Source organism: Stenotrophomonas sp. YJH_SMC_119 (assembly GCF_059368315.1).
Window position 1 is genome coordinate 1 of sequence record NZ_JCAFRP010000019.1, and the last position, 57,671, is coordinate 57,671.

Annotated in this window: 38 protein-coding genes and 1 pseudogene (1 of these 39 running past the window's edge); 5 read left to right on the top strand and 34 right to left on the bottom strand. The window is 67.9% G+C overall.

Annotation, left to right across the window (positions count from 1 at the left end; all coding sequences use genetic code 11):
* Window positions 1-153: pseudogene (locus AC5P6S_RS19660) on the top strand (IS110 family transposase); the annotation flags it as partial.
* A 532-nt stretch (window positions 154-685) separates the two neighbouring features.
* Here AC5P6S_RS19660 and AC5P6S_RS19665 read toward each other — a convergent pair.
* The 15 genes from AC5P6S_RS19665 to AC5P6S_RS19735 form a co-directional block, all read right to left on the bottom strand.
* On the bottom strand, window positions 686-13,069 hold the full coding sequence (locus tag AC5P6S_RS19665) for a filamentous hemagglutinin family protein (RefSeq protein ID WP_495204724.1): 12,384 nt from the start codon (window positions 13,067-13,069) through the stop codon (window positions 686-688).
* Between the two features lie 199 nt (window positions 13,070-13,268).
* Window positions 13,269-14,444, bottom strand: coding sequence for a substrate-binding domain-containing protein (locus AC5P6S_RS19670; RefSeq protein ID WP_495204725.1), 1,176 nt, complete (start codon window positions 14,442-14,444; stop codon window positions 13,269-13,271).
* Window positions 14,445-14,851: 407 nt separating this feature from the next.
* Window positions 14,852-16,051 carry a type II secretion system inner membrane protein GspF gene (gspF, locus tag AC5P6S_RS19675; protein WP_065183864.1) on the bottom strand — a complete coding sequence of 400 codons (1,200 nt, stop codon included), beginning with the start codon at window positions 16,049-16,051 and terminating at the stop codon, window positions 14,852-14,854.
* A gap of 7 nt (window positions 16,052-16,058) precedes the next feature.
* Window positions 16,059-17,492 carry a type II secretion system ATPase GspE gene (gene gspE, locus AC5P6S_RS19680; RefSeq protein ID WP_065183863.1) on the bottom strand — a complete coding sequence of 478 codons (1,434 nt, stop codon included), beginning with the start codon at window positions 17,490-17,492 and terminating at the stop codon, window positions 16,059-16,061.
* Entirely contained in the window at window positions 17,489-19,870 is a 2,382-nt protein-coding gene (gspD, locus tag AC5P6S_RS19685) for a type II secretion system secretin GspD (RefSeq protein ID WP_065183862.1), read from the bottom strand. The genes gspE and gspD overlap by 4 nt, the downstream gene beginning before the upstream one ends.
* Window positions 19,867-20,394, bottom strand: a complete 528-nt coding sequence (locus tag AC5P6S_RS19690; RefSeq protein ID WP_005409887.1) for a type II secretion system protein M — start codon at window positions 20,392-20,394, stop codon at window positions 19,867-19,869. Before AC5P6S_RS19690 ends, gspD begins: the two co-directional genes overlap by 4 nt.
* The gene (gene gspL, locus AC5P6S_RS19695) at window positions 20,391-21,554 is read right to left on the bottom strand and encodes a type II secretion system protein GspL (RefSeq protein WP_065183861.1); all 1,164 of its coding nucleotides are present in this window, start codon (window positions 21,552-21,554) and stop codon (window positions 20,391-20,393) included. Before gspL ends, AC5P6S_RS19690 begins: the two co-directional genes overlap by 4 nt.
* Window positions 21,551-22,456: a type II secretion system minor pseudopilin GspK gene (gspK, locus tag AC5P6S_RS19700; protein WP_065183860.1), complete on the bottom strand. Its 906-nt coding sequence runs from the start codon at window positions 22,454-22,456 to the stop codon at window positions 21,551-21,553. The genes gspL and gspK overlap by 4 nt, the downstream gene beginning before the upstream one ends.
* A 9-nt stretch (window positions 22,457-22,465) precedes the next feature.
* Window positions 22,466-22,903: a type II secretion system major pseudopilin GspG gene (gene gspG, locus AC5P6S_RS19705; RefSeq protein WP_005409890.1), complete on the bottom strand. Its 438-nt coding sequence runs from the start codon at window positions 22,901-22,903 to the stop codon at window positions 22,466-22,468.
* Between the two features lie 57 nt (window positions 22,904-22,960).
* Window positions 22,961-23,545 (bottom strand): hypothetical protein, encoded by a 585-nt coding sequence (locus AC5P6S_RS19710; protein WP_065183859.1) that lies wholly within the window; start codon window positions 23,543-23,545, stop codon window positions 22,961-22,963.
* 120 nt (window positions 23,546-23,665) lie between these two features.
* Window positions 23,666-24,217, bottom strand: a complete 552-nt coding sequence (locus AC5P6S_RS19715; RefSeq protein ID WP_005409892.1) for a hypothetical protein — start codon at window positions 24,215-24,217, stop codon at window positions 23,666-23,668.
* 57 nt (window positions 24,218-24,274) lie between these two features.
* Window positions 24,275-25,255 carry a FecR family protein gene (locus AC5P6S_RS19720; protein WP_065183858.1) on the bottom strand — a complete coding sequence of 327 codons (981 nt, stop codon included), beginning with the start codon at window positions 25,253-25,255 and terminating at the stop codon, window positions 24,275-24,277.
* A 69-nt stretch (window positions 25,256-25,324) separates the two neighbouring features.
* Window positions 25,325-25,855 (bottom strand): RNA polymerase sigma factor, encoded by a 531-nt coding sequence (locus AC5P6S_RS19725; RefSeq protein ID WP_032967204.1) that lies wholly within the window; start codon window positions 25,853-25,855, stop codon window positions 25,325-25,327.
* A gap of 16 nt (window positions 25,856-25,871) precedes the next feature.
* Entirely contained in the window at window positions 25,872-26,552 is a 681-nt protein-coding gene (locus AC5P6S_RS19730) for a TonB C-terminal domain-containing protein (RefSeq protein WP_065183857.1), read from the bottom strand.
* A 524-nt stretch (window positions 26,553-27,076) separates the two neighbouring features.
* Window positions 27,077-27,541 (bottom strand): Lrp/AsnC family transcriptional regulator, encoded by a 465-nt coding sequence (locus AC5P6S_RS19735; RefSeq protein ID WP_005409896.1) that lies wholly within the window; start codon window positions 27,539-27,541, stop codon window positions 27,077-27,079.
* Between the two features lie 127 nt (window positions 27,542-27,668).
* Here AC5P6S_RS19735 and AC5P6S_RS19740 point away from each other — a divergent pair, with 127 nt between their 5' ends.
* Both AC5P6S_RS19740 and AC5P6S_RS19745 read left to right on the top strand, forming a co-directional pair.
* Window positions 27,669-28,400 carry an AzlC family ABC transporter permease gene (locus AC5P6S_RS19740; RefSeq protein ID WP_005409897.1) on the top strand — a complete coding sequence of 244 codons (732 nt, stop codon included), beginning with the start codon at window positions 27,669-27,671 and terminating at the stop codon, window positions 28,398-28,400.
* The gene (locus AC5P6S_RS19745; RefSeq protein ID WP_005409898.1) at window positions 28,397-28,711 is read left to right on the top strand and encodes an AzlD family protein; all 315 of its coding nucleotides are present in this window, start codon (window positions 28,397-28,399) and stop codon (window positions 28,709-28,711) included. Before AC5P6S_RS19740 ends, AC5P6S_RS19745 begins: the two co-directional genes overlap by 4 nt.
* Before the next feature lie 52 nt (window positions 28,712-28,763).
* Here the strand turns inward: AC5P6S_RS19745 and glgX are convergent, their stop codons facing one another.
* Genes glgX through glgA form a run of 7 tightly spaced genes read right to left on the bottom strand, consistent with a single transcriptional unit; the run spans window position 28,764 to window position 40,896 of the window.
* Window positions 28,764-30,884, bottom strand: a complete 2,121-nt coding sequence (glgX, locus tag AC5P6S_RS19750) for a glycogen debranching protein GlgX (RefSeq protein ID WP_033835070.1) — start codon at window positions 30,882-30,884, stop codon at window positions 28,764-28,766.
* On the bottom strand, window positions 30,871-31,041 hold the full coding sequence (locus AC5P6S_RS19755; RefSeq protein WP_005413658.1) for a DUF2934 domain-containing protein: 171 nt from the start codon (window positions 31,039-31,041) through the stop codon (window positions 30,871-30,873). The genes glgX and AC5P6S_RS19755 overlap by 14 nt, the downstream gene beginning before the upstream one ends.
* Entirely contained in the window at window positions 31,010-33,583 is a 2,574-nt protein-coding gene (gene treY, locus AC5P6S_RS19760) for a malto-oligosyltrehalose synthase (RefSeq protein ID WP_099473560.1), read from the bottom strand. Before treY ends, AC5P6S_RS19755 begins: the two co-directional genes overlap by 32 nt.
* Complete coding sequence (locus AC5P6S_RS19765) at window positions 33,580-35,424, bottom strand: 4-alpha-glucanotransferase (protein ID WP_235643666.1); 1,845 nt, start codon at window positions 35,422-35,424, stop codon at window positions 33,580-33,582. The genes treY and AC5P6S_RS19765 overlap by 4 nt, the downstream gene beginning before the upstream one ends.
* Window positions 35,421-37,139 (bottom strand): malto-oligosyltrehalose trehalohydrolase, encoded by a 1,719-nt coding sequence (treZ, locus tag AC5P6S_RS19770; protein WP_065183853.1) that lies wholly within the window; start codon window positions 37,137-37,139, stop codon window positions 35,421-35,423. Before treZ ends, AC5P6S_RS19765 begins: the two co-directional genes overlap by 4 nt.
* Window positions 37,136-39,373: a 1,4-alpha-glucan branching enzyme gene (locus AC5P6S_RS19775; protein ID WP_081284577.1), complete on the bottom strand. Its 2,238-nt coding sequence runs from the start codon at window positions 39,371-39,373 to the stop codon at window positions 37,136-37,138. Before AC5P6S_RS19775 ends, treZ begins: the two co-directional genes overlap by 4 nt.
* Window positions 39,370-40,896: a glycogen synthase GlgA gene (gene glgA, locus AC5P6S_RS19780; protein ID WP_012480461.1), complete on the bottom strand. Its 1,527-nt coding sequence runs from the start codon at window positions 40,894-40,896 to the stop codon at window positions 39,370-39,372. The genes AC5P6S_RS19775 and glgA overlap by 4 nt, the downstream gene beginning before the upstream one ends.
* Window positions 40,897-41,338: 442 nt before the next feature.
* Here glgA and AC5P6S_RS19785 point away from each other — a divergent pair, with 442 nt between their 5' ends.
* Window positions 41,339-41,767: a PAS domain-containing protein gene (locus tag AC5P6S_RS19785; protein WP_005409905.1), complete on the top strand. Its 429-nt coding sequence runs from the start codon at window positions 41,339-41,341 to the stop codon at window positions 41,765-41,767.
* Complete coding sequence (locus AC5P6S_RS19790) at window positions 41,764-43,293, top strand: diflavin oxidoreductase (RefSeq protein ID WP_235643664.1); 1,530 nt, start codon at window positions 41,764-41,766, stop codon at window positions 43,291-43,293. The genes AC5P6S_RS19785 and AC5P6S_RS19790 overlap by 4 nt, the downstream gene beginning before the upstream one ends.
* Window positions 43,294-43,492: 199 nt before the next feature.
* Here AC5P6S_RS19790 and AC5P6S_RS19795 read toward each other — a convergent pair whose 3' ends face one another.
* From AC5P6S_RS19795 to AC5P6S_RS19850, 12 genes are all read right to left on the bottom strand, one after another.
* Window positions 43,493-44,161, bottom strand: coding sequence for a sulfate/molybdate ABC transporter ATP-binding protein (locus AC5P6S_RS19795; RefSeq protein WP_099526980.1), 669 nt, complete (start codon window positions 44,159-44,161; stop codon window positions 43,493-43,495).
* A complete protein-coding gene (gene modB / locus AC5P6S_RS19800) occupies window positions 44,151-44,834 on the bottom strand; it encodes a molybdate ABC transporter permease subunit (RefSeq protein WP_005409908.1) in 684 nt (227 codons plus the stop codon). Before modB ends, AC5P6S_RS19795 begins: the two co-directional genes overlap by 11 nt.
* Before the next feature lie 3 nt (window positions 44,835-44,837).
* The gene (modA, locus tag AC5P6S_RS19805; RefSeq protein WP_099526979.1) at window positions 44,838-45,581 is read right to left on the bottom strand and encodes a molybdate ABC transporter substrate-binding protein; all 744 of its coding nucleotides are present in this window, start codon (window positions 45,579-45,581) and stop codon (window positions 44,838-44,840) included.
* A gap of 19 nt (window positions 45,582-45,600) precedes the next feature.
* On the bottom strand, window positions 45,601-46,377 hold the full coding sequence (locus AC5P6S_RS19810) for a helix-turn-helix domain-containing protein (protein WP_010485317.1): 777 nt from the start codon (window positions 46,375-46,377) through the stop codon (window positions 45,601-45,603).
* Between the two features lie 11 nt (window positions 46,378-46,388).
* Window positions 46,389-47,603 carry an oxygen-independent coproporphyrinogen III oxidase gene (locus AC5P6S_RS19815; RefSeq protein WP_049471090.1) on the bottom strand — a complete coding sequence of 405 codons (1,215 nt, stop codon included), beginning with the start codon at window positions 47,601-47,603 and terminating at the stop codon, window positions 46,389-46,391.
* Between the two features lie 194 nt (window positions 47,604-47,797).
* Window positions 47,798-49,129, bottom strand: coding sequence for an MFS transporter (locus AC5P6S_RS19820; RefSeq protein WP_038646068.1), 1,332 nt, complete (start codon window positions 49,127-49,129; stop codon window positions 47,798-47,800).
* A gap of 39 nt (window positions 49,130-49,168) precedes the next feature.
* Window positions 49,169-50,068 carry a peptidylprolyl isomerase gene (locus AC5P6S_RS19825; protein WP_032959967.1) on the bottom strand — a complete coding sequence of 300 codons (900 nt, stop codon included), beginning with the start codon at window positions 50,066-50,068 and terminating at the stop codon, window positions 49,169-49,171.
* A 3-nt stretch (window positions 50,069-50,071) separates the two neighbouring features.
* Window positions 50,072-50,779, bottom strand: a complete 708-nt coding sequence (gene narI, locus AC5P6S_RS19830; protein ID WP_235643663.1) for a respiratory nitrate reductase subunit gamma — start codon at window positions 50,777-50,779, stop codon at window positions 50,072-50,074.
* Window positions 50,776-51,456 carry a nitrate reductase molybdenum cofactor assembly chaperone gene (narJ, locus tag AC5P6S_RS19835; RefSeq protein WP_043033283.1) on the bottom strand — a complete coding sequence of 227 codons (681 nt, stop codon included), beginning with the start codon at window positions 51,454-51,456 and terminating at the stop codon, window positions 50,776-50,778. Before narJ ends, narI begins: the two co-directional genes overlap by 4 nt.
* Window positions 51,456-53,000, bottom strand: a complete 1,545-nt coding sequence (gene narH / locus AC5P6S_RS19840) for a nitrate reductase subunit beta (protein WP_099523724.1) — start codon at window positions 52,998-53,000, stop codon at window positions 51,456-51,458. The genes narJ and narH overlap by 1 nt, the downstream gene beginning before the upstream one ends.
* A complete protein-coding gene (locus AC5P6S_RS19845; protein ID WP_076740093.1) occupies window positions 53,000-56,806 on the bottom strand; it encodes a nitrate reductase subunit alpha in 3,807 nt (1,268 codons plus the stop codon). The genes narH and AC5P6S_RS19845 overlap by 1 nt, the downstream gene beginning before the upstream one ends.
* A 72-nt stretch (window positions 56,807-56,878) precedes the next feature.
* Window positions 56,879-57,671, bottom strand: partial view of a NarK family nitrate/nitrite MFS transporter gene (locus AC5P6S_RS19850; protein WP_235643662.1) — the 3' portion only. 626 nt of this gene lie beyond the right edge of the window; 793 of the gene's 1,419 nt are visible here — the last part of the coding sequence; its start codon lies off the right edge, out of view — the gene reads right to left on this strand; its stop codon occupies window positions 56,879-56,881.

Below are 57,671 nucleotides of genomic sequence, written 5' to 3' on the forward strand. Positions count from 1 at the left end.
ATCCGGTACGAGCCAAGGCTGCGCGCGTTTTACGCTGGCCTGAAGGCCAAGGGCAAAGCGAGCAAGGTGGCGCTCGTGGCGGTCATGCGCAAAATGCTGGTGATCCTCAACGCCCGTAAGCGAGACGCCGAGGTGGCCCTCAGCTGCCCCTGACAAGACAGTTGCTACTGCCGAGCGGCTTCTACTGCCCGGCCTGCTTTGGTGGGTGCCGACCTTGGTCGGCACTGAGGCTGGCCCAGCCTTCCACGCATGGCGTGGATCTACTGCCGAGCGGCTTCTACTGCCCGGCCTGCTTTGGTGGGTGCCGACCGTTGGTCGGCACTGAGGCTGGCCCAGCCATCCACGCATGGCGTGGATCTACTGCCGAGCGGCTTCTACTGCCCGGCCTGCTTTGGTGGGTGCCGACCGTTGGTCGGCACTGAGGCTGGCCCAGCCATCCACGCATGGCGCGGATCTACTGCCGAGCCTGCCGCCGGGTGCTCTCCTGCACCCGGCGGCGCCGTGTCGGTGGTCCTCACCGCTGATGGCCGCTCCCTGCCTTCGGTGCCGTCCTGGCTGGGGCCGCTGCCGTTCCGTGGCGGCTGGCCCGATGCTGTTCGTTCTTTCGGCCCGGTCGCATCCACGCATGGCGTGGATCTACTGCCGACCTTGGTGGGCAGCAACGTGTGCCGACCAAGGACGGCACCTACCGGCGCTGCGTGCCCTCGTCGCGACTTGCCTGCGGGAACTGGAAGGCACTGTTGGCGTCATAGCCGCTGTTGGCAGTGTTGCCACGCGCCGGCGGATTGATGGCGCTGGTGCCACTGCCGAAGCCGAGGATCTGCACGCTGATCACCGACGGCTGGTTGCGCCGTGCCTCGTCCTGGCTCTTGCGCATCACATCCTGTGCCGCCTGGCTGGCGCTGTTGGCTGCCGCACTGGCCGAGGCCAGCGCATTGACGTTCACCGATGCCAGCACCGGCAGGCCCTTGCTCTCGCCCTGTACCTGGATGTTGGCGGCATTGAGCACCTGCAGCGCCGCCAGGTTGATGTTGCCCGAGACGCGGATACCGGCCTCGCCCGCGTCGATGGTGCCAAGCGGTGCGATCAGGTCGACGTCGCCCGGTCGTACTTCGGCGATGGGGTTCAAGGTCGCGATGCCGGCGCCACTGGCGGGAGCCTGCGGCGACAGGATCACATTGCCCCAGCCGTCATAGACGCGACGCGGTGGCGTGTACAGCAGCGTCGTCTGCGAACCGCGACCGGCATTGATGTCACCCTGCTCCGACCACGCCAGGATGTCGCCGCCGAACGTGGTCATCACCCGCGACAGGCCCAGCAGCACGCTGTCCTGGCTGAACAGGCGGATATCGCCCTGCCCCTGGGTGACAAGGCCGGCGCTGGCAGGTGGCACCACGCCCTGCACACCGATCACGATCTGCCCACCCGGTGCCATCAGCTCGATGTTGCCGCCCGCCTCGGTACGCACGCCGGAGCCACCGTACATCACGATGTCGCCGGTACGGTCGATCGTCGCACCGGCCGCATTCCTGTCCGGCATCAGCGTGGCGATGGCTTCGCGCCCACGCAGGTAGGAGCCGAAGCGGGGCCCTTCTACATCGGTATATTCCCTTCCACCTTCGCGCAGCTCGGCGTAATAGACCTGGCGCAGGAAGATGCGCTGCTGTTCCTGCGGCAGCGCATCGAACGCGGCCAGCGCCCCGTCGCCGTCGGCAGCCACGCCGAAGCGCTGCTGCAGCCACTGCTTCAGCTCCTGGTTGTAGACCTTGACTGCCTTGCCCGGCTGCGATGCAAGCGATTGCGCGGGATCGGCAAGGTTGACTGGGTCCAGATAACGGGCACGCAGGGCCGCGAAGTCGATCTGCTGGTTGCCGGCCGTCAGCGCGATGCTGGCGCCGGGACGGGTGTCGCCCTGCACGATGCCACCGAGGCTGACGATGCTGCCCGCATCCTCCTGGCGCAGCTGGCGGCCGGCACTGATCTCGGTGTTGCCGGGGCCAGCGATGGTCGCGTTCAGATGCACGATGTCGCGGCCTGCCGCCGCCACCGTGATGTCGGTGGGCGCGGTGTTCAACGCGGTCATCGACACCCCGAGGATGTCCCGGCCTGCCCGCAGTTGCACGGCGCCGGCGGCTTCGAACCAGTTCAACTGCGTGCGCTGCCCCGCGTTGGGATTCAGCGTGCGCCGGGCGCCGGTGGCCAGGCCGATAATGTCCCCCTGCACCGCGTAGAAACGGCTCGGCGCCAGGGCCGCAGACACGGAGGACAGCGGAGTATTCGGACCGAACGCAAACAGCGGAAGCGACGCGTCCGGCGATGCAATGTTGCCGTCGACCGAAAGGTTGTGCCGCGTGCGGGTCACATTGCCTGCGGAATCACCCTGCTCGGCCATGAATGCCGGGTCGAAGGGTCCCGGCAGGCGCGCGTCACTGGCCGAGCGCGCGATCTGGGTCGCGCCAGGCTGGGCGAAGATGCCGCCACCGGCCAGGACGTCCAGCCGTCCTGTCGCCGAGGGTGCCAGCAGGATCACATCCTGCGTCCCCGGCGTGGTGCTGATCCGGTCCAGCTTGATGTCACCCTGCGCAGCAATCGCGCTGAAGCGCGAAGGATAGAGCCAGTAATTCAGCAGATCATCACCGCCACGCACAACAAGCTGGACCTGCTCGCGCCACAGATTGCTGCCCGTCACGTTTTCCGGCCCGGCGAGGCCTGGCGCGAGGTCACCACCGGCACTGAACAGATCCACGGCCGTGTTGGCGGTCCACAGGGAGAACCACGTACTGCCTGCAGCGCGCGCGCCATCATCCAGCAGCACCGCGCTGTAGTTGGCCAGCGGAACCCGGCCGGCATCGGCGACGCCGCCGAGCACCACATCGCCCCGCGCCTGCAGCTGCGCGACCGCATCGCCCAGCACCAGCACCGGCCCGCCCATCGGGCGAGCGGCGTCGGCGGCGAACAGATCGGCCGCACGCAGCTGGCCCAGCGTCGCGTAGCTTTCCAGGGTGACGCCCATTGCACCGATGCGTCCCGCATCCAGCTGCAGGCTGCCACGCAGATTGCTGAAGGTACCGTTGAGATCGAGATTCTGTCCCGCCCTGGAGGCATTGAGGCTGGAGAACGTCGCCCGCAGATTCGGATTCAGTGCGCCACCGATACGCAGTTGCAGGTCGCCGCCGCCGGTCAGGTGCAGCTGGCCATCGCTGACCCGGCCGGTCGATCCCACCGCCGCGATGATCGCACCCGAGCGCGGTGCGATCGTCGAGTCCAGCGCGTCACCTATCGCATCGCGCACGCCGGCGTCACGCCCGGCCTCCAGCGTCAAGTTGCCGCCGCCCAATGTACCGAAGCCGGTGAAGCCGACCATCCGCGGAGAGGCGCCAGCAGCAGCGGACACGTTGGTGTAGGCGCCAAAGTTCACCCACCAGCTGGTCGGCACCGGCTCCACACCGGTGGTGCTGCCGGTTCCCTGCCGCCACAGCCAATTGCCGACCGCGGCACTGGAGTACAGCGCCCAGTCGCGCTCGCTGGTGCCCGACTCTGCGCGCCCGGTCCAGACGTCACCGACGATATCTCGCCCGGCTTCGACGCGCAGGTTGCCGCCATGATCGGGATACCAGGCCTGGTAGCCGGCCAACGCGGCATCATAGCTGCCCGGCACCAGGTTCGGACCCAGCAGTGCGGTGTTCCTGGGGGCTGCTGCACGGGGCGAATTGAAGGCAGCGTCGCGGCCCTCGCCCAGCGTGGTGGGAGCGCCCGCCGTGTACACACCGAAGCCGGACTTCATCACGACATCACCGGCAGCGAGCAGTTCGAGGTCCCCCTTGCCGGTGCGCAGCACGCTCCACGCCGGCGTGCCTGCGCGCTTGCCGTAAGTGGTCACTTCGGTCTGCGTGCCGCCGCCGGCGCAGTAGGTGGGCGCCGTGCTGCAGAACTCGTCTTCGGTCATGCCAAACATCGCGGCGAAGTCCTTCGCAGGGGTGCCTACGTAGGACTCGTCGCCCCAGTAATCCAGCGAGCCCTGCGCGGCCACCTGGCGGGGGGCCGGGCCGCAGTAGTCGGCCGACATCGCGCAGAACTCGTCTTCGGTGAAGCCGAACATGTCGGCCAACTCCGCAATCGGACGGCCTGCATAGGAGGTGTCGCCGATCCAGTCCAGCGATGCCCGCTCAGTCAACGCACGATCACCCACCCAGATGATTTCGGTCTTGACCGTACCGATCGAGCCCTGGTGGGTGTCGGCCAGCACCACGCTGCCTTCACTGCCCCAGCGCCGGCTGCGTGGGTCGGCTGCCCCGGCATCGGCACCGGCAACCACGGTCAGGTCCCAGGAGGTGGTGCCCTCGGCCAGCATCGGCGCCAGCGCCCAGTTGCGCCCCTGGTTGCCGCCGGCATCGGCCGGCCGCAGATTCACCGGCCCGTTGCCGGGCAACTCCACCTTGGTCAACGATGGGATGTACGCGCCCACCTTGAGCTCGACTTCCCGTGCCAGGCGCAACGCAACCGGCAGCGTCGCGCCGGCGGGCCATTCCTGTGCCGCCATCTGTACCGCACTGCGCAGGCGGAAGCCGGCCCCCAGGCGCGCACCGGCCGCCAACACCAGCGGCTCCTGCAGCACGGTGCCCGCCGCCAGCGTCTGCCCGGAGTCGGTGGTCACCGCCGCACCCAGCACCGTGCCCGCTGGCAGGCGCAGGTTCTGCGAGATCACCATCGGCGCGGGCAGCACGGTACCGACCGGAAGCGTTACCGATTCGACCGGCACGTCATAGTTCAGGCGGGTGCCGGCCTGGAACTCGGTGCCGGGCTGCAGCTTCACTCCGTCCACCGGCACCACCAGGCCGCCGCCAAAGGGGGTTTGCCCCGCGCTGCCATTGCGACCCTCATACAGCTGCCAGCCACCCTCATCCGGCGTGGACGGCGGCGGTGCGAACCCATCGTTGATGCTGCCGTAGACGTTGATGTTGCCTTCGGCCCGCAGCACCAGCGAGGCCGATTCGCCGAAGCCACGCCGCGATGGATCGGCGCGGTTGGCTTCGGGCCCGTAGCGGTAGCCGGACAGATCGATGTCGCCGGCAATGGTCAGGTCGCCGTCCGGGTTGGCATCGCTGCGCCGCGCCAGCACCTGCACGCCGGGACGAAGGCGGACATCGCCCAGCGCCCGCGTGCGCTGCTGCAGATCCGCGTTGTCCAGCGCAGCATCGATCCAGGCCACGCTGTGCGGATCGACCACCTGGTCCAACCACTGCTGGGTGACCAGCTGCGCGCGGTTGCCGCGCACGTCAGCGGTGGCTGCCAGGGGCGCATCGTCGTAGCGGCGAACACCATTGAGCTGGATGTCGGCCGCGCCATCGATGCGCAGGCCGGTGGCCGCGGCAATCGCCGCGTCGTTGCTGCCCAGCCGCGGCACATCGATCTTCAGCGTGCCGCGCGGGGTGCCATCGTTCTGGCCAGGACGTCCACCGACGGTAACATCGCTGCCCGCACGCAGGTCCAGCTGCGCCGCGCTGCCCAGGCCGACGGCACCTTCGGCGCTGCCCAGCGTGATGGTGGCCCGGTTTGGACTGTCGATGATCTTGCCATGGCTGTCCACGCGCAGGCCGGTACCGTGCGCGTCCAGCGTGCCGTCCACCTGCAACTGATCGCGGGCGTACAGGCGGATGCTGCCGACCTGCTCGCCGCTGGCATCGATGCGGCCGGCCACGGTCAGGCTGCCCGCATCGACGCTGATATCGACCCGGCGCGCCTTCACTTCGTCGCCGATCCGCAGATCACCCTCACCGATCTGGAAGCTGCGACCGCCGACGACGCCGCCGGCGGTCAATCGCTGGTTGAGGCCGGCGAAGTCCTGCAGCTGGCGTGCCCGCACCACCAGTTCGCCACCGTCGTAGGGCACCAGCGTGCCACCGGCATCGTAGCGACCAGTGGCGGCACCCTGCAGAACACCGGCCAGATCGGCTCGGCCGGCCATTGCGGTGACCGTCAGGCGTCCGCCTCGGTTGTTGCGGGCGGAAACATCGATGCGGGAGGCCGCATCGGCGCGGATGTCACCCGTGTCGCTGGACAGCAGGACATCGCCGCCCCAGCTGAACTTGTCCACGTCGTACAGCGAGACCTTGCGTCCGGCCAGATCCAACGCGGCCCGGCTGCCAAGCGTGATGCCCTGGCGTGCGTTCGCCGACAGCCGTCCGGACGCCAGCGCGACCGTGCTGTCCAGCGTGATCCGGTTGGCGTCGATGCTCAGCTCACTGCCCAGTGCATCGCCACCCGCCTTGCCGGTGCCCCCCTGCAGGCGGAAGTCGCCGCCGGTGCGCACGCGCAGCCGCGCGGCGGGATCGGCCGTCAACAGCGGTGTATCGATACCCAGGCTGCCTCCGCTGTACTGCCAGCCCTTGTCGGCCAGATAGTCGCCGCGCTGCTGGAACACGTCCAGCGTGCCCTGCGCGGAGAACGACAGCTGCTCCGAAGCACTCAGGTTCAGCGCACTGAATCCGAGCACCTGCCGGTTCGCAGGTACTTCAGAACTGGGACGGCTGAATGGCGCCCGCCCCAGCTGCAGCTGGCGGGTAAAGATGTCCAGCTGCCCGGCGCCGAGCCGGTCCACCATCGGATCGGCCGGCGGCACCGACGCGTCACTGCCCGGCGCTTGACTCGCCGCCAATGAGCCGTCCCAGACCAGCGTGTCCACCAGGATGCGCGCCCGGTCAGTCGCAGCACCGTAGCCGCGGATGGCCTGCGCACCAAGCACGAGCGTCTGCAGGCCACTGCGGCCGGTGGCACTGTCGCGCGCGTCCAGGTCGACGCTGCCGAACACGTTGACAGAGTCCCGCGCGACCAGGCTCAGCGTGTCCAGCGCCGGCGCGCCAGTGGCATCATTGCCGCGCAGCAGTTGCTGCAGCACGGACTGGTTCATGGTCATGCCACTGGGCAGCGCCCCTGCCGCAGCGGCCAGGGCGATCGCTTCGGCACTGCCGAGGTTCAGCGCCGCCATGCTCAGGCCGAGCTGACGGGTGCCATAGCTGGCCGAGTCGCGCATCTGCAGCGCGCCATCGGTCGCTACCGCGATGCTGCCATCGGAAACCAGCCGGGTCTGGCCGTCGCACGCCGTCTGGCACCCCCCGATGTCGATCGCCACTGGACCGGCCTCCACCCCGGTGGTGCCGGTGATCAGGTTCAGGCGCTGGTTGGACACCGCCAGCAGGCCGCCGGAGACCTGGTAAGGCAGGGTCGCGCTGGCATTCGCGTTGGCGGATGCGAACGACAGTGTATCGAGGGTCGCACCGGCCTCGACCAGCACGCCGCTGCCACCGGAGGCCGCTGCCACCAGCACTTCCGGTGCGTTCAAGGTGACGCCGGAACGGATCGCCACGCTGCGCGCCTGGCCGGTCACCGCCACCTGCGAGGCCTCCTGGTTGAACTGCCCGCCGATCATCATCCGCGCCGGCAGGAAGGCATTGAGCGCGTCGTCGCTGAAGGTGGCACCGCGATCACGCGCCTGCGATTGCGCACCGCCGTCGACGATCTCCAGTGAACCGACCGCCGGGCTGGCCAACGTGGCTGTCAGCGTGCCGCCTCGCCCGTTGTCGGTGGCGGCGCCGAACCGCGCGGTGCCGGCGAAGCGGATGGCAGGCGTGTCTGCACGACCTGCGCCTTCGCCCAACGCAAGGGTCAACCCGAGCGCATCGATGGTCTGCCAGCCACGCGACTCGCCGCGGCGGTCGGCCACCGATTGCGCGAAGCTGTTGTAGGAGGTTTCGTTGTAGCCCGAGTGCCGGCGTACTACTGCGGCGGGGGTCAGCAGGATGTCGGTGAGCAACGGCGAGATTGCCGTGCCCAGCGCCGTGCGCTGCTGCCCGGACACACGCCAGGTGCCGGTACCGGTCGCGATGGGTTGCGCGATGCCCGAGGTGCCGGTGGCGCCCAGCTCAACCCGGAATGCACCGGGCTGCAGCGCATAGCTTGCCGGCATCAGCGTGTAGGTGCCTGCTGCCAGGCCGGGCACGCCCGCCGGCACGGTGATCTGCTGGCCCACGGCCGGTGCGGCGAATCCTTCCTCGCCGCTGGGGGCAAATGTCCCGGCGCGTCCCGGCACGATCGCATACACCGGGTTGCCCGACGCACTGAATCCATAGCGCGGATTGGCGTCGGCCAACGCCGTTCGCAGCACGTCGACAGAGCCACCGCGTCCTGACACAAAGGCGGCACCGGTCAACTCACCACCGCCGGACATGTCCAGCAGGGCCCCCGGCGCCACCTCGATCTCATTCGCCTTCAGGGTCACCCCCATCGAGGAGATGCCGGCCGGCGTCAGCGAACCCAGGCTGCGCGTACCGACCCGCCAGTCGACACCATCGACGGTGCCACCATAGGGCAGCGACAAGCCGGCGCCACTGGTCGAGGTGACGCTGCCTGGCAGCAGTTCCACCCGGCTGCCGACGGTTCCGTTCTGGATAAGGCCACCCAGCTGCAGCGTGCCCATCGGCGCCTGTACGTTGCCGCCCTGCTGCACCGTGGCGGCCACCAGGCGAAGCGTACCCAGCGCCGATTCCGGCGCCGGCTTCGTGTCCGCACCGGTGCCGTGGATGCGCAGCACGGCATCCGGATCGGTCCAGTAATCAGCGGTCTGCACGGTCTGCGCCGACGCGCCGGCCACCAGCGTGCCGATCGCGCCTGTGGTGGGGTACAGGCGCGCAGCGGTCACGTCCATCGAACCAGCCGTCATCAACGCGCTGGTGTTGCCACTGCTGGCAATGCCGTTGGTCAGGCGCACGTCACTGCGGCTTTCCAGCGCCACATGCTTGAAACCCGGCAGCCAGGTGACGTCGCGGATGTCGATCAGCTCGGCCTGCACCGCCAGCGCGTGATCTTCCGGCCCGGACGAAGCGACCGCGGCGGTGCCCTGCAGGTTCTCGCCCGGCATCTGGCGCCAGCGTGCCTGCGCCAGGCGAACGTAGGGCGCACTCAGTCGCAGCCCAGACGATAGCCCGGCATCCACGGCCATGCCCAGGCTCGAAGTGCCCTGGCCGTGGATGCGCAGGCTCTGGGCCAGGCGCAGGTCGACGTCGCCGACCGCGCGGATGTCACCGAACACGGACAGGTTGTCGAAACCGCCGGCCTGCAGCTGCTCGACCGACAACGCGGCGTGGCCATATTCCAATGTGGCCGGCAGTGGCTGCGCCGGTGCGCTGTGCTGGCTGAGGCTGATCGCACGCGCTCGCAGTACCTCGTCGCTGGCGCCACGTGCATGGATGCTCCCGCCAAAGGCCAGGCCAAGCGTGCCCCCGCGTGCGCCGGCACCACCGGCGGCCGCGTCCATCCCGCCGTCCAGGTACAGCGCGTTGGCCGAACGCAGCACGATCTGCCCGCCGTCGCTGTCCACGCGCACGCGGCCCTGGCCATCGATGTCCAGTTCGGCCGACGCGCCCCGCGCCTGCAGGCGCGCACCGCGTTCGACCACCACGAAGGCTTCCGGTGGTCGGTTGTCGACGAATGCGGTGGTCTCCCAGTCCAGCGCCCCGCCAATCTCGATGCGCCCACCTGCGCGCACCTGCCCGCGCAGGCGGCCGCTGGAATCGGGCAGCGACATCGCGTCTGCATCGGCATCCAGCAGCGCGCCTTCGGCGAAACGCCAGGTGCGTTCGGTGCGCTGCCCGGCGTACAGCGCGTTCTCCGGGCGCACATCGTCGATCAGGATGCGGCCGCCCTTCGCGCGCAGCGTGCCTTCAACATCGATGTTGCCTGCACCGAGCAGCGAGATCGTCTGCCCTGGATCGACCGCCACCAGTGCATCCTTGCCAACCCGAAGGTCACCGCCCACGCTGTTGCGCTCCGAACGCAGGCTGATGCTCGCACCCGCGCGCTGGCTGACGCGCCCGCTCGACGGATCAGCGCTGTACAGTGGCGCGTCCCACGCTGCCAGTGCGGACGCCCGGTCGGTCGCCATCCGCGCGTCCTGGGTCAGGCGCAGGCCTGGCAGGGCAGCGACCAGCCGCGCGCCATCGGCCACCTCCACACCCTGGTGGCCATTGATGTCGTACTGCGCGAAGCCACTGCCGAACAGGCCGGGGTCCAGTCGCAGCGATGTGCCCGCCAGGTCCGCATCGCCCAGCCGCACCTGGCCACCGGTCCCCAGCGAGAAGGAACCACCCCCCTGTCCTCGACCACTGAACCGGCTTCCGTCGCCCAGTTGCACCCGGCCACTGCCGTCGGTCGTCACCGTACTGCTGTTCGCCTGCAGGCTGACGCTGCCGCCTTTGCCGATATGGGCCTTGCCGCGCAGGTCCAGCGCAGCACCGGCCTCGACGTCAACCGTTGAGTCGGCGCCCACGGCCACGTCATGACTATTGCCCAGGCTCAGGCGGCCGCCATCCGTCCAGGCACCGCTCGCGTCGCGCGGCGTCGCCAGTGACGCATTGCTCCATTCACCGGAGAGATCGATCCGCGTGCCGTCGGCGATGGCGGTGCGCGCGCGGCCATCATGCAGCAGCGCCGTCGGCCGGCCCTGCACATCCAGCAGGTTGCCCGCCGACAGCTGGCCGCCGGCGATGCCGATGTCGCCTGCCAGTTCCACCTCGCTGCCGGTCAGGTTGAGCTGTCCGCCTGCCTGAAGCCGAAGGCTGCCGTCGATGCGGATGCGATCAGCGGTCGCCAGGTCGATCCGTCCCCACTGCTGGGCACTCAGCTCTGCGATATCCAGCCACACGGTGCCACGCCGCACTTCGTTGACCGGGGCCAGCAGCGACCACGCGGCCTTCGTCCGAGCCTTGTCATCCAGGCGCACATCCGAGCCGAACACACCGCTGCGGCCCTGGCCGTCGTAGCGCCCCAGGTACAGCTGCGCATTGCGCGCGACCGCCGTCTGCGCCTGCGCATAACCCTCCAGCGCGGTATCCGGCCTGCGGTTCTGCTGCGCGCCCTGGAAGGTAGCCGTCTCAACCTTTCCATCCAGCACCGCGGTCGGTGCGGAGATGATCAGGCGTCCTGCATCGCGGCCGACCGTGTATCCGTTATCGACACGCTGCGCCGCGAATACAATCGGATCACGGAAGGTCTCGGTGATGCCCCAGCGCTCCTGCTTTACTTCATGGCCGCTGTACAGGCCATCGAAGAGCATCTCCGCCGGCGCGTCATCAAGGCGGTAGACCTGGCCATCGACGCCGCGCACCCAGCTCTGCCGGATCACGCCGCTCTGCACATCCAGGCTGCCACCGGCAAGGTTGATGCGTGAGCCGCCATGCGTGATCACTTCCCTGCCGCCCAGCAGGACGGTGCCTCCCTGCGCGGCCCATTCGCCGATCGAGTGCCCCTGATTGTCAAGGTAGCCGCCCACTTCCAGCAGGCCACCCGCCGCGTACCAGCGCTCACCCGCGTAGCCCCCGGTACCGGCCGGAACGTGGACCAGCCTGCGGCGGTCGACCCAGACCTCGCTGCTGGTCAGCTTGCCGCTGTCGCGGTTGTCCAGGGCATCGCGCAGTTCGTTGCCCTGCACCTTGACCTGGACATTGTTGCTTTCCATCGACACCTGTACGCCCACTGCGCCGGAAACATCCACGCGTGCCGCGTCGTCTACGTAGCTGCGGGCTGCCGCGTCGGCGATGATCTGGCCGCCCGTGGCAACCGTCAGCGAATCCGCACTGAAATGGATGTTGCCACCCGAGACGATCTCCACCCGCGACTGGTCCCGGCGATCATTGTGCTGGGACAGATTGTCGAAGGTTGCCGAGCGCGCGCCGGCGCGGATCGCGTCCTGCTCTGCCGACTCCTTGATGAGGCTGTTGCGCTGCGTATCCAGCACCGTGGCCTTGCCATCGTCCTCGACCAGCACCGCCGTGGTGGCTCCATCGGCAAGCGTGACGCTGCTGCCGGCATCACTGGTCGAAGCCAGAAGATGCACGGTGCCGCGCTGCGCCAGCGTGGTGCTGGCCACGGCCACACCGGCCTGCTCGACGTTGCGCCCGGCCAGGGTCACGTCACCCTCGCGGGCGCGTAGCAGACCGGTGTTGCGCACGCTGCCCGCCGTGCTGCCAGCGACGAAGCGCGGCGCGATTTCATTGCCGCGGGTGGTGGAGCTGGTATTGGTCGCCGTACCCACGCCGCGCCGGATCACGAAACTGTCACCGGCAGCGAGTTGCACCTGGCCCTTGCGCGCCTCGATATGGCCAGCATTCTCCACGCTGTGCCCGGCCAGCAGCACGTAGCCACCGCCGCGCGTCGCGCTGGTCGGCTCATGGGTCGCGATGCGGGCACCCTGCTCCACCATCACCTTGCCAAATGCATCGCTGAGCGCGCTGCTGCTGGCGTCGGGGCTGTACAGGCCGTTGTCACGGAACTGCGCATCGCTGATCCGTGCTGCAGCCGCCAGCAGATTGCGTACATTGACCTGGCTGTTGTTGCCGAACACCACCCCGTTGCGGTTGGCCACGAACACCGTGCCATTGGCCTTCAGCTGGCCCAGGATATGGCTGGGCCGCGCCTGCGGATCATTGACGCGGTTCAGGACTGCCCAGTCAGGGTTCTGCAGGAAGTTCAGCGTGGTGTTGCCGCCGATATTGAACGTCTCCCAGTTCAGGATCGCCTTGTCCGCGGTCTGCTCGACCGTAACCTGCACCCGCCCGTCGCTGCCCTGCGACTGGATCGCGTCGCGCGCATTGAGCCAGCCGCGGGTCAGCGGGTTCTGGTCGACGCTCAGGCCATCCTTACCCAGGCCATCAGCAACGATGAAGCCAGCCTCGCGGCGCGCCTGCCGCGCCTGTTCCTGCAGGCGCTGCTGCAGGGCAATCGCCTGCGCAGCCGTACCGAGGTTGTCGATCGACTGCTGCAGCTTCTGCCGTGCTGCATCCTGCTGCTGGGCCGGCAACTGGAACTGGATCGGCACCCCGTTGGGCATCCGGCCGCTCTGTGCCGCGCTGCCCTGGGCCGCGCCCCGCTCGGCGAACCAGCCCGGGCTGAACGCCTGCTGCGCCTGGCTGACCGGGGCCACCATGCTGCCCAAGGCGACCGCGATGGCCCACGCCATCGGATGATTGCGGCGCATCGGCGCGGCCGGATGAACAGCGGACGGGAGCGGGTGCGACATCGGAACCTCATCAACCTGGTGGGCCGCGGCTGCGGCGACGATCGGGGAGGCACGCGCAACGCATGCCCTGCCACTGATAGACGGTTCACGTGACACGAAGCCGACAGCGAAACACTGCGGCGGCCGCACCGTCGCGGAAATGGCGACGCCGGCCCAGGGGCCGGCGTCGGGTCAAGCAGGATTCAACCCGTGCTGCGGATTACAGCGGACGACCGATGCCGGCGCAGGTGCTGGGATTGTTCAGGCCGGCAGTGCTGCTGGCCAGCACGAAACGGTTGCGGATCGCATCGCGCCAGGCCTTGGTCAGCGGGATGAAGCCGTGGTCGGTGATCGACTTCTCATACGCGACGGTGTAGGTCGCCGGATAGTGGCGGGCCAGGAAGCCGCGCAGGCTGGTGGCGACGCTCGAATCCTTGTAGCACTGGCCGATCACCAGGTTGGTGTAGCCGGCGATCGGATAGCCGGCCGACGGGTTGCCGAACACCGGCACCCAGTTGGCGGGGTCCTCGGCAGCGGTACCGGTCGGCGGAGCGACGGTGTCCAGGGTCGCCTGCACACTCACCTGATCCGGCGAGAAGCCCTTGACCTTGGCGACCTTGGTCGCGTCGGTCACGCTCGGGATCACGTCCGGGCCAACGTAACCGATACGGCCTTCAGCAGCGTAGACAGCGTTGTACAGCGGGGTGCCACCGGTGGCCGGCGCGGCCACCAGGAACGCCGGCAGGTTGCCGTTGGCATCGCGCTTGTACAGGTCGGCGAAGGTCGACTTGATGGCGAACTTGCCACCCACCAGGTTCGAGGTACCAGCGTTCTCAGCCGCACAGGCCGCAGTCAGGAAGCGGCTGAACATTTCGCTGGTGCCGCTGCTTTCCGGGCGGTACACCACCTGGATCGGGCCGCTGCGGTTGGCATCGATGGTCGACCAGTCGCTGATCGCACCCGAGAACACGCCGCAGATCTGCGCCACGCTCAGGTCCACCGCCGAACCGGCCTTGTTGAACGGAATGGTGACCGACGTGGCCACCGACGGCACCTGGATCAGCGCGCCGTAGCGGTTGGCGTTGGTCGGCTGGTTGAAGTTGGTGGTGTAGGTGCTCAGCTCGGTGCTGCTCAGCACCGAATCGCTGCCGGCGAAGTGCACGGTGCCGGTGGTCGAGAACAGCAGCGAGTTGTTTTCCAGGAAGGCCTTCTTGCCGGTGCCCGAACCGGTCACGGCGTAGGTGAAGTTCGCTGGCAGGATGCTGTCGGACGAACCCTTGTAGAGGTCGGCCGGCAGCGAAGCGCCGCCGCCGGTAACGGTCTGCGCGGAGGCGGCGCCAACGGTAGCGAGCAGCGCGGTGGCAACCAGCGCGGCCAGGGTCTTGTACTTGATCATGATCTTCTCCTGAAGGGTTTACTGCGAAGGGAAACGCCAAGGGAGGAACGGTCACTACACGCCTGCTGCCGCCGAGGGCCTCCCAGCCCACTCTGCGGCGACGTGTCCATGCTGGTCCGCGCCGATGACAGGCCGCTTAAGAAACCTGTGGAAGATCGAAAAAAGGTGTGGAGGATTGTGTGGAGAATCGACCCATGCCACATTCCGACGCCGCCCGATCAACTGAGTTGAATCGACTGAATTGAATCGACTGAATTGAATCGACCTGATGGGATCGACCCGATGGGATCGACTGGGGAGAGTCGACTGTTAGTCGACTGCTTTTCGCACGCGGAAACGATCTGAATGCACTCGATCTCCGCGCTGGTCGACTAACAGTCGACTCTACCTGTGATGCGCGTTGCGCATCACTGCACCAACTGGTTCATTTCCATGATCGGCATCAGCACCGCCAACACGATCGTCAGCACTACGCCGCCCATCACCAGGATCATGGTCGGCTCCAGCAACGCAGTCAGTGCCATCGCGCGACGCTCGATCTCGCGCGAGATGGTCTGCGCGGCGCGATCCAGCAGCGGCGCCAGCGAACCGGTCTTCTCGCCACTTGCCACCAGATGCACCAGGATCGGCGGATACACCTTCTGTACCTTCAACGCAGCACCCAGCGCAGCACCTTCGCGCACGCGCGCGGACACATCGTCGGCACAGCGCGCCAGCAGCGCATTGCCCAGGGTCTGCCGCGCCGCCTCCAGTGCACGCAGCAGCGGCACGCCGGCATCCAGCAGGATCGCCAGTGTCGAGGCGAAGCGCGCACTGTTCACACCCAGCACGAATCGCCCGACCATCGGCACCCGCATGAGCATCGCGTCCCAGCGCAGGCGCAGCTCGGGCCTGCGCAGGGCCAACCGCCAGGCCACCACCAGCGCAGCGATGCCGAGCCCTGCCCACACGCCCCAGCTGCGCACGAACGCGCTGGCGCCCAGCATCATCTGCGTGAGCATCGGCAGCGTCTGCCGCGCCTGCACGAACGCGGTCACCACCTGCGGCACCACGTAGCTGAGCAGGAAGATCACGATCGCCACCGATACCAGGCTGATCGCCGCTGGGTAGATGAAGGCGGTCAGTACCTTGGCCTGCAGCGCGTTGCGCTCTTCGATGTAGTCGGCCAGGCGCTCCATCACCCGTGCCAGATCGCCGGAGTCTTCGCCTGCTCCCACCAGCGCCCGATAGATCGGCGGAAAATCGCGTGGCCGCGCTGCCAGCGCCACGGTCAAGCGCTGACCGGCACGCACGTCGGCACGTACTGCGGTGAGCGCCTGGGCCACGTGCGGGCGTTCGGCCTGCTCGATCACCGCACTCAATGCGCCTTCCAGCGGCAGGCTGGCCGCCAACAGGCTGGCCAGCTGGCGCGTAGCCCAGGCCAGCTCGCTGGCAGACAGCCGGCGAGCGCCCCAGCCACCGCCGGCACTGCGCGCGGCGCTTACCTGCACAGGGGTCAGCCCGCGCCCGCGCAGCAGCTGGCGAGCACCGCGCGGGCTGTCGGCATCCAACTGGCCCTTTTCGATGCGGCCCTGCGCGTTGGCAGCCTGGTAGTCGAACAGTGCCATGCAGGCCTCAATCGTCGCCGGTGACGCGCAGGATCTCTTCCAGCGTGGTCACCCCGCTGTCGACCCAGCGCTTGCCGTCCTGCCGCAAGGTCCGCATGCCGGCACGCCGGGCCGCCTCGCGCAGCGCAGGCTCGCCCTGCCCTTCATGGATCAGTGCGCGCACGCGGTCGTCGACCACAAACAGTTCATGGATGCCGGTTCGCCCCCGATAGCCGCTGTTGGCGCAGGCCGCGCAGCCCACCGCGCGCCATACGGTGCGACCCTCGCCGTCCACCTCGGCACGACGGCACTGCGTGCACAGCCGCCGCACCAACCGCTGCGCCAGCACGCCGCGCAGCGACGAGGCCAGCAGGAAGGGCTCCACACCCATGTCAACCAGGCGGGTCACCGCCGAGATCGCATCGTTGGTGTGCAGCGAGGCCAGCACGCCATGCCCGGTCAGCGACGACTGCACCGCAATCTGCGCGGTCTCCAGGTCGCGGATCTCACCGATCATGATGGTGTCCGGATCCTGGCGCAGGATCGCACGCAGCGCGGTGCCAAAGCTCATGCCGATGCGCGCGTTGACCTGGATCTGGCCGATGCCGGCGAAGTCGTACTCCACCGGGTCTTCCACGGTGAGGATGTTGCTGGTGCTGCTGTCGAGCTGGCCCAGTGCGGCGTACAGCGACGTGGTCTTGCCGCTGCCGGTCGGCCCGGTGACCAGCACGATGCCGTGCGGCTGACGGATCAACCCGGTGAACGTGGCCAGGGTGTCATCGGCCATGCCCAGGCGCTGCAGCTGCAGACGGCCGGCATCCTTCTCCAGCAGTCGCAGCACGGCGCGCTCGCCATGCCCTGTCGGCACCGTGGAGACACGGATGTCGAGCGGACGCCCACCCACGCGGATCGCGATGCGCCCGTCCTGCGGCAGCCGCTTCTCGGCGATGTCCAGGTGGGCCATGATCTTGATGCGCGACACCAGCGCCGCGTGCAGTGCGCGCCGCGGCTGCACCATGTCACGCAGGGTGCCGTCCACGCGGTAGCGCACCACCGAATGGGTCTCGAACGGTTCGATATGCAGATCGCTGGCGCCATCGCGTGCGGCCTGTGCCAGCAGCGCGTTGATCATGCGGATCACCGGCGCATCGTCCTGCGCATCCAGCAGATCGGTGACCTCCGGCATGTCCTGCATCAGCCGGTCCAGATCGACTTCGCTTTCGGCGGCACCCACCACGGCAGCGGCATCGCCGCCGTCACGGTACTGCTCACCCAACCGCTGTTGCCACGTCGCAGCATCCAGCGCCTGGAACGGCAGCGGGCCATGCCGGCGCCGCAGCTCGGCCACGGCCCACGCTGCGGTGTCGGCGGTGCCCAGCAACACGGGCTCGCCGCCAACTTCGGACAGCATCACGCCATGGCTGCGCACCCAGGCGTACGGCAGCTGCGCGGAAGCGCTCACGGCCCGATCACCAGTTCCGGCGTGTAGCCCAGCCCGCGCAGCTGCTGCAGCGCAGGGTCCAGCGTCGCCGGATCGCGCGGCAATCGCACGCGCAGGCGTTGCCCGCTCTCGCCGGGCGTCGCTTCGGCATAGGCCTGCAGGCCCAGTGCACGCACCTGCGCCACGCCCTGGCTGGCACGCGCCGGGTCCAGCCCCTGCGCGAACTGCACCAGCTGCGCATCGCCGTCACCGGACGGGTACAGCGCCGCCAGGCTGCTGTTCTGCAGCGGCTGGCCCTGGTCATCGCGTGCATTGCCCTGGCCGAGTACAGACAGGTCCTGCGGTGGCAGCTGCGGTGCCGACAGCGCCGGCAAGGCCCAGCTCTGTACCGGCTGCGCGCCGGCCTGCGCGTTGCGCATGTAGTCGTAGCGGTCGCGGGTCAGGCGCTGGCCGGCGGCCGGGTCACGCACCACGTGCGGGCGCAGGAACACCATCAGGTTGGTCTTGGCGCGCTTGCGCGTGTCGCTGCGGAACAAGGCGCCCAGGACCGGGATCTTTCCCAGCCCCGGCACCGCATCACGGCCATGGCTGACGCTGTCTTCCAGCAGGCCACCCAGCACCATGATCTGGCCATCGTCCAGCAGCACGCTGGTATCCAGGGCGCGCTTGTTGGTGATGATGCCGGCCGTGCTGTTCGCGCTCTGCGCGTCGATGCTGCTGACTTCCTGGTAGATGTCCAGCTTCACCGTGCCGCCCTCGGAGATCTGCGGGCGCACCCGCAGCTTCAGGCCGACGTCCTCGCGCACGATGGTCTGGAACGGGTTGTTGCTGCCACCGCCACCGTCGGTCACGTAGCGGCCACTGACGAACGGCACGGTCTGGCCGACCATGATGCTGGCCGCTTCGTTGTCCAGCGTCATCAGGTTCGGCGTGGACAGGATGTTGGCACCGCCCTTGCTCTGCAGCGCGTTGGCCAACGCCTTCATGTTGAGGATCTGGCCGACGCCGGGCAGGTTGATGGTGCCGTCGATCACACCGATCTTCAGGCCATCCTTGGGCAGCACGTCCAGGGTGGTGCGTGCGGTGGTGTTCAGCCCGCTGCCACCGGTGGCGCCGCCGAAGTGGGTGCCGCCGAAGGTGCGGCCATTGCCCAGCATCCACTGCACGCCCAGTTCGGCCGCGTCGGTCTGGTTGACCTCCACGATCAGGCTTTCCACCAGCACCTGTGCACGGCGCTGGTCGAGCTGGTCGATCACCCGGCGCAGGTTGCGGTACACCGGCTCGGGGGCGGAGATCAGCAGCGTGTTGGTGGCCACGTCCGCCTGTACCGAGATGCCGTTCTGGCTGAAGCCCGTGCTTCCCGCATCGATCGGGTCACGGCGACTCGGATCCAGGCGCTGCGATTCCAGCGCATTGCCTCCGGGCTTGGCCTGCTGCGGCTGCGACGGCTGCGCGGGGGTGGAGCGGCTGGCGTCGCCGGGCAGTGGTGTGATGCCTTCGTTGCTGCCCATCGCCGGTGCATCGCTCTGCCCGGCCACCACGCCACGCAGCACACCCGCGAGCTGGTTGGCCTGGGCATTGCGCAGGTAGACCACATGCAGGTTGCCGGATTCATCCTGGGCACGGTCCAGCTTCTCCACCAGCTGCCTAGCCAGGCGGGTGCGCCCGGGACTGCTCGACCGCAGCAGCACGCTGTTGCTGCGCGGGTCGGCCATCACCACCACCTTCTGGGTGGGCTCGGCGCCCTGCGCATCCAGCAGCGGCGCGACCATCGCCGCGACGTCAACGGCAATGCCCTGCTGCAGCTTCACCACATCGGTGTCCATGCCGGCCGGTGTATCCACGCTGGCGATCACACGCGCGATGCGCTCCAGGTTGTCGGCATAGTCGGTGATCACCAGCGTGTTGTTGCCCGGATTGGCAGTGATCGGATTGTCCGGGCTGATCATCGGCCGCAGCACCGCCACCAGCGCGGCCGCGTTCTCGTAGCGCAGCGCGAAGGTGCGCGTGGCGATCTCCCCCCCCGCACCGCCGCTGCCAACGCGGCCACCGAGCAGCTTGGCATCGGCCTGCGGCACCACCCGGCTGACGCCGCCGTTCTCGACCACGGCGAAGCCGCGCATGCGCAGTGCGCCCAGCAGCAACTGGTAGGCCTGGGTACGGCTGACCGGACCATCGGAAACCACTGTCATCTTGCCGGTCACCCGTGGATCGACCAGGAACTGGCGCCCGGTGAAGCGCGCTGCCATGCGCAGTACGCCACCGATATCGGTGTCGACCAGGTTCAACTGCACCGGCTCATCACGGGCGTCCTGCGCCAGTACCAGCGCCGGTGCGTGGGCCATGCACACGATCAGGGCCAGTGCGGTACTGCAGGCAAGGCTGCGCATCGCCCTCATGGATGGGCACCCGCGGTGGCCACCATCACGATGTTTCCGGAAATCCGTGCCGCCGGCATGTTCGCATCCCCTGTGCGTGTCAGTTGCAGCTGCTGCAGTTCGATGGCCGGATCGGCCAGCACGGGCAGCAGCCAGTTCCACAGCGCGTCGGCGGGCACTGCCTGCACCTGCAGGTGCCAACGCCCGTCGCGCGCTTCGATATGCAGGCCGGCGGCAAGGCCGGCGGTCTTGATGCCATCGCGCAGCCCGGCCAGTGTCGGGTGCTGGCTCTGCGCCAGCTGCTGGCGCTCACGGGCGCGCAGCAGCGGTGCCAGTGCGCGGGACTGCGCCTGCAGCCGCGGCAGCTCGGCCTGCCAATACGTGCGCTGCTTCAGCAGTGGCTCCAGCCACAACGACCACAGGCCCGCCACCAGCAGCGCCACCACCATCACCCACAGCATCAGCCGGTCGCGCGGTGGCAGGCGTTGCCAGCGGTGCTGCAGGCCCACCAGCCCCTCGCCCAGCCATAGGGTGCGGGTCGTCACTGCCCAGCTCCGCTCACTCGCAGGTGTCCACCGGCTTGGCGCGCCAGCTGCAGGCCCTGTGCCTGAACTGCTTGCTGCCAGTGCTCAAGCCGCTGCGGATCGTCGGCCAATGCCTGGGCATCGGCATCCAGCTCCATGTCCAGCTGCCCGGGTTGGTAATGCAGGCTGCGCACTTGCCCGGCCAGCTCCGGAACCGCCTGCAGCGTGCTGGCAACCTGACGCTGCAGCGCCGGCAACGGCGGCGCCGGCAGCGGCACGGCAAGTGCTCGCCTTGCCTGCAACACCGGGTCCACCACATCGGTGATCTCCGGGAAGCGCGCGCCGAACTGGCGCGCCATGTCCTGTTGCAGGGCCTCGCCCTCGATCCGCCAACGCGAGACCTGCAGCTGCAGGCCGAGTGCAGCCAGCAGCACTGCTGCCAGTGCCAGGCCGATCGCCAGTCGCGGTGCTTGCCGGCCTGCGCCGGGCAGCGGCAATGACCAGCCTGGCAAGGGGCCAGAGGTCTGCCGTTCATGCGTGACGGCGGTGGCCGGCAGGCTGTCCGGCCACGTCGGCGGCACACTATCGATCCACTGCACGGCCTGCACGCCGGCCTGTTGCAGGCGCACGGCCAGCGCCTGCATCACCGCACAGGCATCACGTCCGCCATACCATTGAACGAAACCCCGATCGCGCCCGCGGCGTACCAGCAGGTGCTCGCCGCTGACCTGCAGCGTGGCATGGCTTTCCTGCCAGGGCAGCAGCAGTGGCGTCGGATACAGCGCCTGCAGCTGCAGCGCACACGAGGCCAGCATCTGCTGCACCTGCGCGATGGCCTGCTGGCCAAGCCAGGCCACCGGAACCGTGCCGTCTGCCGCCTGCGCGCCGTGGGCCAGCGCCACCTCCTGCAGGTCATCCAGCAGCATCGCCTCCACCTCACCCTGCAGCGCCGACTGCAGGCGGCGCCCGGACAATGGCGGCAGCTGCAGTTCCAGCAGGATCAGGTCGTTCGGATCGAGGCAGGCATGCACCGCGGCCTGCGGATGCCGCAGGCCCAGCGCCGCCAGCGTGTCGCGACCGTGAGCAAGTACATCGCCCTTGTGCAGTTGCGCCCAGTCCACCGCGCTGTCGGCGCGCAGGCGCTCCAGCGCCGGCAGGCGCACCCGAAGCTGCACGTTCATGCGCCGATCCTCGTCCACACCCGTTGCACACGCACCCCATCGTCGCGGTATTCGCGCCACAACAGCGCGCGAAAATTGACCGCACTGCCGTCAGCCTGCACCTGGCCGACGGCCAGGAACCATTCGCTATGGATACCCAGGGGAAGCACGGCCATCTGTTCGTTGCTCAGTTGGAGTCGGTTGGCGATGTCGCCGCGATTGAGCAGCCAATGGCCAGCATCGCGCTCACCGAGCAGCGCCTGCAGCCGTGCCGGCTCGACCACGGGCGTCACCGCCTGCAGAACGCGCAGGTCGCTGGTGTTGGCGTTGACCACGGTCTGCGCCGGCAACACCACGGTGCGCCGCGCCAGCGCCTGCAACGGCATCGGATCGGCGCCAGGCAAGGCCTGTTCGATCAGTGATTCGCGCGGCAGCGGCGCCTGCGCCTGCATGTCGCCATCGCGCAGGCGCGTCTGGATGTGGTCGGCGGCGGATGCGCAGGCGCCCTGGCCCAGCCCCTGCCCGGCACACAACGCGATGAACGCGCGCCGCGCCTCGGGGTCCGGCCTGCCATGCGCAAGAAGGTTGCGCAGGTTGAACATCGACTGCGCATCGACCAGCTGCAGCTGCACCGGCAACGGCGCCTGCAGCTCCAATGGGCGCGCCCAGCGCCCGCTGCGCACCGTGGTCAGCTGTTCCTTTACATCCTCACGCAGCTGTTGCGCCGCACGCTCCAGCGTTGCGTCCACCGCCATGCGTACCTGTGCGCGCAGCTGGTCGCCACGCAGCGCACGCAGCTGGGCCGACTGCCGGGTCAGCAGTGCCGTGGCAATCACCGCCACCAGCGCCACCACCAGCAGGGCGACGATCACCGCCATGCCACGTTGGCGGACACTCGAAACAGAACGCATCCGGGCTGACATCGGCCTGCCTCACAGCTGCCAGGAGCCGATGTCCGCGTTCCCGGCGTCGCCACCGGGCTTGCTGTCCGCGCCCAGCGAGAACACATCGATGTCGCCATGGGTTCCGGGAATCTGGTACTGGTACGGATGGCCCCATGGATCATTGGGCAGGCGATCCAGATAGGGCGTGACCGGCATCGCGCCACCACCCTGCGGTGGCTTCACCAGCGCCTGCAGCCCCTGCTCGGCACTGGGATAGCGCCCGTTGTCCAGCTTGAACAGTTTCAACGCCTGCATCAATGCAGCGATGTCCTGGCGCGCCGCCACTACGCGCGCCTGGTCGGGGCGGTCCATCAACCGCGGCACGATCAATGCGGCGAGGATGCCGATGATCACCACCACCACCATGATCTCGATCAGGCTGAAACCCTGCTGCCGAGCCCTGCGACCACGAACCTGCCTTGCCATTGTTCCGCCCTCGTCATCCTGGAAGAGACCGCTGCGCCATGGTCAGCGGTGCATGTGTCAGTACGATAAACATCCGCTGGAAATCCGCTGCGCGTGTCCCAGTGCAGGCGCAATACGTGCAGCCGGGGCACATGCGGACTCGAACAGGTGCTGCGGCACGCTGGCCAGCGCATCGTCGATGCAGCCGCGCAGCAACGGGTGCGCGCAGGCCTGCAGCAGGCGCACGCACTGCATCGGCGACCATGCCGTTCCATGATCGAGGCCGATGAACATCCGATAGGCCTGGTGATAGCGCAGGTCGTCGTACACGCGCTGGGCACTGTTCAGATCGCGCACGACCACCAGCAGAGCCGCGCGCTGCAGCAGCCGCGCATCGCCTGCATCAAGCGGTAGCGGGCTCATCGCCGCCTCGGGCCAGGGCCGCAGCTGCAGGTCGAGGGCTTTTCGCAGCGCCGCCAGTGGGTGCGCACTACCATCCAGTGCCGCCCAGCGCGCCGCATCCGCCCAGGCGTCGCTGGACAGCACCCAGACCCACGAGCGCCCATAGCGCTGCACGTTCAATGGTGCATGCCGTGCCTGCTCCAGTGACTGGCTCAGGTGACGATCCAGCTCCAGCATGCTGATCCTGCGACTGTCTGCCATCGGCGCCGCCCGTGCTCCACGACGCGTGGTGCGTCGTACTCTGGAGAAGACGTCAGCAAGGCAGGTGAAGCGACAGCGCGCATGCAGCTCTGTGCACTGCGTGGCGCTTCATCGACAACGTCATCGCAGCGTCATCTGCCTGCAGGCTTCGCGTTCCAGCCGCGGCGCTTCGCCTCCACAACGCCGTGCCAGTATCGCCACGTCGCTGCGCGCGGCGAATGTTGCCAGCGCATTGGACATGTCCACGTCATCGAACCATGACGCCATCGCAACGCGCAGCGCCGGCAGCTGCCAGCCGTCCATCACACCATGGGTGCCTGCTACGAACCAATGCCAGAGGCGATGGTGAAGCACCTGGTCGTGCAGCTGTGCGAGATCCTCAATGCGATGCACGTCCATCAACAGCAGTGCGCGTGCAACCGCCGCGGGCGGCAACGCACCAGCTTCAGACAGCGGAAGCGACTGCTGCTGCAGGCGCAGCAGCATCGCCAGCGGGTGAGACTGCGGATCGAAATCCAGCAGCACCGCCTGTTGCTGCCACTGCGCATCGGACACCACGCACACCCAAGGTGAGCCATAGCGATGCACCATCAATGGCCGTCGCTGCGTGGTTTCCAGCAGCGCCGACAGATTGCGACGCAGATCCAGCACACCGATGGTCTCGTTGCGCATCCTTGGCCTCTCCTCGCTTGCAACAGCCTGCGCGGCGCGCAGGGCCAGCGTCTTCATCTATCCAAGGACGGCAATGCCACCCGGAAAGCGACGCAGATCCAGCGACATCGTCAGTCGCAGCTGCTCCAGTGCCGCGTCTGGATCATCAATACGGAAGCGACCGCTGACCGGCGCGCGCGCCAACGCCGATTCTCCCAGCAGCACCTTGCCGCGGCGATAACGGTTGATCTCCTCCACCACCTCACGCAGCGGTGCGCGGCGGAACACCAGCATGCCCTCCGTCCAGGCACTCACTTCCGAGGCCACGGCCTCGGCCACCACGCCACTGAGGCGCTCGTCGTACTGGGTCTGCTGACCCGCCTGCAGCTGCAGCCGGCCCTGCGGATGCTCGATGCGGGCGCTGCCCTGCAGGCAGGTCACCCGTACCTGACCGTGGGTGTTGCGCACATCCAGACGCACCGCGCCTTCATCGGCAATCACGCAACCCGGGCCCGCGAACAGCGCCAGGCGCAGGCCGGCCAGGGTCTCGATCGCGGCCTGGCCCTGCACCAGCTCGAAGCCTTCGCCCTGCGCATCGGCGCGGCGGCGCAGGCTGCTCTGCGTATCCAGTTCGATCTTCAGCTGTGGCAAGGGCGCGATCTGCAGACGTTCACCGGTGCCGGTGTGGAAATCAGCCGTCATCGCCGTCACCGAAGGCCACAGCCCCAGCGGCGGGCGGATTGCCGCCACCACCACCAGGCTGGCCGGGGCGGCAATCGCCGCGCCCAGGAAGGCGCGCCGGCTCCAGCGCTGGGCCGGCGTCGGCGCCACCGGTTGGCGCGCGGCGGCGGGCAACTGCTCGCCGGCCAGCCGTACCTGCTCCCATTGCCGGCGCGCACGGCCAAACGCTTCGCGATGGCGCGGGTCAGCCTCACACCAGGTACGGAACCTGCGCCCGTCGGCGGCGGTCGCCTCGCCCGAGGTCAGCCGCACCACCCACGCGTGCGCCTGACGCTCGACGGCATCCAGCGGGCGTTGCGGGCGATCGTCAGGATCCATGGGGGCTCATGCCGGACCCGCACGCTGCGGGGTTCTGCTCGGCGTCAAAGTGTAGACGGATGCCGCCGTTCAGAACCGCACCTGGCGCCCCTGCCCGCTGCGCTCGGCCAGGTAGTCCTGGGCCGCCTTCAGCTCACGCTGCACCAGCCGCAGCGACACACCGAGGTGATCGGCCACATCGCGCTGCTGCAGGCCATCGACGCGGATCGCCAGCAGGATGCGGCGACGGCGCTCGGGCATGCGCTGCAGCAGGCCGACCATGTCTTCCAGCGCGAAGTCCAGTTCGGCCGCCTGCGCCGGACCGGGTGCAGGGTCGGCCATGTCCATCAGCGTATCCACCTCCTCCAGGCTCAGCAGGCGGTGGTCAGCACGTTGGCGGTCGATCACGGTATTCATTGCCATTCGCAGCAGGTAGGCCGCGGGGTTCTGCACGGCATCCAGGCGGTCACGCCGCGCGCTCAGGCGCATCCACGTGTCCTGCAGCGCGTCGCCGGCCAGCTCCTCCGAGCCCAGCTTGCGCACCAGCCGGCGCTTCAGCTCATCGTAGGCACCCAGAAGGTGGTCCATCAGGTCAATTGCCCCAGCCGTACCGTTGCTCATGTTCGAATCCTTGAAGTCATGGAAGGGGCGCGCGCCGGCCACAGTCGTGGTCGGTGCCGGAAGGACGGATCTGCAGCGTCACCGGCTGCGGCAGCGCAGCGGCATCGGGCGCCAGCACCAGGCCCTGCAGTGCCTGCAGCAGGCGCGCATCGCGGCGGGCGCTGCCACTGCCTGACAGCAGCTCGGGCTCGCTCACCTGGCCCGCGCCGTCGATGCGGAAGCGCAGCGTCGCGGCATAGCGGCCGGGCGCGATCTCCGGGTCGTCACAGAACGCCGCACGCAACCGCTGCTGCAGGCCGCCGTAGCGACGCCGACGCTCGGCCTCGGGAAGTTCGGCGCCAACACCCGATTCAGCGGCCGAGGGCGCGCCCCGGCGCAGCACCACGCGCTGCTCGCCGATCACCTCGGCCTCGATACCGGAGTCCTGCAACAGCACCTGCAAGGCAGGCAGCGGCGCCAGGCTGCCGCGCAGCGCATGGCTGCTGCGGCCGGCGGCCAGGTCACCCGGGTACATCACTGACCACCCACTGATGACGCTGAAGCGCTCGACCGCCTGTTCCAGCGGCTGCGTGGGGATGTCGTAGGCATGAACAGCGTCCTGCGCGGCAGCGGCAAAGGACAGCAGCAGCCAAGCGGCGATGGCCACCTTCCAAGTTCTGACCGCATGGTGTCCATTCAGCCCCCTGACGTAGAACACATGACCCTCGGCAGCGACAGCAGCTGCAGTGGACGCGCGCCACCACCGGAACCCCGGCCCGCGCGCGACCCGCAAGCGGGCTCAAACCGTACCGAGGCCACATGTCATTGCGATGACCGCTGCCTACAGCCGACGTGAACCCAGTCGCCCATCAGGAATCAATGAATCGAACAGACCGCGCTATCTACGCACGGAGTCAGAGCCCGTTGCGCAGCAACGGGACCCGACCCCGTGCCGACCCAGACGTGTCGACCAAGGTCGACACCCACCAAGAGCAGCTCATGCCGTTCCACCAGATCGTGGAAATCTGTCGAAGGCGGGGTGGGTCCGGGTGCAGGGGTGTCCGCGGCATGGATGCCGCGGCCAAGCCCCCATGGACGGGTTTACGGCGTCCCCTGCAACCGGACCCACCCCGCCGTCCCACGGAATGCACGCTGTTGCTTCGGCTGTTGCTTCTGAGGTTGCCGGCCAGCGGCCGGCACTACCCGCGGGTGCCGGGTGAACCCGGCCGCAAACCCCATCCCTCAAAGCGGCAGCTGGGTCGTCTGCTTGATCCGCTGCATCGGAATCTCGGTCTTGGTGTTCTGCACCCCGGCAATCCGGTTCAGGTGCTGCATCTGGAACTGCCGGTAGGCATCCAGGTCGGCCACCGCCACCCGCAACAGGAAATCGCAGTCACCGGCCATCAGATGGCATTCAAGCACTTCCGGGAACGACTTGATGCTGTTGATGAAATGATTGGTGGTGTCCTCGTCCTGCCCGCGCAGCCACACCCGCACGAACACCGTGAAGCCACGGCCCACCTTGGCCTCGTTCAACAAGGCCACATAGCGGTCGATGTAGCCGCCCTCCTCCAGCAGACGCACCCGGCGCAGGCAGGCCGACGGCGACAGCCCGACCTGGCGAGCCAGCTCCAGGTTCTGCAGGCGGCCGTCGCGCTGCAGGGCGTCGAGGATGCGCCGATCGAGGTTGTCCAGCTGGTACTGCATGGAATTTCACCCCTTTCACTTTTGGCCGCATGAAATATCAATCATCCAGAATCAAGTGTTATCAACGCAACCCGATTTCGCGATTGGACCGCTAGCATGGGCCACCCCCACCTTGTTGTGCCGTTCGATGGACGCCCGTACCACCCTCCCCCTGCCCGATACCTGCGATACCGCGCCGCGTGCCGAGTTCCTGCGCGGCCTGCGCGCTGCCGTGCCGGTGATGATCGGCTTCATTCCGTTCGCCCTGGTGCTCGGTGCGCAGGCGGCCCAGAAGGGCCTGAGCGCACTGGAAGTACCGCTGATGACCGGCCTCAACTTCGCTGGCGGCTCGGAGTTCGCCGCCGTCGAACTGTGGACCTCGCCACCGCACATTGCACTGATCGTGGCCATCACCGCGCTGGTCAACAGCCGTCACCTGCTGATGGGCGCCAGCCTGGCCCCGCTGCTGCAGCACCTGCCGCGCCGCCGGGTGCTGCCGGCGCTGTTCTTCATGTGCGACGAAAGCTGGGCGATGGGCGTGGCCGATGCGCGCAGACGCGCGCTTGGCTTCAGCCTGGCCTACTACCTGGGCGTATCGGCAGGCCTGTACACGGTCTGGGTGGCCTGCACCACGCTCGGCGCGATCGTTGGCCCGATGCTGGGCGACATCCACGCCTATGGTTTCGACATGGCCTTCCCCGCCGTATTCCTGGTGCTGCTGCGCGGCATGTGGCAGGGCATGAAGGCCGCGCGACCGTGGCTGGTCAGCCTGGCTGTAGCCGCTGCTACCTACCTGCTGGTGCCAGGTGCGTGGTACGTGGCCAGCGGCGCACTGGCCGGCCTGGCCGCAGCCTGGCTGCTGGCGGAGGACGCAGCATGATCTTCAATGGCCTGATCCACTGGACCTCGGTACTGACCATCGTGCTGATGGCCGCCGCCACCTACCTGACCCGCATCGTCGGCTTCCTCGCGCTGCGCAACCGCACACTGAGCAAACGCGCAGTGACGGTGATGGAAGCCGCGCCGGGCTGCGTGCTGATCTCGGTGATCGCCCCGGACTTCGTGGCCGACAAGCCGGCCGACCTGGCCGCACTGGCCATCACCCTGCTGGCCGCCACGCGGCTGTCGATGCTGCCGACCGTGCTGATCGGCGTGGTCTCGGCGGGTGTGTTGCGCTATCTGATGGGGTAGCTACCGGTACGCCGGGCAATGCCCGGCGCACCGTAGTGGCGCAGCAGAGCAATCACGCGCTGCTGCTTGCCGCCAGCAGGCACAGGCTGCGCGGCGGCAGCGTCCAGGCGCCTTCCTCATCCGGCTCCAACGGCGTTTCGTCGGTCTGCAGGAGTACGCGCCGGAACGACAGGGCGTCGTCTGACACACAGAACCGCTGCGGCTGCTCCCCGGCGTTCAACAGCAGGGCCAGGCTGACATGCCGCCCGGGCTCGCGCAGGCCACTGTCCGGGCTGCGACCGTCCAGCACGATCGCCAGCGCACGCAGCCCTGCGTCATGCCAGTCCGCTTCCTCCATGCCGCGACCATCGGGATGCCGCCAGTCGATATCGCGCAGGCCCAGCGCCTCATCGTACTCGCCGCGCAGGAACCGGTTCCGGCGCAGCAGGCCGTAGCGCCGGCGCAGCGACAGCGCCCGCCGCACGAACGCCACCTGCGCCTGTGCAGCCGGCAATGCTGCGCGCTCCCAGTCGATCCAGCTCAGTGGATTGTCCTGGCAGTAGGCGTTGTTGTTGCCCTGCTGCGAATGGCCGAACTCATCGCCTGCCAGCAGCATCGGCGTCCCCTGCGCCAGCAGCAGCGTGGCCAGCAGGTTGCGCATCTGCCGCGCACGCAACGAAAGGATCGCCGCATCATCGGTGTCTCCCTCCACGCCGTGGTTGCTGGAAAGGTTGTGTGAGTGGCCGTCACGGTTGTCCTCGCCGTTGGCCTCGTTGTGGCGATCGTTGTAGCTGACCAGATCGTGCAGGGTGAATCCATCATGCGCCGTCACCAGATTGATGCTGGCCGACGGTCGCCTGCCGTGGTGTTCGAACAGGTCGGCCGAGCCGGTGAAGCGCGTGGCAAACTCCGCCAGCTGCCCGCCATCGCCACGCCACAGCGCGCGCACCGTGTCGCGGAAGCGGTCGTTCCACTCGGCCCAGCCCGGCGGAAACTGGCCCAGCTGGTAGCCGCCCGGGCCGATGTCCCATGGCTCGGCAATCAGTTTCACCTGGCTCAGGATCGGGTCCTGGCGTACCGCATCGAGGAAGCTGCCCGAGGCGTCGAAGCCATGCCGTTCGCGGCCGAGGATGGTTGCCAGGTCGAAGCGGAACCCATCCACCCGCATCTCGGTCACCCAGTAGCGCAGGGAGTCCATGACCATGCGCAGCGCACCGGCGTTGGTCAGGTCGAAGGTATTGCCGGTACCCGTATCGTTGATGTAATAGCGGCGATCATCGGCCAAACGGTAGTAGCTGGCGTTGTCGATGCCCTTGAACGACAGCGTAGGGCCCAGCTCGTTGCCTTCGGCCGTGTGGTTGTACACAACGTCCAGGATGACCTCGATGCCCGCGTTGTGCAGGCGCGCGACCATCTGCTTGAACTCGGCCACGGTGCCCAGCGACAGATAGCGTGCCTGCGGCGCGAAGAAGCCGATGGTGTTGTATCCCCAGTAGTTGCGCAGCCCGCGCTCGAGCAGCTGCTGGTCATCCACGTAGGCATGCACCGGCAGCAGCTCGATGGCGGTCACCCCCAGATGGCTGAGGTGGTCGACCACCGCATCGTGCCGCAACGCGGAGAAGGTACCGCGCTCGGCCTGCGGGACGTCGGGATGCTGCATGGTCAGTCCGCGCACGTGGGCTTCGTAGATCACGGTCCGGTCCCAGGGCGTGGCAGGTGCACGCTCTGCGCCCCAGCTGAAAGCCGGATCGATCACGGCACAGCGTGGCATGTAACCGGCGCTGTCGCGGCGGTCGAAACTGAGATCGCCATCGCGGTGACCCAGGGTGTAGCCGAACAGGTGTGGGGCCCACTTCAGCTCGCCGACGATCTGCTTGGCGTAGGGGTCCAGCAGCAGCTTGTTGGGATTGAAGCGATGGCCCTCTTCCGGGGCATACGGGCCGTGCACCCGGTAGCCGTAACGCTGCCCGGGCCGCACGTCCGGCAGGTAGCCGTGCCAGATCTCGTTGGTGTACTCGGGCAGCGCGATACGCTCGACTTCACGGTTGCGCGCGTCGAACAGGCAGAGTTCCACCCGGGTGGCGTGCCGCGAGTACAGCGCGAAGTTCACACCCAAGCCGTCCCAGGTCGCCCCCAGCGGGAACGGCCGGCCTTCGCGCACGCGCGAGGTCTGCGTCCACTTACGGCTGGCCATCGGTTCCCTCCTCGTCGCGCGCAGCGGCAATCTCGGCTTCCACCAGGCGCTCGGCCATGTGCCAATGCCGCTGCTGCTGGTCGTCCGGCCGCCCTTCCGCTTCCCATATCTGATGGGCCAATGCCTCAATCCGCTGCCGTCGTTCCCTGCTGTCCATTCCTGTCCGTCTCCTCGTTGATCCATACCGCCAACGGGCTGCCAGCCAGAAGCCGTGCCGCGTCCTCGGTTGCCTTGAAATGTTCGATGCGCCCGTCCAGCAGGTTGCGCATGCGGCCTGTCGGCAGCCCGTGCAGCATCACGCCAGTGCCGACGTCGTGTGCTGCGTGCAGGCTGGGCCCGGGCACGGCGGTGGGCGAACCACGCCGCACGATCACCAGCAGCACCTGCGCCTGATGCCTGCGCGCGAATGCCAGCCAGGGCGAACGCGCCGGTGCGGACAGCGCCTGCAGTTGGCCGTGCAGGAACAGCTGCGGGTGCCTGCGGCGGCACTCCAGCAAGCGCCTGAGCAGAAATGCCTTGATGCCACCGTCCCGCCAGTCCTCCAGCAGGGCGGGCCAACCGCGCGTATCGCGCAGCCACGCCTGCCGCACTGGATAGTCCACGGCACGCCGGTTGTCCGGGTCCACCAGGCTCAGGTCCCAGCCTTCTCCGCCCTGGTAGAGGTCGGGCACGCCGGGCAGGCAGTGCTGCAGGCACAGCTGCGCCAGGCCGTTGCAGGCGCCGGCCGGCGCAATGCGCGCCACGAACGTCGCCAGCGCCTCCCGCACCGGCTGCAATGGCGCTCCATGCAGCAGCGCGTGCAGCCACTGCGCGGCGGCCTCCTCCACCGCCACGTTGGGATCGGACCAGCTGCTGACCCGTTTGCCCTCGCGCAACGCCTTGGTCAGCCATTGCACCATCCTCGATGCGAAGTCGGCGCCCGGGTTACCGTGCATCGGCCACGCGGCCACGAGCGCCTGCCACAGCGCATAGGCCTCGGCACCCGGCAACGGCATCGGCGCGCCCGCGCGGGTCGACATCCGGCTCCAGCGCCGCACAGCCTCCCGCCACTCGACCGTGCAGGTGCTGAGAACCGCCAGCCGCGCCCGGCTGTCGGCCCCGCGCTTGTGATCGTGGGTCGCCAGCGCAAGCAATGCCCGCGGATGGCGCTGCAGGCGTCCCATTGCGTGTTCCAGCAGCTCGCGTCCCTCCATGCCCAGCCGCTGCGGATCACTTCCGACTTCGTTGCGCGACAGCAGCCTGAAGTAACGATAGAAGGCTGTGTCCTCCACCGACTTGGCATTCAACGGCGCGGCCAATTGCCCGAATCTCACCCGCAGCGCGCGCTCGACGTCCGCCTCGCCGGGAAGTGCCCGCAGCAGCAGATCCAGTGCCGCGTGTGCCGTACCGTCCAGTGCCTCGCGTGCTGCCACGGCAGCGTCCACCAGGGCCTTCCGTTCACCCGCATCCTGCAGCGAATAGGGGCGGTAGGTACGGTAGTGCCGCAGCAGCGTGGCCAATGCACGGGCAAGCGCAGCGGCTCCGATATCGGCTTCGGCCAGCCGGGGCTGCAGGACCCGCTGCGCGCTGCGCAGCAGTCGCTGGAAGTCGGTGTGAAGCGACGTGCGCAGCAGCATGCTGCGGGCATCCTGCTGCAAGTCGTCAAAGCTGCGCGCGTCGCCACTCGCTGCTTGCCAGGTGCGGGAGAGCGCGGGTGCAGCAGCCGGATCATGCAGCCAGGCGCCAACCTGGTCCATGAAGTCATAGCCCGTCGTGCCGTCGCAGGCCCAGCCATCGGGCAGCTGTTCGTCCTCCGCCAGTATCTTCTCCACATGCACGCTCACTGCCTGTGGGTCGCGACCGCCTGCCGCGCAGGCCGCGTCGAGCGACGCACGCAGGTGTTGCAGGTACGGCCCGGGTGACGACAGGCCATCCACATGGTCAATGCGCAGGCCGTCAACCCACCCCTCACGCACCAGCCGCAATGGCAGCGCATGCACCGCCGCGAACACATCGTCGCGCTCCACCCGCAGTGCGGCCAGTTCGTTGATGTCGAAGAAGCGCCGGTAGTTCACCTGATCGCCCGCCGTGCGCCACCAAGCCAGCCGGTAGTGCTGCCGCTGCAGCAGCGTGTGCAACCGTTCGACGCTGCGGTTGCAGCGTTCCGCCCATGCCGGCCACTGCGCGGGTGCCAGCGGATGGCTGCGCGGAGACAACGGCAATGCCAGCCCGTGATGACGCAGCGTCGGCCGCTCATCGTCCACTGCTACGCGCAACACGCCATCGCGCACGGCGTCGTGCAGTGGCCGGTCCAGCACTGGCAGCCAGAGCCGGCCCTCGCAGCCCGGCGCCTCCCAGTCAATGTCGAACCATCCTGCATGGGGACTTCTGCACCCGTGCAGCAGCACATCGTTCCACCAGGGCGTCTGCGGGGATGCCGCAAGATGGTTGGGTACGATGTCCAGGATCAGGCCCATGCCATGCGCACGCGCCGCTGTCGCCAGCCGCTGGAAGGCTTCTTCGCCGCCCAGTTCCGGATTGATGCGGGCCGGGTCGAGGCCATCGTAGCCATGCATGGACCCTGGCATCGCAGCGCTGATAGGCGACAGGTAAAGGTGGCTGAGGCCCAGCGCGGCGTAGTACGGCAGCTGCGCCGCAGCGGCCTCGAAGTTGAAGCCTGCATGCAGCTGCAGGCGTGCGGTGGCACGCAACCGGGTCATCGTCCCGCCTTGCGTCGCGTGGCGCTGAACCGGGCAATGCGCGCATCGGCCGCGTCCGGATCCCACGCAAGCGGCAAGCGTCGGCGCCAGTTCGGGTGACCACTGACGGTACCCGGCAGGTTCACCTGCGCGCGGCTGCCCAGCGCATCTTCCAGCGGGAGCAGCGCCAGCCGTGAAGGTGCGTGCGCCACCAGTGACAGCGCACGCGCTTCCAGCGTCGCGCCCTCGCCCCGGGCGACTGCGGACAGCGCCTGTACCTCGCTGGCACGCGCGTGCAGCGCCGCGGGAAGCTCGGTCAGCTCACCCAGGCGTGCACGCCAGCGCAGGTCGCGCCCACGCAGCCAGCCGGCCAGCGGCGGCAGATCATGGGTGGAGGGCATGGCCACCGCATCGCGGCGCCACCGTGGCGCCGGCAGGAAGCGCTCACCGTTGCGGGCGAACGGCAGCACCTCCAGCCCCAGCACGCCACGGGCTGCCAGTCGCTGGCGGATACCCGGAGGAACCACGCCCAGGTCTTCGCCAATCAGCACGCAGCGATGGCGCCACGATTCCAGCACCAGCAGGTTGATCAGATCATCGAACGGATAGCGCAGGTACACCCCCTGCCCGGCGCCTGCGCCACGCGGCAGCACCCACAGCCGCTGCAGGCCGAGGATGTGGTCGATGCGCAATCCACCGCGACCCGCCATCACGGCGCGCAACACGCGGATGAACGGTTCAAACCCCTCACGCTGCAACGCAGAGGGTGACCAGCTGGTGATACCCCAGGCCTGGCCCAGCGGATTGAACGCATCCGGCGGCGCGCCCAGCTCGAGGCTCTGCAGCAGACGGTCGCCGCCGGTCCGGGCCTCGACGCCCTGCGGTGCACAACCCACTGCCAGATCCGCGATCAGTCCGATCGACGCGCCGTCGCTGCGCAGTCCCGCCTGCACCTGCGCCCAGCCTTGCCGCGCCAACCACTGCGCAAACGCATGGTCGTCGGCGCTTCCAGTGAATCGGTCGGCGGCGTGCTCGCAATACTGCAGCAGGGGTTCGCCCTGCGCATCGCACCACGTCTGCATCTGTTCGTACTGTGCCGGCGCCTGCTGCCGCAGCCATTGGCGCCCTTGGCGCAGCCAGCGCCACTTCACTGCCGCCGAGTGCGGCCAGTCGATGCGGCGTGCTGCGGTAGCCGCTTCAACGGCCATCGCCAGTGCTTCGTCCTCGCGCAAAACGCTGCCGGCGGCCTCCGGCAAAACCTGCGGCAGCGACACCTGCAGCGGATCGAGCCAGCGCCGGTCGCTGGGCGAGTAAGGACTGTAGCCCGTGCCCGGTGCCAGGCCGGCGTGCAGCGGACTCAACGCCAGTGCATCGCCGCCGTGACGGCGCAGCAGCTCGCGCCACCGCGCACAGCCGGCGCTGTCACCGATGCCGGCATCACCGGGCGCGCGCAGGCTGTAGACCTGCGCCGACAGACCCCAACCGCGCAGCAGGCCCTGCGGCCACCAGGCACGCTGCGGTGCCACCGCAACCGCCTGTTGCTGCCCGCCCTGGCGCCACTGCCAATAGCCTGGCTGATCCGGAACCCGCCAGCGCCCTTGCGCATCCGCACGTGCAGGCAACGCTGCGCCCTGCTCATCCACCCAGCACGCCGCGCCCGTTGCCTCAGGCATGGCCAGGAGCTGACCACAGCAGGCGGTGAGCAACGGGTGGGCCACCGGCGCACCGTCGCACGCGAACTCCGGCAGCACGGCGCGCAGCACGTCGGGCGCAACCTCGCGCTCCGCTCCGGCCACGTCGGTCCAGCGGACCAGCAGGCCAGCACGGCGAGCCGCCTCCCGCACCGCCGCATCCGTATTCATGCGGCGATCCAGCGCGCAAGCGCACCGCCGCCTGCCGGCAGCATCGCGGCCGCGTCCGGCCCCACGACGCACTCGCCGGCCGGCACCGCATGCGCCACCGGCACAGGGCCCACGTTGATCGCGATCCACCATTGGCCCGAGGGCAACTGCCAGCCCGCCTGCACCGCGCCCTGGCCCAGCACGCGCGCGCCCAGCGACCGCGCCTGCAGCAGGCCCGGCTGCAGATAGCGCCTGCGCAGGCCGAGGAATTCACCCGTGCAGCGCAGCCAGTGCTGCGACCAGGGATCATCGCCGGGCGGCAGTGTGTACGAGGCCTGCAGGGTCGCCGGATCGTTCGGGTCCGGAATGCGCGCGCGCGAGGCGACATCGGCAAAGGCGCTGAAACCCGCGAATTCTCGGCGACGTCCCTCGCGCACGGCGTCGTCCAGCGGTGGCGAGTAGTCGGTGAAGAACAGGAAGGGCGATTGCGCCTGCCACGGTTCGCCCATGAACAGCAGCGGGATCATCGGCGTCAGTAGGGTCAGTGCCAGCGCCGCGCGCAGCGGCGCAGGATCGGTCAGCATCGACAGGCGCTCGCCGAAAGCGCGGTTGCCCACCTGGTCATGGTTCTGCGCGAATACCACAAAACGCGCGGGCGACAGGTCGGCGCTGGGTTCGCCGCGGGGATCGCCGCGCAGGTCCGGTTCGCCCTGCCAGGCGAATCCTTCGGCCAGGCAGCGCGCCAGGAGTGCTTCGGCGCGCCCGGCATAGGCCGCGTAATAGCCTTCCTGCTCGCCGGTCAGCATCACATGCAGCGCGTTGTGGAAGTCGTCGTTCCACTGCCCCTGATAGGCGCCGCGCAGCCACCGCGCCTGGTTGCGTTCGTTCTCCAGCACCAGGTGCGCCTGCGGCACCGCCGAGCGTACCTCATCGGCCAGCTGCTGCAGGAACCGGTCATCGTCAATGGCGTGCACCGCATCCAGGCGCAGTCCGTCGACGCCATAGTCGCGCAGCCACATCAGCGCATTGTCGATGAAGAACCGCCGCACCCAGGGCTGGCGGAAGTCGATGGCCTCGCCCCACGGCGTGCTGTGATCGTCACGGAAGAACCCGCGCGCGTAGTCGCGCAGACGGTTCCCCTGCGGCCCGAAGTGGTTGTAGACCACATCCAGCAGCACCGAGAGCCCTGCATCGTGTGCCGCGTCGACAAAGGCCTTCAGCGCGGACGGACCGCCATAGGCCTGCGCGGGTGCATACGGGAACACGCCGTCGTAGCCCCAGTTGCGGCCACCGGGAAACTGCGCGACCGGCATCAGTTCAATGGCGGTGATGCCCAGGGCCGCCAGCATCGGCAGCTGCGCGGTCAACGCCGCGAACCCGCCGCCGGCCTCGATGTGCACTTCATAGATCACCAGGTCCTGCCAGGCATGCCCCTGCCACGTGGGCTGTGCTCCATCCGTGCCAAGCACCACCGCGCTGTCACCATCGACGCCGTCCGGTTGCCAGCGCGAGGCGGGGTCGGGCACGTCCTGACCGGACGGCAGGCGGAACCGGTAGCGGTCACCATGCGACGCCTGTGTCCGCAGCCAGTGGCAGCCGTCCGGGTCGCGGTGCATCGGCCGCAGCACGCCCTGCAGGCACAGCGCCACGGTGCCTGCGTCCGGTGCCCACACGCGGAACTCGACACCTTCACCGGCCACCGGCCATGCGCCCAGGCGCGGCGCCACTGCGGTCATGCATCAACCTGCAGGTACAGCGTGGACAGCGGCGGCAGTGTGAGCCGCAGCGACTGCGCGTGACCATGCATCGGCCTCGGCTCGGTATGCACTGCGCCGAGGTTTCCCGCGTTGCCGCCACCGTAGTAACCGCTGTCGGTGTTGAGCCGTTCGGTCCAACACCCCGGTTGCGGCACACCGACCCGGTAGCCGTCGCGACGTACCGGAGTGAAGTTGCTCACTACCAGAAGGGTGCGGCCGCTACCGGCCGGATCCCGGCGGATGAAGGCGTAGACGCTGTTGCGGCTGTCGTCGGCCACGCTCCAGTCGAAACCGCGTTCGTCGCGTTCGTCGCGGTGCAACGCGGGTTCGGAGCGCAGCACGGCATTGAGGTCGCCCACCAGGTGCGACAGGCCCTGGCCCTCGTTGCTGGCCGCCCGTGCCCAGTCCAGTGCCGCATCGTGCGACCACTCCTGTCCCTGGCCGAACTCGCCGCCCATGAACAGCAGTTTGCTGCCTGGGTGCGCCCACATGAAACCGTAGTACGCGCGGAGCTGGGCCAGCCGCTGCGCCGGCTCGCCCGCCATTTTGGCCAGCAGCGCTCCCTTGCCGTGCACCACCTCGTCATGCGAAAGCGGAAGCACGAACCGTTCGGAGAAGGCGTAGACCAGGCCGAAGCTGATCTCACTATGGTGATGCTGGCGATGAACCGGATCGCGCCCGAGGTACTGCAGGGTGTCATGCATCCAGCCCATGTTCCATTTGTGGGTGAAACCAAGCCCGCCCTGCTCCACCGGCGCGGTCACCCCTGGCCATGCGGTGGATTCCTCGGCGATCACCAGCACATCCGGGAAGCGCTCCCTCAGCGTCTGGTTCATCCGCCGTAGAAAAGCGACCGCCTGCAGGTTCTCGCGCCCGCCCTGCTCGTTGGGTATCCACTGGCCCTCGGCACGGCTGTAATCCCGGTACAGCATCGACGCCACGGCATCCACGCGCAGACCATCGATGTGGAACCGCTCCACCCACTCCAATGCACTGCCGATCAGGTAGGCGGCCACTTCGTTGCGGCCATAGTTGTAGATCAGCGTGTCCCAGTCGGCGTGCACCCCTTCGCGCGGGTCGGCATGCTCGTACAGCGCGGTGCCATCGAACCCGGCCAGGCCATGCGCATCGTTCGGGAAGTGCGCGCTCACCCAGTCCACGATCACCCCTACGCCGGCCTGATGGCAGCGGTCCACGAAGCGTGCGAAGGCCCGTGGCGTGCCATGGCGCGCCGTTGGCGCGTAGATCCCCAGTGGCTGATAGCCCCAGGAACCGCCAAAGGGATGCTCGCTGACCGGCAGCAGCTCGATGTGGGTGAAACCAAGCCCTGCCACGTACGGAATCAACCGGTCGGCCAAGGCATCCCAGTCCAGCGGCGAACCATCGTCGCTGCGCTGCCAGGAGCCCGCATGCACTTCGTAGATGGACAGCGGCGTGCAGGTTCCGGCCTGCCGCCGCGCCGCCAACCATGCGTCATCGTGCCACTGCATCGGCGCGGCCGAAGGCACCCGCGAGGCGGTGGCCGGTGGCAGCTCGGCCCAGCGCGCCATCGGATCGAACTTGTCGGGCATCACCCGGCCGTCGGCGCCGACGATGCGGAATTTGTAGCGGGCACCGGCCTGCACGCCAGGCAGGAACAGCTCCCACACGCCAGCGGTGTGGCGCAGCCGCATCGGATGGCGCCGGCCATCCCACCCGTTGAAATCGCCGACCACGGCAACCCTTCGTGCGTTGGGGGCCCACACCGCGAAGCGCACGCCGTCGATACCCTGTACCTGCATCGCTACTGCGCCCAACTGGCGCGCTGCATCAGCGTCACCGGCATGGAAATGCTGCAGCAGCGCCTCATCCAGCAGCGGACCGAAGGAATAGGCATCGTGCACCTGCTCCACACCCTGCTCGAAATGCAGGGCGAGCAACGGCACGGGCGCTTCACCTGCTGCACCTTCGAACAGGCCGGGCAAGGGGCCCGGTTGCAGATCCCAGCGCCGCTCCGGGCCCGCAATCACCTCCACGCGACGCGCGTGGGGCACCAGAACGCGCAGCTGGCGCTGGCCATCGGGCTGTTGGTGCGGCCCGAGCCAGGCAAACGCATCGGCCGGCCGTGCATGAACCAGGTCGTCCAGGGCCGGAGCCACCACGCCCTCCTCCCGTCCGGCAGTCGCCATGGGCTCGTCCTCGAGGGCGACCGGCTGCAGGCTGTCGTGACTCATGCGGCCACCTGGCAGGTCTGCTGGTACAGGGCCAGATATGCGCGCCCCGCCGCATCCCAACCGCCCGGCCGCAGCATGGCCGCGCGGCGCATGGCCTGCAGCAGGCCGGGCAGGCGGAAGGTGCGCATCGCCCGTTCCACGCAGCGGCGCAGGCCATCGGCATTGGCGCCGTGGAACAGGAATCCGGTCACGCCATCCTCGACGGTATCGACCAGCCCGCCGGTCGCGTGCGCGATGGGCAGGCAGCCGAAGCGCTGCGCGTACATCTGGCTCAACCCACAGGGTTCGAAACGCGAAGGCATCAGCAGGAAATCGGCGCCAGCAAACATCTGGCGGGCCAGCGCCTCTTCGAAGCCGATGAATGCGCCCACCCGTCCGGGATAGCGCCGGGCCAGCGCCTGCACCTGCGCTTCCACCTGCGGCTCGCCGCCACCGATGATGACCAGCTGGCCGCCGGCCGCCACGATCTGCGGCGCCACGTCGCATGTGATGTCCAGGCCTTTCTGGTGCACCAGGCGGGAGACCACCGCGAACAGCGGGCCGGCCGAGGGCGCCAGGCCGAATGCACTGCGCACCGCGTGCGCATTGGTGGCGCGCCCGGTCCATTCGCCGATGCCGAAATGGGCCTTGAGGTGGATGTCGCGGCGTGGATCCCAGCTGGCGTCGATGCCGTTGACGATGCCACTCAGGTGTCCGCCGGCCGCCCGGCGCGCCAACAGGTCATGCAGCCCGCAGCCGTCATCCGGGGCGGTGATCTGCTGCGCGTAGCGCAGGCTGACCGTGTTCAGGCGCGTGGCATTGGTGATGCCACCCTGCAGGAACGACATCTGCCCATGGAAGTGCAGTTCATCCAGGTGTTCGACCGGCACGCCCAGCACAGGTGCAAGCGCATACGGAAACAGTCCCTGGTAAGCCAGGTTGTGGATGGTCAGCAGGGTCGGCACGGTGGTCCGGTCCCAACGCACGTAGGCTGCCGCCATGGCCACAGGCCAATCATTCAGGTGCAGCAGCTGCGGCGACCAGTCCAGCCCGGCACGCCCGGCCGCAATCTCCGCCGCCGCGTGTGAGAGCGTGGCGAAGCGAACCGCGTTGTCCTTCCACTCCTGGCCCTGCCCATCGACGTATGGCGAACCTTCGCGCTCGTACAGCTCTGGCGAGAGCAGCACGTAGATCGGAAGGCCGTCTGCCTGCACTGCCATGCCGATCCCGCACGCAGGCAGGCCCGCCCTCGCGCTGACCTGTCCCACCCGCTGCAGCTGTGGCAGGCGCTGCAGTACCTCCGGGTAGCCGGGCAGCAGCACGCGCGAATCACAGGCGCCGCGTACCGCACGCGGCAGGGCTGCGGCCACGTCGCCCAGGCCCCCGGCCTTGATGAAGTCGGCCATCTCGGTCGCGACGAACAACACACGCTGTACCAGCTCCGGCAGCTGCAGTGGCTGCGAGTGGCCACGCCGGGTGCCGATCGGCACGAGCGAACCGGGAGAGGTCGCAACAGATGAAGCGGACTGGACAGCGCGGGCCATGGGAGGGTCTCTCGGGTATTTCAGGCAGACGGACGCCAGCGGCGCCCGGACGGGCGCTGATGGTGGGAAGGAAGTCGACGCAGGACGTGGGGGACGTCAGCGAGAGGCTCAGGACGACAATAGCCCTGCATGCGATCAATCAACCGTGAAGCCATGGCGATTTCTTTGTGACAACACGTCATGAGCTCAGTACACATGACATGCGCCCGCCTCCTGCACGTCTCTCCTGCGATGGGGCCGAGCCCACGCCCGGCTGTTGGCAATCCTGCTTGCCGCCTGAGCCGGGCTGGGTTGATCTCCAAAGAGACTCACCCTGCGACACCCGGTCGCAGGCCTTCGCGCTACGCGCTTGACCAATGTCAAACCGCCCGCCGCCGCGCGGGCGTATTCCTATGCAGGACCCGAACACGCCGGCGCGGCCGGCATCCACAAGGACCCTGCAATGAGCTACACCCCCGACAACGCCCAGCTGCTGAACGCCATGCAGAACGTCATGGTGATCTCCACCACCGACCTGCAGGGCAACATCACCTACGCCAATGACCTGTTCTGCACGCTCACCGGCTTCGCCCGCGAAGAGCTGATCGGCCAGCCGCACAGCATCGTGCGCCACCCGGACGTGCCCAAGGCCGTATACAAGGACATGTGGGACACCATCAAGGCCGGCAAGACCTGGACCGGCATCGTGCCCAACCTCGGCAAGGGCGGCGTGCTCTACGTGGTCGACACCACCGTGCAGCCGCTGTTCGACGCAGACGGCAACATCACCTCCTACATCAGCATCCGCCGCGTGGTGAACGACCTGATGCAGAACTACGACCTGGTCGAGTTCAGCAAGGAAAAGTTCGACGACTTCTACGAGGCCGCGTGAACGCTCTCCCGACCAGTACGCCCTTCAGCCGTCTGCTGGTGGGTTTCGCGTCCGAGTCGGGCAACGCCCGCGCCCTGGCCCAGCGCCTGGGCGCGGAGCTGCAGCCGCATGGGCCGCAGGTGCTCCCGTTCAACGACATCGACGTAGCCAGTCTCGGCCAAGGCGATGTGCTGCTGGCGATCTCCAGTTCCTTCGGTGACGGAGAGCCGCCAGCCAATGGCGAGCAGTTCTTCGAAACGCTGCGCCGGATCCCGACGCTGAGCGGCCTGCGCTATGCAGTGTTCGGCCTCGGTGATACCGGCTACCCGAGCTTCTGCGGCTTCACCAAGGCGCTGGATGCCGCATTGAGCGAGCGCCAGGCGCAGCCACTGCTGCATCGGGTGGACGCCGATCTGGGCTACGAGCAGTTCTTCCAGCAATGGCAGCCAGTGCTCGGCCAGGTGCTGGATGGCGACCTCAGCGCTGGCCAGCACCTGCACCTGCAGGTCACCGCCTATGGCGAAGACAATGCGTTTGCCGCTCCTATCCTCGAACGCCGCCGCTTGAACAGCAGCGACCCGGCCGCCTGGCACCTGCAACTGGACATTGCCGGCAGTGGCATGGCCTACCGCGCGGGGGACACCCTGCACGTAGTACCCGAGAACGACCCTGCCTTGCTGCAGGCATTGGCTACGTGGTACGGCGACACCGCCGCCGTGGCCGCCCTGCACGACCGCGAGCTGCGCCTGCTGAGCAAGGGCGTGCTGCGCGAACTGGCCAAGCTCGGCGGCAGCGAGGTACTGAAGGGCCTGTTGAAGGTCAGCCAGAAGCGCGAGCTGGAAGCCTACCTGCACGGCCTGGACCTGCTGGACGTGCTGCAGGACCACGCCACGCCGGACAGCGTGCCGCTGGCCCGGCTGCGCGAGCTGCTTTCACCGCGGCTGCCGCGCGCCTATTCGATCGCCTCGCACCCGTGCGACGACCAGCTGAGCCTGTGCGTGCGCGAAGTGCGCTACCCCCTGCGCGGCCGCGAGCGCTTCGGCACCGCCACCGGCAGCCTGCTGCATGGCGGCGAGCACGCCCGTGTGTACTGCCGCTCCAACCCTGGCTTCCACCTGCCCGATACCGGCCAGGCGCCGCTGCTGCTGGTCGGCACCGGCACCGGCATCGCACCGCTGATGGGCCTGATGCAGGAGCTGCAGGCCAACGGCTGCGAACGCGAGGTGCACCTGGTGTTTGGCGAGAAGCACCGCCAGCACGATTACCTGTATCGAGACCAGCTGCAGGACTGGCACGCGCGTGGCGTGCTGGCCGGCCTGCATACCGCGTTCTCGCGCGATGGCGCTGAAAAGATCTATGTGCAGCACGTGCTGCAGCAGCGCGCCAGCGAAGTGCGCGACGTCCTGGCCCGCGGTGGGCATCTTTACCTGTGCGGCAACAAGCGCCATCTGGAAGGCGCGGTGCGCGAGGCCATCGATGCCATTGGTGGCGAGGGGCGCTGGGACGCGCTGCGCGGTGAAGGCCGCACGCACTGTGAGCTGTATTGATCGGTACCACTGGACTGCACGAATCCTGGACCGGTAGAGCCGGCCGCTGGCCGGCATTACCAGAATATGTAGCCAACCATCGCCCGTGCATCACGGTAGAGCCGGCCGCTGGCCGGCTGCCCAGTATCCCTTGGTTGCCGGCCAGCGGCCGGCACTACCATCAGATGTGACCAACCATCGCCGGAGCGTCCATCACGGGTCAATTGCCGACAATGCGGCCGTCCACCACGCGCGCCACTTGCTGACCAAACATGGCCACATCCTGTGGATCGTGGCTGATCAACAGCAACGGGATGCCGGTCTTGTCCAGCACCGTCTCCAGCTCCTGGCGCAGGTGCTGGCGCAGGTCGTGGTCCAGTGCGGAGAACGGCTCATCCAGCAGCAGCGCCTGCGGCTGCGTCACCAGGGCGCGCGCCAATGCAGTGCGCTGGCGCTGGCCACCGGAGACCTGCGAGGGCAGCAGATCGCCCACCGTGTCGATGCGGAATGCGTGCAGCCACTGCTCCACCGCATCGAAGCGCTGGCGCGCGCGCGGATTCAACCACCCCCGCTCCAGCCCGAACGCCACGTTCTGGCGCACGCTCAGGTGCGGGAACAACGCGTAATCCTGGAACACGTAGCCCAGCCGGCGGCGCTGCGGCGGCAGATCCACAGCGGCGGCCGCGTCGAACAGGGTCTGCCCCTGCAGGCGCACATGGCCCTGGCCCGGCCGCAGCAGCCCGGCCACCGCCTTCAGGGTCAGGCTCTTGCCGGCGCCTGAAGGCCCGAACAGCACCACCTGGCGCTGCGTGCACTGCAGCGATACGTCCAACACGAAATCCTGGCCGGCCGCCTGCAGGCGGCGCTGCACCTGCAGGTCAAGCCACATCACGCAGCTCCCGGCGACGCCCGCCCACCAGCCGCGCTGCCAGCAACAGGATCACGATGCACACCACCGAAGTCAGGATCACCAGCGCATTGGCCTTGCCATCCTGGCCGGCCTGCACCGCCTCGTAGATGGCGATCGACAGCGTCTGCGTGCGTCCCGGAATGCTGCCCGCTACCATCAATGTCGCGCCAAACTCACCCATCGCACGTGCGAAGGCCAGCAGCAGGCCGGCAAGAATGCCGCGCCACGCCAGCGGCAGCGTGACGCGGAAGAACACCGCTGCTTCGGACACTCCAAGCGTGCGCGCGGCCTGCTCCAGCTGTCCGTCCACTTCCTCGAACGCCGCGCGTGCCGGCTTGAACACCAGCGGCAGCGAAGCCACCGCCGCGGCGATCACCGCGGCCTGCCAGGTGAACACCAGGTTGATGCCGAACCACGACTGCAGCCACGCGCCGATCGGGCCGTTGCGGCCGATCAGCACCAGCAGGTAATAGCCCAGCACCGTCGGTGGCAGCACCATCGGCAGGGTCAGCAGCGAATCCAGCAGCTCGCGGCCGGGAAAGCGCCGCCGCGCCAGCAGCGCGCCCAGTGCCACGCCCAGCACCAGATTGATCGCGGTGGCCCAGCCGGCCACCTTCAGCGACAACCCCAGTGCGCTCCAGTCCAGATCCATGCGTCAGGGCTTGCCGAACCCGTGCTTGGCCAGGATCGCCTGGCCCGGCGCCGAACGCACGAAGGCGGTGAAGCGCCTGGCTTCGGCCGACTGCGCGCTGGCCTTGGTCACCGCCAGCGGATAGGCAATGCGCCCCGCCACCGGAACCGCGAAGGCGCGGCGCACCCGGTCGGGCATCGCCTGTGCATCGGTGGCATAGACGAAGCCGGCATCCACTTCACCGCGCGCCACGTAATCCAGCGACTGGCGCACGTTCTGCGTCGTGATGATCCTGCCCTGTACCAACGGCCACAGGCCGGCCGCTTCCAACGCACGCTTGGCATAGCGACCGACCGGCACGCTGTCCGGGTTGCCCAGCGCAACGCGCTGCACACCGGCACCGGCCAGGTCCTTCAAGGTGCGCGGCGCGGCCCTGGCCTGCGGCGGTACCACCACCCACAGCGCGTTCACCGCGAACACCTCGCGGGTACCGGCCGCCAGCAGGTCCTGCTGCTGGGCCTGGTCCATCGTGGTTTCATCGGCCGACGCGAACACATCCACCGGTGCGCCACGGCTGATCTGCTGCAGCAGCACGCCGGATGCGGCGAAGTTGAAATCGACCTTGGTTCCCGGGTGCGCCCTCTCATACGCCGCGCCCAGCTCGCGGAAGCTCTCGGTCAGGCTCGATGCCGCCGACACCGTCAGCTCGGCCGCCCAGGCCGGCACCGTAGCCAGCAGTCCCAGCAACAACAGTCCAGCTCGCTTCATCGTCGGCTCCCGGCCAGGTTCAGTTCGGATCGGATTCGTCGGCCACCGCCAGCGCTGCCAGGCGCTCGGGCTGCAGCAACAGGATCTCGCGCTGCTTCACCGCAATGATCCCATCATCGCTCAGGCGGCGCAGCACGCGGCTGGCGGTTTCCGGCGCCATCCGCAGGTAATTGGCGATCTCGGTACGCGCCATCGTCAGGTTGAAGCGCGTGGCGGAGAAACCGCGCCGCGCGTAGCGCTCGGACATGTCCAGCAGGAACGCGGCCATGCGTTCTTCGGTACGGTGGTTGGCGGCCAGGGTCGCGACCTTGCCGATCTCCGCACTGAGCAGGCTGAACAGCTTGGCCTGCAGCCCCGGCATGCGGGTCGCCAACAGGCTGAGCTTGGGGAACGAGATGCGGCACAGGTGCACGGTGTCCAGCGCCACCGCATTGCAGGGGAAGCGCGAACCGTGGATCGCGTTGAGGCCGATCACTTCGCCCGGCAGGCTGAAGCCCAGCACCTGCTCGTTGCCCTGGCTGTCATCGACGAAGGTCTTGACCATGCCCGCGCGCACCGCAGCAATCGAATCGAACGATTCGCCGGCGCGGAAGATGTAGTCACCTGCATGGAACGGACCGACATGGTCGACCAGCACGTGCAGGTCGCCCAGTGCGGTCTTGTCGTAACCCTGCGACATGCATGCGTCGGAGAACGCGCAGGTGCTGCAAAAGTGCAGTGCGTCGCCATCATCGGCGGCGGCGGGGTTGGGTGTGGCCCGGCCGAGACGGCCCTGCGAAGGCGGAATTGAAGACATCGGGGCAAGACTCAAGCGATGGCGGCCGCCGGCCGGAAGCATGCGGCCATCATACGCCACAGCAGGCGCCCTTCTTCGGCCAGGCGCAGCACGCGCGCATCCCACTGCGCCCAGCCGCGTGCCAGCAGCGGCGACAACGCGGGCAGCTGTTCGGCGAAACATTCCTCGAACGGTTCATCGTTGCGCCACTCGAAGGCAGCCGCATCGAGGGCGTGGTCACAGGCGATGCTCTGCGCCACTTCGGCCACCAACCGCTCGTCCTCGGACAGGATCAGCCCGGCGGAGACTCCCATGTGACCCGCCTGCAGCCGCGCACGCCATTCGCCCAGTTCGTCGTCCAGCCGGTAGAACACCTCGCCGATCTGGCTGCAGGCAGACAGGCCAAGCCCGATGAAATCACTGCGGTCGCGGCGTGGCACGCTGGCAAGATCGCAATGGCGCTGGCCATCGCCCGGACCGTGCGGGTTCGGCAGATCGCCGCGCTGATAGTGATCGCCACCAATCGGTTCGTAACCCGCAGCGCGCAGCAGGCGCCAGGCCTGCAGCCAATGGACGGCCGAGGGGTGTTCTGGCAGCGCACACGGCGCCGGCAGCAGGATGCGCTCCGGTGCCTCGGCCAGCACCTCGTGCAGCCGTTCAATGAAGCCAGCGTCCTCGCTGCCGGGTACCCGCAACTGGTAGTAGCGCGCGGTGAAGCCCACCTGTCGCGCCTGTGCCAGCAGGGTCGGCCCCGGTGCATCGGCGCGATCAATCACGTTCAAACGGGTGCAGCCCACCGCACGCAGCTGCGCCGGCGCCAGCGCGCTGCCTGCGTCCAGCCGCACCTCCACCTGGGGCCGCGCCACGGTGCGCAGGTGCTGCGGCACCGCATCCAGCAGCTGGCCGAGCTGCGGCGGCGGCAACGTCTCGGCCAGCCCCAGCTGCAGTACCATCGCCACCACTTCACGGTCCTCGGCCAGCACGTCGGCCTGCAGCCGCAGCGCCAGCAGCAAGGTGTCCAGATAGGCCTGCGGCGGCACATCGCGCCCGCCACGACCGGCCTGGAAGCCGAGCGTCAAGCCGCGTGGGATCAGGTGCTCATTGCTGGCGCGCATGGCAGCGCGCCAGCCGCTTTCGCCAAAACCAGTACTGAACTGGTCAGCCGGCGGAAACAGCACGTGCCGCGGTTGCCGCAGCAATGCCGCCTGCAGCGCAGTGTCCTCGCTCTCGTCAACGTGGAAGCTCATGGCAGACATCTTCGGGCGTTCCTCTTCGCGTGGCCCTGATTGAAATCAAGCGTGGCGCATCTGATGGTTCCTGCCGGCCAGCGGCCGGCACTACCCTTTCATCCACCACTCGGTAGTGCCGGCCGCTGGCCGGCAGCACCCTCCACCCATCGCGCACCGTTCTGGTAGTGCCGGCCGCTTGCCGGCAAAGACCGTCACCCGCCGCGCAACCGCTCGCCGGCGGCCGCATCGATGGCTTCGGGCAGATCGGTTTCGCGGTCGATCTGCGGGAAGTGGCGGCGTTCCATGCGACGGATCGCGAAGTGCATCCATGCCAGCGCAGCGGCCACCAGCACGAACAGCAGCATGAAGCAGCTGCTCCAGATGCCCACCGCATCGTTCAATGCACCGAACACGATCGGCAGGATGAAGCCACCCAGACCACCGATCATGCCGACCACGCCGCCCACGGCACCCACGTGCTTGGGGTAGTACACCGGGATGTGCTTGTAGACCGCGGCCTTGCCCAGCGACATGAAGAAGCCCAGCACGAACACCAGCACGGTGAACATCACCACGCCGATGGCCAGATGGAAGTGGATCGGGCCATGGATGCCCTTCACCACATACTCGGTATCCGGGTAGGCCAGCAGGAAGGTGCAGATGGCCGACACGCCGAAGGTCCAGTACATCACCCGGCGCGCGCCCATCCGGTCCGACATCCAGCCACCAACCACGCGGAACAGGCTGGCCGGGATCGAATAGCACGCCGCCAGCATGCCGGCATGGCCCACGTCCATGCCATAGGCGCCCACCAGGTAGTGCGGCAGCCACAGCGCCAGCGCCACGAAGCCGCCGAACACGAAGAAGTAGTACAGCGAGAACCGCCAGACCTGCAGGTTCTTCAGCGGTGCCATCTGCTCGGCGAACGGCACCGGCTTCACGCCCTCGCGGCGGCGCTGCTCCAGCGACGGGTCTTCCTTGCTGAAGAGGAAGAACAGCACCGCAGTGACAGCCAGCGCAACGGCCCAGACCTTGGCGACCATGGTCCAGCCGGCTGCCACCATCACCAGCGGCGCCAGCAGCTTGGTCACCGCCGAGCCGATGTTGCCGGCACCGAAGATGCCCAGCGCGGTGCCCTGCTTGCTGGCCGGGAACCACTTGGAGACGTAGGCCACGCCCACCGAGAAGTTGCCGCCGGCGATGCCCACGCACAGCGCGGCAATCAGGAACTGGGTGTAGGTCTGCGCGTAGGTCAGCATCCAGGTGGCCACTGCGCCACACAGCATCACCAGCACCATCACCTTGCGGCCACCGAACTGGTCGGACCAGATGCCGAGGAAGACCCGGCTGACCGAACCGGTCAGCACCGGCGTGGCGATCAACAGGCCGAACTGGGTGTCATTCAAGCCGAGCTGTTGACTGATCTGGATGCCGATGATCGAAAAGATCATCCACACCGCAAAGCACACGGTGAAGGCGAACGTAGTCAGCCACAGCGCACGTTGCTGCTGACCGGCACTGGCGGGGGCAAGGGCCTGGTTCATGAATTCTCCTCGTTCATGGGGATTCAGCCGATATCCGCTTCAGCCGATATCCGCTTCGGCTTCGATCGCATCCAGCCCGCGCACCGGGTAGCGTTCCTGCAGCTGCAGCAGGTAGGCCTGCACCTCGCGCTGGCGCACCTGCAGTTCCAGGTAGTCGCGCAGCTGCGGCAACACGGCATCGAACGGCTGCGGCTGGCCTTCCTCGCGTGCATCGACGCAGACCACGTGGTAGCCCCAGCGCGATTCCACCGGGAAACCGGCCAGGCCCTCGCGCAGGCGGAACACCTGGCGGTCGAACTCCGGCGTGGTCTGCCCACGCTGCAGCCAGCCCAGGTCGCCGCCCTCGCTGCTGGATGGGCAACGCGAATGGCGCAGGGCGAAATCGGCGAACAGGTGCGGCGACTCCTTCAGCAGCCCGACCAGCCGCTCGCCCTCGGTACGTGCGGCGAAGCGCCCAGCCACGTCGTCGGCCGGCGCGGCCAGCAGGATATGGCGCAGGCGCACACGGTCGGGAGAGCGGAAGCGCTCCGGGTTCTGCACGAAGTAGCGCCGGCAGTCTTCATCGGTCGGCACGCGGTCTTCGATCGCGTCTTCCAGCAGTTGCTGGATCAGCACTTCCTCATCGCTTACCCGGTTGCCCTCCGGTGCCTGCAGGCCCAGCCGCTGCGCTTCCAGGCGCAGCAGCTCGCGCACCACCAGTGCACGTGCCGCTTCGGCACGTGACTGTTCCGGGCGCATCGCCCGATGGTGCTGCATCTCGCGGGCGATGTCGGCCTCGCTGATCGCGGTCTCGTCCACGAACAGCCGGCACGGCGCCGGCTGCCCGAGCGAGCGCGCCCCCTGCGCTGCCGCGTCATGGTGATGCGAATGCGCCTCGGCAGGAACCGGCGCGGCGGAGTCGATCACGGTGATCGGCAGGAACTTCGGCAGGCTGCCCATGGCTTACTCCCGCGGCCCGTAGCGCAGCGTGGCCTGGCGGCGGCGCACCACCTGGTACGGCCTCCACAGGTAGCTGATCGGAATGCTCCACACGTGCACCAGGCGGGTGAACGGCGCGATCAGGAACAGGGTCAGGCCCAGGAAGATATGCATCTTGTAGACCCAGCTGACGCCCTCGATGTAGTCGGCGCCACCGGCACGGAAGGTCACGATGTGCTGCGCCCACTCGGCCAGCTGCACCATCACCCCGCCGTCCAGGTGGCCGGACGAGATGCGGATGCTGTACAGGCCCAGGCACAGCTGGGCGAACAGCAACACCAGCACCAGGGTGTCACCGAAGCTGCCGGTGGCCCGCACGCGCGCGTTGAACAGGCGGCGTACCAGCAGGATGCTGATGCCGATGAAGCACAGTGCGCCGAACACACCACCGACCACCATCGCCAGCATCTGCTTCTGCGAGGAGGTGATGAAGTGCTCGTACACTGCGTGCGGGGTCAGCAGGCCGACCAGGTGGCCACCGAGGATGGCCAGGATGCCGATGTGGAAGCAGTTGCTGCCGATCCGCATGCCCTTGTCCGACAGCATCTGGCTGGAGCCGGTGCGCCAGGTGTACATGGCCTTGTCATAGCGGGCCCAGCTGCCGATCAGCAGCACGGCCACGGCGATGTACGGGTAGTACTGGAAGGCGAATTGATGCAGGGAGTAACTCATGGCTGGACCTCTCGATGCGAAGGACGGGCCGGCGAACGCACGGGCGGCTTGCAGTCTTCGGCGGGGGCTTCGGCACCGAAGCGCACCGCCTCCTCCTCCCACAAGCGGTCCATGGCCTCGGCGGTATCGTCGCGGACTTCTTCGCTGGCACGCTGGCGCAGCGCCTGCAGATCGGCCTTGCCGTCACCGGCTTCGACCAGGATCTCGAACAGCACCCCGTGCGGCAGCTCGCGCTCGGCGGCACGCGCCGCCAGCATCCCGGCGATATGGCCGATGTGGTGCAGCCACTCGCGGGCCTCGCTGCCGGGGCGATGGGCCAGGAACTCCAGCAGCAGCGGCAGGTAATCCGGCAGCTCGCGGGCATCCAGTTCAAAGCCGTTGCGGCGGTAGGTTTCGACCAGATCGACCATGGCCTGGCCACGGTCCCGCGACTCGCCATGGATGTGTTCGAACAGCAGCAGGCTCATCGAACGGCCGCGGTCGAAACTGGCCAGCCACGCCGCCTGCGCATCCAGCGCATCGGTGGCCAGCAGCTGCTGCACGAAGCTGCGCAGCTGCTGGCGGCGGGCGGCGTTCAGCGCCGGGTCGTCACAGGCGGCGAGCAGTTCCTCGCCGTGCTCCCACAGTTCTTCGCGGGGGTAGTCCAGCAATACCCCGACCAGCTTGAGCACGCTCATCACACCACCTCCTTGCGGCGGTGGTTCGGGCCCTTGTCCACCACGAAGGTGGTGGTCTTGCGCTGGCCGAACAGGTCGGCCGGGCTGTCACCATTGCAGCCGTTGCCGAAGGTGAAGCCGCAGCCGCCGCGCTCGCCGAAGGCGTCGTTGGCGTACTCGCGGTGGCCGGTCGGAATCACGAAACGGTCCTCGTAGTTGGCGATGGCCAGGTAGCGGTACATCTCTTCCACCTGGGCGATGCTCAGCCCGGTCTGTTCCAGCACCGCAGTGTCTTCCACGCCGTCCACGTTCCTGGCCCGGCGCCAGGCACGCATGGCCATCAGCCGCTCCAGCGCGCGTACCACCGGCGCCTCGTCACCGGCCGTCAGCAGGTTGGCCAGGTAGCGCATCGGAATGCGCAGCGACGCCACGTCCGGCAGCTCGCCGCTCATGCCCACGCGGCCACGTTCGGCGGCGGACTGGATCGGCGACAGCGGCGGTACGTACCAGACCATCGGCAGCGTGCGGTATTCCGGGTGCAGCGGCAGCGCCAGCTTCCAGTCGATCGCCAGCTTGTACACCGGCGACTGCTTGGCCGCATCCAACCAGCTGTCCGGAATGCCCTCCTTGCGCGCGGCGGCGATCACCGCCGGATCGTTCGGGTCCAGGAAGATGTTCAGGTGGGCCTGGTACAGGTCCTTCTCGGCGGCCACCGAAGCGGCCTCGGCGATGCGGTCGGCGTCGTACAGCATCACGCCCAGGTAGCGGATGCGGCCCACGCAGGTTTCCGAGCACACGGTCGGCTCACCCATCTCGATGCGCGGGTAGCAGAAGATGCACTTCTCCGACTTGCCGCTCTTCCAGTTGTAATAGATCTTCTTGTACGGGCAGGCCGACACGCACATGCGCCAGCCGCGGCACTTGTCCTGGTCGATCAGCACGATGCCGTCTTCCTCGCGCTTGTAGATCGCGCCCGAGGGGCACGCCGACACGCACGCCGGGTTCAGGCAATGCTCGCACAGGCGCGGCAGGTACATCATGAAGGTCTTCTCGAAGGCGCCGTAGATCTCCTTCTGCACCTGGTCGAAGTTGTAGTCGCGCGATCGCTTGCTGAACTCCGAACCGAGGATCTCCTCCCAGTTCGGGCCCCACTCGATCTTCTGCATGCGCTCGCCACTGATCAGCGAACGCGGCCGCGCGGTGGGCTGGTGCTGGCTGTCCTTGGCGGTGTGCAGGTTCTGGTAGTCGAAATCGAACGGCTCGTAGTAGTCGTCGATCTGCGGCAGGTCCGGGTTGGCGAAGATCTTGGCCAGCATGCGCCAGCGGCCACCCGCGCGTGGCACCAGCTTGCCGCTGCCGGTGCGCACCCAGCCACCGTTCCACTTCTCCTGGTTTTCCCATTCCTTCGGGTAGCCGATGCCCGGCTTGGTTTCCACGTTGTTGAACCAGGCGTACTCGACGCCCTCGCGCGAAGTCCAGACGTTCTTGCAGGTGATCGAGCAGGTATGGCAGCCGATGCACTTGTCCAGGTTCAGCACCATCGCGATCTGTGCACGGACCTTCATCACACCACCTCCTTGCTGGCCGATGCCGAAGCACCAGCGGGCTGCTCATCGGTCGCTCCTGCGCGTCCTGCGCCCGCGACACTCGAACTTCCTTGTTCATCGTCCAACCAATCGATCTTGTCCATCTTGCGTACGATCACGAACTCGTCGCGGTTGGTACCGCAGGTGCCGTAGTAGTTGAAGCCATAGGCCAGCTGCGCGTAGCCGCCGATCATGTGGGTCGGCTTGAGCACGATGCGGGTCACCGAGTTGTGGATGCCGCCGCGGGTGCCGGAAATCTCCGAGCCCGGCACGTTGATGATGCGTTCCTGGGCGTGGTACATCATCGCCATGCCCGGCATCACGCGCTGGCTGACCACCGCACGCGCGGCGATCGCACCGTTGACGTTGAACAGCTCGATCCAGTCGTTGTCGACGATGCCGGCGCTGCGCGCGTCGTCCTCGCTGATCCACACGATCGGGCCACCGCGCGACAGTGTCTGCATGATCAGGTTGTCGCTGTAGGTGCTGTGGATGCCCCACTTCTGGTGCGGGGTGATCCAGTTCAGCACGATCTCCTTGTTGCCGTTCGGGCGCTGGTTCAGCAGCGGCTCCACCGTGCGCGTGTTGACCGGCGGCCGGTAGCTCATGAAGGCCTCGCCGAAGTCGATCATCCACTCATGGTCCTGGTAGAACTGCTGGCGACCGGTCACCGTGCGCCACGGAATCAGCTCATGCACGTTGGTATAGCCGGCGTTGTAGCTGACGTTGTCGTCTTCCAGGCCCGACCAGATAGGCGAAGAGATGATCTTGCGCGGCTGCGCCTGGATGTCACGGAAGCGGATCGCCTCGTGTTCCTTGCCCACCGCCAGATGCGTATGCTCGCGACCGGTGAAGGTGCCCAGCGATTCCCACGCCTTCACTGCCACGTGGCCGTTGGTTTCCGGCGCCAGGTGCAGGATCACTTCGGCCGCGTCGATTGCGGTCGAGATGGCCGGACGGCCCTGGCTTACACCCTCTTCGTGCACGGTGTGGTTCAACTTGCCGAGGAACTCCACCTCGTGCTTGGTGTCCCAGCTCATTCCCTTGCCGCCGTTGCCCTGCTTGTCCAGCAGCGGGCCGAGCGAGGTGAACTTGCGGTACAGGTTCGGGTAGTCACGCTCCACCACCGTCATCGACGGCATGGTCTGGCCCGGAATGGCCTCGCACTCGCCCTTCTTCCAGTCGGCTACGCCGAACGGCATGCCCAGCTCGTTGGGGGTGTCGTGCAGGGTCGGCACCAGCACCAGGTCCTTCTCCACACCCAGCACGCCCGGCGCCATCTCGCTCACGGTGCGGGCCACCTCCTTGAAGATGTCCCAGTCACTGCGCGATTCCCAGGCCGGGTCCACCGCCTTCGACAGCGGGTGGATGAACGGGTGCATGTCCGAGGTGTTGAGGTCGTCCTTCTCGTACCAGGTTGCCGTCGGCAGCACGATGTCCGAGTACAGCGCGGTGGTGCACATGCGGAAGTCGAGCGTGACCAGCAGGTCCAGCTTGCCTTCCGGCGCCTCGTCGCGCCACTTCACCTCCTGCGGCTTCACTGCGCCCATTTCGCCCAGGTCCTTGCCCTGCAGCCCGTGGCGCGTACCCAGCAGGTGCCGCAGCATGTACTCGTGGCCCTTGCCCGAGGAACCCAGCAGGTTCGAGCGCCAGATGAACATCATGCGCGGGTGGTTCTGGCTGGCGTCCGGGTCGGCGAAGGCGAAGTCCAGCGAGCCGTCCTTGAACTTGCCCAGCGCATAGTCCGCCGGGGCCACGCCGGCCGCTTCGGCCTCGCGTACCAGCTGCAGCGGGTTGCGGTCCAGCTGCGGGGTGCTCGGCAGCCAGCCCATGCGCACCGCGCGCAGGTTCAGGTCGGCCAGGCTGCCGCCGTACTTGCTCGCATCGGCCAGCGGCGACAGCAGCTCGTCCACCTGCAGCTTCTCGTAGCGCCACTGCCCGGTGTTGAAGTAGAAGAACGAAGTGCCGTTCATGTGGCGCGGCGGCTTGCTCCAGTCCAGCCCGAACGCGAGCGGCTGCCAGCCGGTCTGCGGGCGCAGCTTTTCCTGGCCCACGTAATGCGCCCAGCCGCCACCGGTCTGGCCCACGCAACCGCACATGATCAGCATGTTGATCAGGCCGCGGTAGTTCATGTCGTTGTGGAACCAGTGGTTCATGCCCGCGCCAACGATGATCATCGATCGGCCGTGGGTCTTGTCGGCGGTACGCGCGAACTCGCGGGCGATCTCGATCACCTCGGCGCGCGACACGCCGGTGATGCGCTCCTGCCACGCCGGCGTGCCCGGCACCATGTCATCGAAGCTCGATGCCACGTTGCCGCCGCCAAAGCCACGGTCAACGCCATACTGGGCCAGCAGCAGGTCGTAGACCGTGGCCACCAGCGTCTCGCCGCCATCGGCCGTGGCCAGCCGGCGCACCGGAATGTTGCGGTCCAGTACTTCTTCGGCCGGTGCAGCGGTCCAGCCATCGCTTTCAATGCCACCGAAGTACGGGAAGCTCACTGCCTCGATGCCGTCGTTGGCCTCGGACAAGCTCAGGCGCAGGCGTGTGTCGGCGCCATTGCTTGCCTTCTCTTCGATGTTCCAGCGGCCCTTCTCACCCCAGCGGAAACCGATCGAGCCATTGGGCACCACGATCTGGCCGCTGTTCTCGTCGTAGGCCAGGGTTTTCCAATCCGGGTTGTTGGCTTCACCCAGCCCGCCCAGCTCACTGGCACGCAGGAAGCGGCCCGCCACCAGGCGGCCATCGTCGCGACGTTCCAGGCGCACCAGCATCGGCATGTCCGAGTATTGGCGGCAGTAGTCCTGGAAATACTGCGAGGGCGAATCGACATGGAACTCGCGCAGGATCACATGGCCGAACGCAAAGGCCAGCGCCGCGTCGGTGCCCTGCTTGGGGTGCAGCCAATGATCGGTCAGCTTGGCCAGCTCGGAATAGTCCGGGCAGATCGCCACCGTCTTGGTGCCGTTGTAGCGCGCCTCGGTGAAGAAATGTGCATCGGGCGTACGCGTCTGCGGCACGTTCGAGCCCCAGGCGATGATGTAGCGACTGTTGTACCAGTCGGCCGATTCGGGCACGTCGGTCTGCTCGCCCCAGATCTGCGGCGAGGCCGGCGGCAGGTCGCAGTACCAGTCGTAGAAGGACAGGCAGGCGCCACCCAGCAGCGACAAATATCGCGCACCGGCGGCGTAGGACACCATCGACATCGCCGGAATCGGCGAGAACCCGACCACGCGGTCCGGGCCGTACTGCTTCACCGTATACAGGTTGGAGGCGGCGATGATCTCGTTGGCCTCTTCCCACTGCAGGCGCACGAAGCCACCCATGCCGCGGCGGGTCTTGTACGAACGCGCCTTCTCCTTGTCCTCCACGATGCTGGCCCAGGCATCGACCGGGGCCTTGCTCTTGCGTGCTTCGCGCCACAGGCGCAGCAGCGTGCCGCGGATCAGCGGGTACTTCAGCCGGTTGGCGCTGTACAGGTACCAGGAATAGCTGGCGCCACGCGGGCAGCCACGCGGTTCATGGTTGGGCAGGTCCGGGCGCGTGCGCGGGTAGTCGGTCTGCTGGGTTTCCCAGGTGACCAAGCCGTTCTTGACGTAGATCTTCCAGCTGCAGGAGCCGGTGCAGTTCACGCCATGGGTGGACCGCACGATCTTGTCGTACTGCCAGCGGGCGCGGTAGCTGTTTTCCCAGTCGCGGCCCTCGCTCTTGGCAAATCCATGGCCATCGGCAAAGGTCTGAGGGTCACGCTTGAAGAACTGCAAGCGATCGAGGAAATAACTCATCGGGAATCTCCCTTTGCGGACATCGGCATCGTGGCTGTGTGTGTCATCTGGCTGCGGTGCGTTTTCATGTCGTCAGCAGGGTGTCTCGGCACCGCGCCGGTAGTACCACCACCAGGTCACGGCCAGGCAGGTGACATAGAAAACAACGAACCCGTACAGCGCCATGTCGGGGCTGCCGGTCAACGTAATGGACGAGCCGTAGCTCTTGGGAATGAAGAAACCGCCGTACGCACCGATCGCACCGGAGAAACCGACCACCGCGGCCGATTCGATGCTGGCCTGGTGTGCGGCCGTGGCCTTGCCCTCGGCGTTGTCGTTGGCCGACCAGCGCTCATGCAGGGTGCGGAAAATCACCGGGATCATGCGGAAGGTGGTGCCGTTGCCGATGCCACTGAGCACGAACAGCGCCATGAAGCTGAGCAGGAAGCCGTAGAAGTTGCCGGCCTGGCCATCGCTGGGCAGGAAGTGCAGCACGCCGAACACTGCCGCGATCATCAGCGCGAACACCCAGAAGGTCAGGCGTGCACCACCCCAGCGGTCGGCCATGCTGCCACCCACCGAGCGCATCAGCGCGCCCAGCAGCGGGCCGATGAAGGCGTAGGCCAGCGGGTTCACGTCCGGGAACTGGCTCTTCACCAGCATCGGGAAGCCGGCCGAGAAACCGATGTAGGAACCGAAGGTGCCGATGTACAGCCAGCACATCAGCCAGTTGTGCTTGCGGCGGAAGATCACCGCCTGCTCGGAGAACGACGAGCGGGCGCTGGTCAGGTCGTTCATGCCGAACCAGGCCGCGATGGCGCACAGCGCGATGGCCGGCACCCAGATGAAACCGGCGTTCTGCAGGAACAGCGGTGCCCCACCCTCC

What these genes read in the sequence shown, in the direction of transcription:
- AC5P6S_RS19665 (WP_495204724.1), bottom strand. Translation starts at nt 13,069, where the DNA reads ATGTCGCACCCGCTCCCGTCCGCTGTTCATCCGGCCGCGCCGATGCGC.
- AC5P6S_RS19670 (WP_495204725.1), bottom strand. Translation starts at nt 14,444, where the DNA reads ATGATCAAGTACAAGACCCTGGCCGCGCTGGTTGCCACCGCGCTGCTC.
- gspF (WP_065183864.1), bottom strand. Translation starts at nt 16,051, where the DNA reads ATGGCACTGTTCGACTACCAGGCTGCCAACGCGCAGGGCCGCATCGAA.
- gspD (WP_065183862.1), bottom strand. Translation starts at nt 19,870, where the DNA reads ATGAGGGCGATGCGCAGCCTTGCCTGCAGTACCGCACTGGCCCTGATC.
- gspL (WP_065183861.1), bottom strand. Translation starts at nt 21,554, where the DNA reads ATGAACGTGCAGCTTCGGGTGCGCCTGCCGGCGCTGGAGCGCCTGCGC.
- gspK (WP_065183860.1), bottom strand. Translation starts at nt 22,456, where the DNA reads ATGTCAGCCCGGATGCGTTCTGTTTCGAGTGTCCGCCAACGTGGCATG.
- gspG (WP_005409890.1), bottom strand. Translation starts at nt 22,903, where the DNA reads ATGGCAAGGCAGGTTCGTGGTCGCAGGGCTCGGCAGCAGGGTTTCAGC.
- AC5P6S_RS19710 (WP_065183859.1), bottom strand. Translation starts at nt 23,545, where the DNA reads ATGGCAGACAGTCGCAGGATCAGCATGCTGGAGCTGGATCGTCACCTG.
- AC5P6S_RS19715 (WP_005409892.1), bottom strand. Translation starts at nt 24,217, where the DNA reads ATGCGCAACGAGACCATCGGTGTGCTGGATCTGCGTCGCAATCTGTCG.
- AC5P6S_RS19720 (WP_065183858.1), bottom strand. Translation starts at nt 25,255, where the DNA reads ATGGATCCTGACGATCGCCCGCAACGCCCGCTGGATGCCGTCGAGCGT.
- AC5P6S_RS19725 (WP_032967204.1), bottom strand. Translation starts at nt 25,855, where the DNA reads ATGAGCAACGGTACGGCTGGGGCAATTGACCTGATGGACCACCTTCTG.
- AC5P6S_RS19735 (WP_005409896.1), bottom strand. Translation starts at nt 27,541, where the DNA reads ATGCAGTACCAGCTGGACAACCTCGATCGGCGCATCCTCGACGCCCTG.
- AC5P6S_RS19740 (WP_005409897.1), top strand. Translation starts at nt 27,669, where the DNA reads ATGGACGCCCGTACCACCCTCCCCCTGCCCGATACCTGCGATACCGCG.
- AC5P6S_RS19745 (WP_005409898.1), top strand. Translation starts at nt 28,397, where the DNA reads ATGATCTTCAATGGCCTGATCCACTGGACCTCGGTACTGACCATCGTG.
- glgX (WP_033835070.1), bottom strand. Translation starts at nt 30,884, where the DNA reads ATGGCCAGCCGTAAGTGGACGCAGACCTCGCGCGTGCGCGAAGGCCGG.
- AC5P6S_RS19755 (WP_005413658.1), bottom strand. Translation starts at nt 31,041, where the DNA reads ATGGACAGCAGGGAACGACGGCAGCGGATTGAGGCATTGGCCCATCAG.
- treY (WP_099473560.1), bottom strand. Translation starts at nt 33,583, where the DNA reads ATGACCCGGTTGCGTGCCACCGCACGCCTGCAGCTGCATGCAGGCTTC.
- AC5P6S_RS19765 (WP_235643666.1), bottom strand. Translation starts at nt 35,424, where the DNA reads ATGAATACGGATGCGGCGGTGCGGGAGGCGGCTCGCCGTGCTGGCCTG.
- treZ (WP_065183853.1), bottom strand. Translation starts at nt 37,139, where the DNA reads ATGACCGCAGTGGCGCCGCGCCTGGGCGCATGGCCGGTGGCCGGTGAA.
- AC5P6S_RS19775 (WP_081284577.1), bottom strand. Translation starts at nt 39,373, where the DNA reads ATGAGTCACGACAGCCTGCAGCCGGTCGCCCTCGAGGACGAGCCCATG.
- glgA (WP_012480461.1), bottom strand. Translation starts at nt 40,896, where the DNA reads ATGGCCCGCGCTGTCCAGTCCGCTTCATCTGTTGCGACCTCTCCCGGT.
- AC5P6S_RS19785 (WP_005409905.1), top strand. Translation starts at nt 41,339, where the DNA reads ATGAGCTACACCCCCGACAACGCCCAGCTGCTGAACGCCATGCAGAAC.
- AC5P6S_RS19795 (WP_099526980.1), bottom strand. Translation starts at nt 44,161, where the DNA reads ATGTGGCTTGACCTGCAGGTGCAGCGCCGCCTGCAGGCGGCCGGCCAG.
- modB (WP_005409908.1), bottom strand. Translation starts at nt 44,834, where the DNA reads ATGGATCTGGACTGGAGCGCACTGGGGTTGTCGCTGAAGGTGGCCGGC.
- modA (WP_099526979.1), bottom strand. Translation starts at nt 45,581, where the DNA reads ATGAAGCGAGCTGGACTGTTGTTGCTGGGACTGCTGGCTACGGTGCCG.
- AC5P6S_RS19810 (WP_010485317.1), bottom strand. Translation starts at nt 46,377, where the DNA reads ATGTCTTCAATTCCGCCTTCGCAGGGCCGTCTCGGCCGGGCCACACCC.
- AC5P6S_RS19815 (WP_049471090.1), bottom strand. Translation starts at nt 47,603, where the DNA reads ATGAGCTTCCACGTTGACGAGAGCGAGGACACTGCGCTGCAGGCGGCA.
- AC5P6S_RS19820 (WP_038646068.1), bottom strand. Translation starts at nt 49,129, where the DNA reads ATGAACCAGGCCCTTGCCCCCGCCAGTGCCGGTCAGCAGCAACGTGCG.
- AC5P6S_RS19825 (WP_032959967.1), bottom strand. Translation starts at nt 50,068, where the DNA reads ATGGGCAGCCTGCCGAAGTTCCTGCCGATCACCGTGATCGACTCCGCC.
- narI (WP_235643663.1), bottom strand. Translation starts at nt 50,779, where the DNA reads ATGAGTTACTCCCTGCATCAATTCGCCTTCCAGTACTACCCGTACATC.
- narJ (WP_043033283.1), bottom strand. Translation starts at nt 51,456, where the DNA reads ATGAGCGTGCTCAAGCTGGTCGGGGTATTGCTGGACTACCCCCGCGAA.
- narH (WP_099523724.1), bottom strand. Translation starts at nt 53,000, where the DNA reads ATGAAGGTCCGTGCACAGATCGCGATGGTGCTGAACCTGGACAAGTGC.
- AC5P6S_RS19845 (WP_076740093.1), bottom strand. Translation starts at nt 56,806, where the DNA reads ATGAGTTATTTCCTCGATCGCTTGCAGTTCTTCAAGCGTGACCCTCAG.